Here is a 55,417-nt window from a genome sequence, read left to right as displayed (position 1 = left end):
GTCGCGGAAGAAGCGCCAGCCGTAGGCGATCAGGCGCAGGAGCAGCTCCAGCACGAAGAAGCCGAGCATGACGTGGTCGATGTTCCGCAGGACCTCGAGCGCCTCGCCGTGCACCATGGTCTCGGCGCCCAGGACCAGGGCGTTCGCCAGGATCACCCCGAGCACGAGGTTGGTGACCCACCTCTGGTCGAGAAAGGCACGCAGTCGCTCTCGTCCGGTCCGCGGTGCGGCCCGTGTGCCGATCTCCTGGTTCATCGAGTGTTCCTCCACTTTCGCGTGCCCGGAGCCCACGGCCCGGAATTGCCTCAGGGCCCCTTGCCCGGGCGAACCTTAGCGCGGCGGTGTGCCCCGACTTGTCCGGGCGCAATGTCCCGATATGGGACTGATCGGCGGGTCCGGTGGCAACTGAACCAAATCAGTGCTGGAGTAGAGCACAAGCAAGCCACACGACTGGAGGAAAATGCCATGGGCTTCTGGGCCTTTCTCATCCTCGGACTGATCGCCGGTGTCATCGCACGCATCGTCATCCCGGGCAAGCAGCCGGGCGGTTTCTGGGTCACCTTGCTTCTCGGCGTGCTCGGCGCCATGCTCGGCGGCTGGCTGGGCGGCCTCATCTTCAACGTCAGCTTCAGCGAGTTCTGGTCCTGGTCGACCTGGCTCTTCGCGGTGATCGGCGCGATCATCGTCATCCTGATCGCCCAGGCGATCTTCGGCCGGCGCAAGACCGCCTGACCGCTGTGGCCCGCGGCCGCACCGCCCTCGTCGTCCTCCTGACGTCGCTGGTCGGGGCGGCCGCTGTCGCATGTTCGGGCGCGCCCACGCCGTCGTCGACCCTGGGGCCCGTGCCCGACGACATCGCCGACCACCTCAGCGTCCAGGTGGACCAAGGGCGCTCGCAGTACGCCGCCCGCGAGATCGTCCTCGCGGTCACCAACGACTCGGACGAGACGATGACGTTGGTGTCGGGGGCCCTGGACGCGGACGGCTTCGGGCCCACCCACCCCACCAAGGAGAACCGCACCCCGGCGCTGCGGCCCGGCACCACGCGGGACGTCTACGTCGAGCTGGGCGAGGCGGAGTGCGCCGGCTTCCCGGCGGGGCCGGAGGAGCCGGTGCCGGACGCCGCGCCGTCGGCGACGATCACGCTGGCCCTGGGCGAGTTCGACGAGCTCGGGCCGGCCAGCGACGTCGTCGTCGAGGAGGTGGGCGATCCCGGCGGGCATCTCGCGCGGAACCACGCGGTGGACTGTGCCACGGCCGCGGTAGCCGCGGGCGCGAGCCTCGCCGTCGACGCGGACATCCCCGTCGAGACGCGCGACGGCGAGCTGACCGCCCTGGTCACGCTGCGGATCGATCCGGTGGACGGCGGGCCCGAGGTCACGATCGGCCGGATCGCCGGGACCACGATCACGAACAACCCTGACCCGGACGGCGAAGTGACCGGCTGGACCGGCTCCGCGCTCGACGGGCAGCGTTCCGGCAGCGTCACCCTGCCCGTGGTGCCCGCCCGCTGCGACGCCCACGCCGTGGGCGAGGACAAGCGCGGCACGTTCCTGCCCGTGTCGGCGAGCGTCGACGGGGTGGCGCAGCACGTGATCTACGTGCCCATGCCGGACTCGGCGCGCGCCGACCTGTTCGCCTTCATCGCGGACAGCTGCGACTGGCCGGAGTAGCCCCCCCCGGGGCCGGGTGCGCGAGAGGCGCCGCGTCCGCTGCCGGATACCCGGCGCGGAGGCGGCGCCTCGCGAGACTCTGGTGTTGCGGCTGTCCAGGCCAGCGGCTCAGGCTCTGCCTCTTTGTCGTCTGAGCCTGCGGCTCCGGCTCAGACGACCCGGATGAAGGTCGGGCTGTTCTGCCACATCTCGGTGTAGCGGACCGGCATGCCGGCGGCCCAGGCCTCGATGATCATGCCGTTGCCGGCGTAGAGGGCCACGTGGCCGGGCGTCCAGACGATGTCGCCCGGCTCGGGGTACGTGACCTGGTAACCGGAGCTGAGCATCGCGCTCGAGGAGTGCGGCAGGGAGACGCCGAGCTGCGCGTACACGTACTGGATCAGGCCCGAGCAGTCCATGCCCTCCGACGGCGAGTTACCGCCCAGCACGTAGGTGATGCCCAGGTAGTTGAAGGCGATGTTGACGGCCTGCTGGCCGACCGGCACGGGGTCCGGCGCGTCGACCGAGACGACGGCGGGGCCCTCGCCCTTCTCGCCGTCGGCGCCCGTGGAGGTGCCCAGGGCTTCCATCTCGATCGGCATCTTCGCGTCGGCCGGGACGGTCACGGTGGGGGCGGCGGCGACGGACTGCTTGGCCACCGCGGTGAGTGAGTTGAGGTCGACCGAGTTGAGCTTCGCGGTCTTGACGTCGGTCTTCAGGTCCATCGCCGGGGCCGCGTGGGCCGTCGTCGCGATGGTGGAGATCAGGACGCCACCGGCGGCTGCGGCGATCGCGCCGCGGCGGGCAACTGTGCCGGCGTTCTCGGTGGCGGTACGGGCGAGGATGGTCAGCGGTGTCTGGGCCGGGCGGCTGTCACGATGCCGTCCGCGGAGGGAGTTCGTCACCTAATGTCTCCTGTACCGCCTGCGAGGTCAGCTGTCGGGTTCGGGTAGGAGTACAACCCGGCCGCACGGCTACTGGGGGGTTTCCGTCCGGCTTCACCCCGAGGACGACGATCCTGCTGTCGCCCGGGAATGGGTCCCCCGCTCCTGTCTTGAACGTCTGGTCACGAACCGGTGACAGGACTCGGCGTCCGGCTCGCGACTCCACCGTGCGGTGGAGCAGAAGTCAAAGTACACACGTTCACGGAAAAAGTCACGATCGGGTTACGCATTACGGTCTGACCCAACGAAGGCGCAGATTTGCGCCGTTCCGGGCTTCAGGGGTTATGACCGACATCACACATCCGCTACCGTTCGGCGGCATGGGCGAATCGCACTCCCGTATCTCCGCCTGGTGGGTGTTTCCCATCAGTGCGATCGTCTGGTGGATCTGCGGATTCCTGCCCTGGCTCGCGCAGCTGTCGTACCAGGTCACCGGCATCGCGGACGCTTCTGACGCCGCCCAGGCGGGCATCCTGCCGCTGCCCTTCACGGCCGACGGTGCGGTGGTCGGCCTCGTCGTCATGGCGCTGCTCGGTGGCGTGCTCGCCGGGACCACCGCCCGCCTTGCCGCCTCGGCCGGGGCGGGCGCCGCCGCCGCGATCGGCGGCACCCTGCTCGCGATGGCCGGAGCAGGTGGCGCCTCCTGGTGGCTCGCGGCCCGCGAGACGGTCCCGGGTGACGCCATGCCGCTCGGCATGCTCGTGGTGACCTGCGCCGCCGGGATCGTCGGCCTCGCGGCCGGGCTCCTGGCGGGCCTCGGGCCGGCCGCTCTGCGCGGTGTCGCCCTCGCCCTGCCGGTGGTGCTCCTCGACGGCTGGTTCTGGGGCTTCGTGCCCGGCAACGCGGTGTCCCCGACGGGCACGTGGTGGGTGCTCGCCCTGGCGCTCGGTATCGCGTTCGGCCTCACCGTGGACAGCAAGCCGATGGAGCTGCTCGGCTGGCTGCCCGCCGCCGGCGCCGTGTGGGTGCTGCAGGCGGCCGGACCCGCCCTGCTGGCGGTGCAGGAGAACATCTGGCCGGGCTCGGCGCTCACCGAGGACCCGATGTCCGCCGTGGCCCTCGCCGCGGGCAAGATCGCCTCCGCCGCGATCGTTCCCGACGGGCACCAGCTCGGGGCCTGGGTGGTCGCCCTGCTGCTCGGTGCGGCCATCGCCGCGCTCCGGCTGTCCAGGGAAGCCGATGACGAGAGCGAGCTCTCCGAGGCCTGGGCCTGACATCCCGCGCCCTTACTGATTGCGATTGTGTAAATTTCACCCCCAACCGGGCGTGAGGCCTGTTCGGCGTCGACTCGGTCGTCCTAGGTTTGCCCCAGTTCAGGGGTAATCAGCCCCTGTGCGAATAATGGGGGCATATATGAACAGGAAGTCACTTGTCGGCGCCGCCACCTCCGCGGCGCTCGTCGTGGCGACGCTGGTCGCGGTCGCGCCGGGCGCGCAGGCCGCGACCAGCGATCCCCTCCGGGACAGGCAGTGGGGCCTGGACCAGATCAACGCCGAGGCGGCCTGGCCGGCCAGCACCGGCGAGGGCGTGGTGGTGGCCGTGGTCGACACAGGAGTCGACTTCGACCAGCCCGACCTGGCGGGGCAGCTCCTGCCGGGCGCCACCTTCACGGGCTGCGCGGACGTCCGTCCGTGCGGCGAAGGGGACTTCAGGGGGCCCGACGGCACCAACGACGGCGACGAGCACGGGACGCACGTGGCAGGCATCGTCGCTGCCGCGACGGACAACGGCATCGGCGTCGCGGGCGTGGCGCCGGACGCCAGGATCCTCCCGGTCAAGGTGCTCGAGGCCGGGTCGGGCTCGTCGCAGGACATCGCGGACGGCATCCGCTGGGCGGCCGACCACGGTGCCGACGTCATCAACCTCTCCCTGGGCTCCGGCCTGGGTGGGCAGCTGCTGACGATCATCGGCGTCGACACCCTGATGCGGGATGCCATCGCGTACGCGCGTGAGCGCGGTGTGCTCACGGTGGCGGCGGCCGGCAACTCGTCGACCCCGCTCTGCAGCGACCCGGCGTTCACCAGCGTCGCGATCTGCGTCGGGGCCACCGACTCGGCCGGGCTCCACTCCTACTACTCGGAGCTGCCGGTCAAGCTGGACCTGAAGAGCGTCTCGGCGCCCGGCGGGTCGGGCGGGCTGACCGGCTGCGACGGCGACGTCTGGTCGACGGTTCCCGTGGGCACGGGTTCCGACACCTGCTCGGGCGGCAGCTACGACTCCTACGCGGGCACGTCGATGGCGACGCCGCACGTGGCCGGGGTCGCGGCGCTCCTGTTCGCGCAGGGGCGCTCGGTCGACGACGTGGAGAGTGCCATCCTCCGCACGGCTCACGACCCGCTGCTGGGTCTCACGGGGCTGTGGACGCCGCTGTACGGGTACGGCGTCGTCGACGCGGCCGCGGCGGTCGCGTACTGACGCCGCTCGCGGAGTGGCGCCGCTCGCGTACCGACGTCGGTCGCGACCGCCGGGACGAGCGCGAAGGAGCACCGCGGCGCGCGCCGCGGTGCTCCTTCGCTCTGGTTGTTGACGGGTTGCCGGTGCGGATCAGTACGGGCGGATGTAGACCGCGTAGTCCTGCCACTGCTCGGTGTAGCGCACAGGACTTCCGTAGTTGGCGGCCTCGACCACCATGCCGCCGCCGGCGTAGAGGGACACGTGCCCCTGGGTCCACACGATGTCGCCCGGGATCGGCGACGACACCTGGTACCCGGTGGCCACCATCGACGACGACGAGTGGGGCAGCTCGACGCCGAGCTGCGCGTACACGTACTTGACCAGGCCCGAGCAGTCGAACCCGGTGGCGGGCGAGCTGCCGCCGTACGCGTAGGCGATGCCGATGTACTGCATCGCGATCGAGACGGCCTGGGCTCCGATGGAACCGTCGGACGCGTAGTCCGGGGTGGCCGGCTCGGCTTCGGCGGCCGCGGTTGTCGCGGTCACCTGCTCTGTGGTGGTCTCCACGACCGGCTCCGGCTCGGGCTCGGGAGCGGGGGTGACCTTGACGGCCTTGCTCTCGATGTTGAGCCTCGCGTCGTTCGCGACCTGCACCGCTGGTGCCGTCGCGACGTCCTTGGCCAGTCGGTTCGAACCGTCTCCCGCGATCGCGTGTGCGCTGGGTGCGAACGCCGTGGCGAGAAGTCCGGATGATGCCGCGATCACTGCGCCGGAACGTGCTGCGGTGCGTGTCACGGACATGAAGTGAGTGCTAGGAGCGTGATCGGCGCGGTGTCGACCGCGTCGGACGGTGGTACTCACCGAAGTTCTCCAGTCGCCGGTTGCGCGGGCCCGTACCGGTCTGGGGAATGGGGCCCGCGGCTGTGCCTCCGGTGGCGCAGCGAAACCGACGCTACATACGGGTATCGACCTTGTCTCGATCAGATAACAGTTGTCGTGAAGTATCGGACTGTCCGAAACGCGCGTAACTTTTCGACCAGATGCCTTTTCCCAGCGTAAGGGTTGTTTTTAACGCCGAAATGCGGTCCTGACGGGTATGAGGAAACAGCGGGGGAAATGTTGCGACACGCCGCTCTCCGGCGGCGTGTCAGCCCTTGTCCCGCACCCGGAGCTCCGCCTCGGCCTTGAGGTCGGCCAGCAGGGTGTCGGCCAGCTCGCGGGCTCTCGGACCCCCTGCCAGGTCGGTCAGCCCGGCCAGCATCCCGCTCCGGGCCACGGCCGTCGTGACCTCGCACGCGCCGCCACCGTGCGGCCCGCCACCGCCGTCCGGCCCGACGCCGCGCAGCGGCGTGATCCGGTGCGCGATCCCGGTCCGGACACCGGGGGTGGAGCTGCTCGACCAGGAGAAGCCCTGTCCCTCGGCGAGGCCGTCCACCTCCCAGGTCGCGGTCGGCAGACCCGGCTGGTCGATCTCGACCCGGGAGCCCACGACGAGCGCCGTCTCCGGGCCGAGCAGCGTCACGCGGCTCATGGCGGTGGTCCACGCGGGCATGCGCTCGACGTCGGACAGGATCTGCCAGACGACGTCGGCGGGCGCCTCGATCCTGGCGCCGGCGCGATAGGCGTGAGCCACGGGCCCCAGGCTACGCCGGGCTCGGGAGCATCCGGCGCAGCCCGGGGCCCGTGGCGGGACCTTCGGGTGAGGGGCGGGTCAGGGGCCGGTGGAGAGCTCGACCGTGACCGGGGCACCCCAGCTGACGAGCGCACTCCCCGCGGGGTCGGACGAGATGACTGTCCCCTCGGGGACAGTGTCGGACGCAGCTTCCTCGAAGGTGCATGCCAGGTGCTTCTGCAGGCAGGCCACCTCGGCGTCCTCACGGGTCATCGCGGTGAGGTCGGGAACCTCGATGACGCCGTCCGCGATCTCGTCGGGGAGGTCGGTGAACTCCGTCGTGAGGTAGATGTCCGTACCGTGCTTCGTGTCCTGCGTCTCGAGTGGTCGGTTCCGCAGCTCGTCGTAGATCACGGTCCGCATCCTGTCGTCGTCGGCGTACTGGTAGGTCGCCGCCGTGCCTCGGCGGCCCTCCGAGTCACGGGCGTCCTGCTCGACCTCGACGCCGGACAGGCTCGTGAGCAGCTCCCACGCCGCGGACCGCAGCTCCGGATCCGCCGGTGCCTGGGTGGCCAGGCGTGCCGCGGCGTCGCGCACCGCTTCCTCGGTCCAGCTGGCAGGCGCATCCGCGTCGTCGTAGTTGTCCACGAGGGCCTCGTGCAGGGGTTCCGGCTCGGTCGGCAACGCGGCCATGTCCGCCCACGTGTAGCTGAGGAGATGCCCCTCGAGGTTGATGTGGTCGCCGAGGGCCATCAGCGCGGGTCCGCCGGCGGTCAGCTCGAAGCTCACGCCCTCGCCGTACCAGCTCTCGCTGCCGAGGTCGCTGCCCAGCGGTGCCTCGGGCCCGGACTCGCCGCCCGTCTGGCTCGGTGTGCCCCGGGTCACGACGTGGAAATACGTCGCCTCCCGCCATCCGTCCGGCGGTATGACGGGCTCCATGGCCGGGTAGCTGGGTGTCTCGGGCAGGGGGTCCCCCTCGCTCGACGTCAGGGGTGGCCCGGTCGGGCTCGGCGACGGCTCGACCGGCATCGTCGTCGAACCTCCCGGCACGACCGTGGTGGGCTCCAGCGTGGTGGCCGCCCAGGCCCCGCCCCCGAGGGCCAGGCCGAGGGCCAGGGTGACGCCGCCCGCCCGGGCGGCCCGCCGCCGTCGTGCGGCGGGGACGACGCGCGTGACGTCGACGTCGATCCTCGGTGCGACCCGGGTGACCTGGGCGCGCAGGGACTCGGCGAACTGCTCGTCGGGGTTCATGACCCGCTCCTCTCGTTGTCGGTGGGCCGATCGGTCGCGTCGAAGCCCTGCAAGATCTCGCGCAGGCGCACGATGCCGCGGGACGCGGTGGACTTCACGGTCCCGACCGTGACGCCGAGCGCGTCGGCGACCTCACGCTCGGGGAGGCCCTCGAGGTGCCGGAGCACGACGATCCGGCGCTGCCTGGTGGGGAGCAGCCGGAGCGCACGGACCAGGCGGTCCCGCTCGGCGTGCAGGTCGGCGGTGTTCCCGGCGCCGTCCGGCCGGTCGGGCACGGCGTCGGAAGCCATGAGGACCTCCCGGCGCCGGCGCCGCCAGCCGTCGATCCGCAGGTTCGCCAGCACGCGCCGCGCATAGGCGAGCGGCTCGCCCTGACGGGCCTTCGGCCAGGCCAGGTACGTCTTCATCAGGGCCTGCTGCACCAGCTCCTCGGCCTGGTGCGTGTCCCCGCACAGCAACCAGGCGGTGCGGGCGAGGGCGGGGGCGGACCGCGCCATGAAGGAGGCGAACTCGGCCTCCTTGTCGCGCGCCACCGTGATGTCGACCGCGGCGCCGCCGTCTGCGGCGTCGGCGGCGTGGACCGGGTCGGGGCTCGAGCGCCCCGCGACCATTGGCATGCTCATGTCTCCTTCACGGTTCGGCACGGCGAAAGGTTGAGCGGGGCGCGCGGGTGGCTGTCGGTGTGCTTCCGTATCCTCGCGGCATGGCCACCCACCGGCTCACCGTGCAGCAGGCGCGCCGCATCGCGCTCCGCGCCCAGCTCCTCGACGCCCACCGGCCCGTCGACCTGGTGCACCTCGTGGAAGACCTCACGTTCCTCGCGGTGGACCCGACGTCGGCGGTCGCCCCGGCCGTGGACCTCGTCGCCTGGTCGCGGCTCGGGAACGAGTACTGGGTGGGCGCGGTCGACGACGCGATCACGGACCGCATGCTGTTCCAGCTCCGCGGCACCGTGCGGTCGATGGGCGACCTGCCGCTGTACCTGGAACAGATGGAGCAGTGGCCGCAGAACGAGACCATGCGGCAGTGGCTCGCCGACAACGCGGAGTTCGAGCGTGAGGTGCTGGCGCTGGTCGAGGCGGAGGGGCCGGTGCTGGCCAAGGACGTGCCCGACACGGCCCGGGTCCCGTTCACCTGGGGTGCCGAGGGGTGGAGCAGCCGGCGCAGCGTGGCCGAGATGCTCGAGGCGCTGAACATGCAGGGCAAGCTCGCGATGGTGGGGCGCAAGGGCCGCCAGCGGCTGTGGGATCTCGCCGGCCGGGTCTATCCGCAGGTCGAGGCGGTGCCGCTCGCGGACGCGCTGCGCGAGCGGGTGGACCGGAGGCTGGCCGCGGAGGGCATCGCGCGCAAGCGGGCGCAGGGCCGCTCGGGCGACGGCGCGTGGTGGGTCGACCTGCCGGGCGAGGTGGTCGAGGTCGACGGCGTCGACGGCGAGTGGCGGGTGGACCCGGAGCTGCTGGACCACGTGGACGACGAGTTCGAGCCGCGCACCGCCCTGCTGTCCCCGTTCGACGCGATCGCCGCCGACCGCGCCCGGCTGCTCGACCTGTTCGGCTACGAGTACACGCTGGAGATGTACAAGCCGAAGGGGAAGCGGCGCTGGGGGTACTTCGCGCTGCCGATCCTGCACGGCGAGCGGTTCGTGGGAAAGCTCGACGCGAAGGCCGACCGCAAGGAGGGCGTGCTGAACGTCTTCGCGGTGCACGAGGACCTGCCGTTCGACGGGGCCACGATGGACGCGGTGCACGCCGAGATCGAGCACCTCGCGACGTGGCTCGGGCTGGGTCGGGTCGACTACGCCAGATCCGCCTAGCGGCACGCGCGGACCGTCCGGGGCGGATTCGGCAGGAGGAAAAACCACCCGCGCGGGCACCCGGCTGGACCTTCCGGACGGCCGGTGCCTGTGGTCGGATGGCGGCCATGACACAGCGGACAATTCGGTACGAGACCGACTCGTTGACGAGTCTGACGGGGCTGGTGTCCCTGACGGCGTTGACCAGCAGCCCGGACCCGCAGGCGGCGTACGACGCGCTGCGGGCGCGCTGGGGTGCCGTCGCTCCGGTCGAGATCGAGGCCGGGGTGCCCGCGTGGCTGGTCATGGGCCACCAGGAGAGCTGCCACGTGATGCGCTCCGAGGCCGCCTTCGCCAAGGACCCGCGCACCTGGCGGTGGAACTACGAGGGCCTGCTGCCGCCCGGCACGGCGATCGCGACGTTCGCGCCGGCCGACCCTCGGCCGTCGTCCTTCCACCACGACGGCGAGGAGCGCCGCCGGCTGCGCAAGCCGCTGGACGACGCCCTGGAGGCGCTCGACGAGCGGACGGTCCGGGACAGCATCACCGACCTGTGCCGGCGGATCATCGACCGGATGGGCCCGAGCGGCACCACCGACCTGGTCCGGGCGTTCTGTCAGCCCATGGGCTTCCTCGCGATGACGACGCTGCTCGGGTTCGACCTCGAGACCGGCGCGCAGCTCATGGCCGACTCCGCCAAGGTGGTGGTGGCCGACGGCGACGAGGTGGCCGCCGCGCAGGCCCGGGTCGCGGGCACGATCCTGCAGCACATCCAGCAGCGCAGGCAGGACGGCGGGCAGGACCTGATCTCCTTCCTCGCGGTCCACCAGAACTTCGCGCACGACGGCGAGATCGCCTCGACGGCCGTGGTCCCGATGCACGCCGCCGCGATCTTCCTCACCGCGTGGATCACCCAGACGCTGCACCTGCGGCTGTCCGACCGGCAGCTCGCCTCCCGGGTGACCGGCGGCCGGGTCGGGCTGGACGACGCCCTCGACGAGGTGCTGTGGCGCCAGTCCCCGATCGCGCAGTCCCCGGCGCTGCGGTTCGCGCGCAACGACGTCGAGCTGGGCGGCCGGCTGATCAACAAGGGTGACGCCCTGGTCCTGTCGATCGCCGCCGCGAACGGCGACCCGGCCGTGCACACCAGCGACCCGTGGGACGAGGTGGGCAACCGCGCCCACCTGTCCTGGGGCACCGGACCGCACGCGTGCCCGGCGCCGCGTCAGGCCCGCCTGATCGCGCGCATCGCGGTGGACCAGCTCCTGCGGCACATGGACGTGCAGCTGCACGTGCCGGAGGAGGGCCTGCCCTGGGCGCACTCGCCCTGGGTGCGGCACCCCGAGCGGATGCCCGTGACCTACCGGCGGGCCCCGGCGTTCGGCGACATCAACGCGTGACGGCAGGCCAGGCGTCAGGTCCGACGCCCGGCCGCCCGTCAGGCCAGGCGTGCGTCAGGACAGGCGCGCCGGCAGCCGGGCCGGGCCGTTCGCCACGAAGCCGGGCACCTGCCCGTGGTCGCCGTCCGGCTCGACGAGCCGGAGGTCGGGGAAGCGCTCGAACAGCGCCGGGAGCGCGATCTCTGCCTCCAGCCGCGCCAGCGGCTCGCCGGGGCAGTGGTGGGCGCCGCCGCCGAACGCGAGGTGCGTCCGGTCCGCCCGCGCGGGGTCGAACACCGTGGGCTCCTGGTGCACGGCGGGGTCCCGGCCCGGGGCGCCGAACGCCGCGATGATCGGGTCGCCCTTGCGGATCTGCACGCCGCCGAGCTCCAGGTCCTCGACCGCGAAGCGCAGCGGGATGTAGACCACCGGCGGCGCGACCCGGAGGGTCTCGTCGACCACGGCCGACCAGGAGACCTCGCCCGCGCGGGCCGCGGCCAGCACACGGGGGTGGGTCAGCAGCAGGCGGGTGGCCGAGGCCAGCAGGTTCACGGTGGTCTCGTGGCCGGCGATCAGCATCAGCCGCACGGTCGAGACCGCCTCATCGTCCGTGAGCGCCTCGGCGACCGTGCTGGTCAGGTCCTCGCCGGGTGCCTCGCGCTTGGCCTGGACCAGCCCCGCGATGAGCTTGCCCAGCTCGATCTGGGTCGCCAGGGCCTCGGCCGCCGTCGTGCTCGTGTCCATCAGGGTGTCGGCGCACCGGCGCATGTCACCGCGCACCTCCGCGGGCACCCCGATCAGGTCGCAGATCACCTCGATCGGGATTGGGTAGGCGAACAGCTCGCGCAGGTCCACCACCCCGCCGTCGGCGCCCGCCACGGCGAGCCGGTCGAGCGTCGCGGCGGTCGCCGCCTCGACCTTCGGCCGCATCTCCCGGGTGCGCCGCGCGGTGAAGGCGCGTGCCACCGACTTGCGCAGCCGGCGGTGCTCGTCCCCGTAGGAGTTGAACATCGACTTGCTCGTGACCCACGTGTACAGCGGCCACTGCGGGGTGATCTCGCCGTCGGCGAGAGCGGTCCAGTGCTGATGGGAGTCCTTGGAGATCCGCGGGTCGACCAGCATGGGGCGGAGCAGCGCCACGTCGGTCACCGTCCACGCCTCCACACCGCCGGGCAGCACGACGCGTGCGACCGGGCCCGTCGCGCGCAGGCGAGCGGCCTCTTCGAGCACGGCGCCGCCGGCGGGGTCAAGTACCACGGTCTCCACGAGCACTCCTCAAGATCAGGTCCAGGAACGGTGGCCTCAGTCTTTTCCGAGATGCCCGCTTTGTCCATACCGGAAGTGGTTGAATATTTCAGTAGCATCGGTTGCTACGAAATCGGACTATCATCCGCGACGTGACATCACAGATGATGGTTGACCTCGTTCCGGTGGGCGAGGACGTGCTCGAAGACCTGCTCGCCCTGGCCGTGGCCGAGGCTCAGCCCGGCGAGGTGATGCCGCCCGCCTCCGGTGAGTCCGCCCACGAGGCGCGCACCACGTGGACCGAGCTGCGCAAGGGCGCGTTCCGCGACTACCACCGGCGGTGCCGGCTCAGCCGGACCGCTCCCGTCCCCGAGGTCACCTGGGCGGTCAAGGCCCGGGGCCGGATCGTCGGGGCGGCTCGTCTCGCCCTGGTCGACGGCGACCCGGGCGCGCGCGAGGTCGGACTCTGGCTCGGCGAGTCGTACCGCGGGCACGGCATCTCTGGTGAGGTGGCCTACTGGGCGCTCGCGGCGGCGCGGACCATGGACGCCCGGCGGCTGGTGGCGCGCACGGTGGCGAGCGCGCGGGCGCGGCGGTCGCTGGAGCGCATCGGCTTCGAGGTGGTCGAGCACGACGGCGGCCTGGTCGGCACCATCACGCTGCCCTGACCGTCACCCGGGGGAGGGTGGTCACGGCAGCGTGAGGTCTGCCAGCTCGTCGCGCGTGCCCGCGAAGACGTTGAGGTCGATGTACGGCTCCTCGCCGTCGTACCCGGGCAGCCGGTCGCGGTTCGAGTACTGCCAGACGGTCCAGTCGCGGCCGTCGGACAGCCGGGGCGTCCACGCGACCGACCGGATCCAGACCGGCAGGTCGGGGTAGCGGTCCGCGAGGTAGAGGTCGTACGCCTCCTCGGTCGCGTACACGATCGGCGGCACGCCGTAGTGCTCCTCGATGCCCGCGACCAGGGGATCGAGGATCGCGCGCACCCGCTCCGGCGCCGGCGGGTCGTCGAAGTAGGCGCCGTAGAACTCGAGGTCGACGACGGGTGGGAGCGTGCCCGGGGTCGCGGGTACCGCGCTCGCGAGGTGCGCGGCCTGCTCCGCCCCCGGGCTCTCGAAGCTCATGAAGTGGTAGGCGCCCACGAGCAGGTCCGTCCGGGTCGCGGCCGCCCAGTTCTCCGCGAACCGGGGGTCGGTGTGCGACGCGCCCTCGGTGGCCTTGATCCACGCGAAGTCGAGGTCCTGCGCGGCGAGCACGTCCCAGTCGATCTCGCCCTGGTAGTGCGAGACGTCCACGCCCCGCACCTCGTAGGCCGCGGCCGGGATCCGGTTGGGCCAGGCGGTCCCGGTCGCCACGAGCACGCCGAGGACGGCGACGACGGCCACCCCGGCCGCCGTCGTCCACAGGGCTGTGCGCAGTGCTGACCTGGACGGACGGCGTTCGGCGGGGATGCGCATGTCCGGAGGCTAGTCGCGGGATGCGTGCGCCACGGCGAACATCCGTGCAGGTCGTGTGCGGGCGGCTACTCGCCCGTCGCGCCACCCGCGATCTCGGCGGCGATGTCCAGGTGCCCCGCGTGGCGGGCGTACTCCTGCAGCACGTGGAAGCAGATCCAGGCGAGCGTGGGCGGGTCCTCGGTGAACCGGCCGCCGAGCGCCCCGTGCTCCGCGAGGTCGTGGGAGGCGAGCACCTCGCGCGTCGCCTCGCCCCCGGCGTGCAGCGCGGTGAGGAGCTCGTCCGGGCCCACGCCGTCGGGCACCGCCCACGGTCCGTGCGGGTCCTGGCCCGCGTGGTCGCCCCAGGGCCGGTCCACCTGCTCGCCCAGAAAACCCCACCGGAACCAGCGGCGCTCCATGTGCACCAGGTGGATCAGGAGCTCGAGCGGCGACCAGCCGGACGGCAGCCGGGAGGTGCGCAGGTCGGCGTCGGACAGGCCGCGCACCTTCCGGTCCACGGCCTGCCGGTAGTAGTCCAGGTAGGCGGTGAACAGGACCGGGGTGTCGGCGGAGTCGAGGCGGGGCTCGCGGTCGGAGAGGGGCACGTGGCGAGGTTACGTCGCCACGCCGGCAGACAGCTCCGAAGGAAGTTGCCGAAGTGCTGTGACATCGGCCGGGTTGCCGCGTCTGTAGGGCATGACCGCGACGAAGAGCAGGACCTACGGACTGGCCTCGAACCCCTCGGAGTGGGCCGCGCACCGCCGCGCCGTCGTCTTCTCCGTGCACCGGATGTTCCCCGGGGTGGACGCCGAGCGGGCGGCGACCGAGGGCCTGGGCGAGCTGTGCCGCCAGATCGTGATGCGCGGCGCCGTCGACCGGCCCGCCGTCGTGTGGTGCGAGGCCGCGATAGCGGCCGCCGCACGCCTCCGGGCCGAGGACGGCGTGGCGGCGTGAGCCGGCACAGGTGCGCCTGGGTCCGGGCGTCCCGGCAGCAGCACCCGCGGATGTCGGACGCACAGGCCCGCGGGACCTGTGCGCCCGACGCGAAGGTCAGCGCGTACTGCCGACCTCTGCCACGAACCGAGCGGCGCGTTCGCGCAGACCGGCGATGCGGCGGTCGGTGATCAGCTCACGCACGGCCGGGTCGTTGCCGGCCTCGGTGAACGTGGGCGTGCGCCGTACGTTGCGGGAGCAGGCGAACTCGGTGCAGATCAGCGTCCCGATCGTGTTGCCGTTGCGTCCGGACGCGCCGCCGCGGCGGGCGACGTACAGGGAGACGTCCTCGGTGACGACGACGTCCTCGCACCAGGCGCACACGCCCTTGGTGCGCTTGCCGCCCGCCTTGGCGTCGGCGGCGCGCAGCAGCACCCCGGTCGGTACGCCGTCGAGCTCGAGCACCACGTACGCGGACAGCGGCGCCTTGCGGTCGCGCCATCCGAGGTAGTCGAGGCGCTCCCAGTCGAGGGTGTCGAGGTCGGGGAGGGTCGCCTGCGCGGCCTCCCGCTTGCTCGCGTTCTGGAAGGACGCGCGGATCTGCTTCTCGGTCAGGGGGTTCATCAGGTTTCTCGGCTTCCGGTCGTGCGGAGGCCACCGGCCGGCGTTCACGGTCGCGCGAGTGCACGACGGCGCCACGGTCACCGAAGCGGATCGGTCACCGGGCCGGCTGGCGGCAGGGCAGGGGACGATGCCGCGCCCGCCCTCCGACGCCTGGCCGCAGCGCGCACTACCGCGCGAGCGGTCGGTGCGGTACGGCGTAGTGCCAGGTCAGCGAGCTTTAGCGCGGGTCAGGACGCCGCCCGAGCAGGCCGCGACGGCCGCCCCGCATCCCGCGGTGAATACCCGCATCTCTCGCTCCTCGTGGTGTCCGGTGCGCCGGCCGGGCGAGCTCGCCACACAGCCGACCGTTCGATGCTACGACAACGACCCGGTGTGCCACACGTGCTTTTCGACACAGGCCGAGCCGCCAGGGCCCGTGCGCGGGGTCAGGCCCAGGTAGCGGTCGCCGGGTCGACGCCGTGGGCCCGGGCGTTCGCGTCGACCACGTCGCGGAGCCACTCGGCGAGACCCTGCTCGATGCCGTCGTAGAAGGATCGGAATCCCGGGTCCTCGACGTACGAGCGGGCCAGGCAGACCTGCATCGGGTGCGTGCAGTCGAAGTAGGCCCCCATCGAGGCCCGGTGCCGCTCGGCCAGGACGTTCGCCTGTTCGCTCCCGGGCCGGACGCCGCTGCGCACGGCCGCGGCGAGGTCCGCGTGCAGCGCCCCGAGGGCCTCGACGATCAGCCGCCAGTCCTCGGGACCACGCTCGGCCGACCGTTCGGCGTACTGCGCCCACTGCTCGCTGTCGCCCCAGCGTTCCCGTGCCTGAACCGGCCAGGACGGCTGCCAGGCCGCGCCGAAGATCGCCACCTGCTCCTCGGCGGAGAGCAGCACGCCGGACCGGCGCGCCTCGATCATCCGGTCCAGCGCGTCCGCCGACCGCTGCAGGCGCGCGATGTGCTCGCGCACCTCGTCCCGTTGCCGACGCAGGGACTGCTCGGCGTCGTCGGTCGGCGCGTCCAGGAGCGCCGCGATGTCCGCCAGCGGCAGGCCCAGCTCACGGTAGAGGCGCACCCGGTGCAGCCGGGCGACGTCGGCGGCGTCGTAGAGCCGGTGCCCGCCGGTCGTGCGCTGCGACGGGCGGGCGAGTCCCGTCTCGTCCCAGTGGTGCAGCGTCCGCACCGTGACGCCCACGACGGACGCGGCGCCGCCGACGGTCAGCCCGTCCGGCGGCACCGCGTCGGTGGCGCTCGCGTACGTCATCCCGCCCAGTCTCGCAGGCGGATCACACCGCGGGTCCCTCGATCCCCATGTCCCGCAGGTTCTGGGCCACGGCGCTGTCCGGGTCGTACGGCCGGGCGGCCGTCATGACCACCCGCGCGTTCTCGGGCGTGACGACCTCCAGCTCGACCGAGCCCCAGGGCATCGTCCGCGGTCCGGTGGTGCTGCCGGGCAGCACCTCCTCGCAGGCCGCGGCGATCTCCTCGACCTGGTCGAGCACGCACGAGAAGCTCACGCCCAGCGCGGGCGCCTCGCCCGGCCGGCCCGTCGGGACCAGCAGGACGTCCTGGAACGTCCAGCGGCGCAGGTGGACCACCTGGCCGGGGACGGAGAAGAGCTCGAAGAAGCCGAGCCCGCGCACCCAGAAGTCCGTGGACGCGGCCAGGTCGGCGGTGGGCACCGAGACGAACATCGGCATGCCGTAGATGCCGTGGAACGGTTCGGGAGCCCGGGCGTCCGGGCCGGGAACGGGGACGGGGCTGACGTCGAACGCGGGGTAGGTGTTGATCATGACGCCAGGCTGGACCCTCACGCGACGTGAGGTTCAAGTGGCGTCACCGCGTGGGCTGCAGCTCCGCGTCCGGCGTCCGCGCGGCCTCCCGTTCGGCGGGGTCGGCGAGGTGGCCCGTCCGCTTGAGCCACCACTCGGCGAGCAGCGTGGTCAGCGGCGGGACCGCCGAGGCCAGCGCCACGAGCGTCCGGAACCAGCCCCACCGCAGCCGCACGGCCGCGATCAGCGTGACCACGACGAAGAGCACGAACGCCCCGCCGTGCAGGCGGCCGAACAGCCACACCCCGGCCTCGGTCGTCTCGGTGACGTACTTGAGGAACATCCCGACCAGCAGTCCGGCCCAGGTGAACGCCTCGATCCAGGCGACGACGGCGAACAGGCGGCCCAGACGGGACATCGGGGGCATGCGGGATCCTTCCGGAGGAGGGTCGGGGTGTGCGCCCAGTCTGCCCGACGCCGGACGGTGCCCCTCAGCCCGGCTGGCGCAGCCGGGACCGGACGGCCACACCCGCGCAGAGGATCACGGCCGCCCCGCCGAGCGCCGTGGGCCAGCCGATCTGCTCGTGCAGGAGCAGCGCCGCCCAGGCGATCCCCAGTACGGGCTGGACCAGCTGCACCTGGCTGACCTGCGCCATCGGGCCGATCGCGAGGCCGTGGTACCAGGCGACGAAGCCCAGGAACATGCTCACGGCCCCCAGGTAGCCGAACAGCGCCCAGTCGAGCGGCGACCCCGACGGCGGTTGCCGCACCACCGCGACCGTCGTGAGCAGCGCCATCGGCACCGCGGCGAGCACCAGGGCCCAGGAGATCGTCTGCCACGAGCCGAGCTCGCGCGAGAGTAGCCCGCCCTCCGCGTAGCCGAACCCGCACGCGACCACGGCGGCGAGCAGGAGCAGGTCCGACCCGTGCGGACCGCCGAACCCGTCGCCCTGGACCGAGGCGAACGTGATCGCCGCGACCGCGCCCAGGACGGCCATCACCCAGAACGACGCCCGGGGCCGCTCGTGCCCGCGCAGCACCACCAGCACCGCGGTGGCGGCGGGCAGCAGGGCGATCACGACGGCGGCGTGGCCGGCCGACGCGGTGGTCAGCGCGAACGAGGTCAGCACCGGGAAGCCGACGACCACACCGGCCGCGACGACGGCGAGCCGCGCCCACTGGCGCCCGCGGGGCCGGCGCTGTCGGGTGATCACCAGCGCGGCCGACGCCAGCACCGCGGCCACGACCGCGCGCCCGCACGACACGAACAGCGGCGACATGGCGCCGTCGCCGACGACCACGCGGGTGAACGGGAGGGTGAACGAGAAGGCCAGCACCCCGAGGAGCCCCCACCAGAGTCCGGCGCGGGAGGCCGATAGCGGGCGGTCCGTCGTGAGGGTAGCGCTACTGTTGGCTGTCATGTATGACGATAGCAGCGGACGGATCGTCGCCGGCCTGCACGACTGGATCGCGGCGGCGGCCCCCGGCGCGCGGCTGCCGTCCAGCAGGGAGCTCGTGGCCCGCTACGGGGCGAGCCCGGTCACGGTGCAGAAGGCGCTGCGCACCCTGGTGGCGCAGGGCGTGGTGGAGACCAGGCCGGGGATCGGCACGTTCGTCCGGGCCGTGCGCGTGGCCCGCCCCCACGACTTCGGCTGGCAGACGGCGGCGCTCGGCCCCCGCCAGCAGCCCGCCCAGCAGCTGTCCCGGGCCCAGCACACCGTCCCGAACGACGTCATCGCGCTGCACTCGGGATACCCGGACCGCGAGCTGCTGCCTGAGCGTCTGGTCCGCGCCGCCTTCACCCGGGCGGCGCGCAGCGAGGCCGCCGTGACGCGGTCGCCCGCCGCCGGGGTCCCGGAGCTGCAGGCCTGGTTCGCGGCCGAGGTGGGTGCCGCGGCGCCCGTCGGCGTCGCGCCGCCCGCGCCGAGCGACGTCGTCGTCTTCCCCGGCAGCCAGAGCAGCCTCAGCATCACCTTCCGTGCCCTGGTCGGTGAGGGCCGGCCCCTGCTGGTGGAGTCGCCCACCTACTGGGGCGCCCTGCTCGCGGCCGACCAGGTCGGGGTGCGGGTCGTCCCCGTGCCCAGCGGTCCCGAGGGCCCGGACCCGGAGGCGCTCGCGCGCGCGTTCGAGCAGACCGGGGCGCGCGCCCTGTACGCGCAGCCCCACTTCGCCAACCCGAGCGGGGCCCGCTGGACGGCCGCGCTCTCCGACGAGGTGCTCCGGCTCGCGCGGCAGCACGGCGCGTACGTGATCGAGGACGACTGGGCGCACGACTTCGGCATCGCCGAGGACGTGGTGCCGCTCGCGACCCGCGACGACAACGGCCACGTGGTCTACCTGCGTTCCCTGGCCAAGAGCGTCTCGCCGGCGGTGCGGGTCGCGGGGCTCGTCGCCCGGGGACCGGCCCGCGACCGTATCCTCGCCGGCGCCCAGGCCGAGTCCATGTACGTGAGCGGCGTACTGCAGGCCGTCGCGCTCGACGTCGTGACCCAGCCCGCCTGGCGCACCCACCTGCGCGGGCTGCGCCAGCAGCTCGCGGGCCGGCGTGACCTGCTGCTCGGTGCGCTGCGGGAGCACGTCCCGGAGGCGCGCGTCGAGTCGGTGCCCCGGGGCGGCCTGAACCTCTGGGTGCGGTTCCCCGACACGACGGACGTCGCCCGCCTGGTCCGGGACTGCGAGGCGGCGGGCGTGATCATCGCGGCGGGCGACGAGTGGTTCCCGGCCGAGCCGACCGGTGCCTACCTGCGGCTCAACTACTCGGGGCCGAACCCGGGCGCGTTCCCGGAGGGCGCGCGCGTGATCGGCGAGATGCTGGCGCGGCAGCAGGGCTGACGGAAGCGCTACTTGGCCGGCAGCGTCCGGGCCCAGCTCACCCCACGCCGCACCCATGTGCCGAGCTCGGCCTCGGTCGCGACGGCGTCCGCCGGGACGTCCAGCCAGCCCGCCATCACGCGGGCGCCCATCACCGCGCGCTGGGCCGCCGTGGTGCGCGCCAGCTTCTCGGCGTCGTCGGCCCCGACCCGGACCAGCAGCCCGTCGCCGCGTACCGCCACGGCGAGGTTGCCGCCCACCAGGAACGACAGCCCGCCGAACATACGCCGCTCGGACAGCCCGTCCTCGCCGGCCAGGGCGTGCCGGATCTCGTCGGCCAGCTCCAGGTCGTAAGCCATGCCGACGAGGCTACGCCCGGTCCGGCCGCTCCAGCCGGAAGAGGCGTACCACCCGGCCGGAGGCCCGCTCGTACTGGCGGTAGCCCGGCCACTGCCTCTCGATCTGCGCCCAGACCGCGTCGCGCTCGCCGTCCTCCACGAGCGTCGCGCGCACCGGGATGCGGCGGCCGTGCACGCTGATGCTCGCGTCCGGGTGGGCCAGCAGGTTGTACGTCCACGCGGGGTGCCGGCCCTGGGCGAACGCCGAGCCCGCGACGATTCCCCGGCCCCGCCCGTCGGGCGTGTACATGAGGTAGGTGTCGCGCCGCTTGCCCGACCGCGCCCCGGTCGAGTGCAGCACCAGGGACGGCACCAGCAACGCGCTGATCTGCAGCCGGCCGCCGGAGGCCCAGGCGAGCGCGCGCTCGGCGGGCGGCAGCACCACGGGGCCTGCGGCGCGGAAGAGCCGCGTGCGCGTCAGCGGTGCGACGAGGGAGCGGACGGCGTGCAGCAAGCTGGCCATCTGTCCATGATCTGACAACGGGAGGCGGCCGGCAGGACGAGGCGCGGTACCGTCGCGACCGGCGCTCGCTCGCGCTTCCCCACCCGACGCCGCTGGAGGAGTCATGACCATCACCCACGAGTCCGTCGCCACGCCGGACGGTGTCGTCGCACCGCGATTCCGCCCACCGGCCGGCGCCTCCAGCGCCGCCGCCGTCTCGCTCGACGGCGAGTGGCGGTTCCGGTTGTTCCCGCGCCCCGACACAGGCGTGGACCGTGCGGAACCCGGCGACGACTGGGACCGTGTGTCCGTACCCGGGCACTGGCAGCTCGCCGGGGCCCCGGACGCCTGGCCATACGGAACGCCCGCCTACACCAACGTCCTGTTCCCGTTCCCGGTCGAGCCGCCGCACGTGCCGGACGACAACCCGACGGGCGAGTACCGCACCACGCTGCGGCTGCCCGCCGACTGGCCGGACGGCGGCCGCACGCTGCTGCGGTTCGAGGGCGTGGATTCCTGGTTCCAGGTGGCGCTCGACGGCGAGCTGCTCGCCACGTCGCACGGCTCTCGCCTGCCCACGGAGATCGATCTCACGGGTCGGCTGCGGCAGGGCGGCGAGCACCTGCTGGCCGTCCGCGTCACCCAGTGGTCGGCCATGTCGTACATCGAGGACCAGGACCAGTGGTGGCTCTCGGGCATCTTCCGCGGCGTCACGCTGGAGCACCGCCCGGACGGTGCCCTCGACGACATCCGTGTGCACGCGGACTACGACCACGTGACCGGCGTCGGCACGCTGCGCGTGGACGCCGCGACGATCCTGCCCGGCGCGGACGCCGTCGCCGCGCGGGTCGTGGTGCCGGAGCTGGGCGTCGAGGGAGCGGCCGGCGAGGAGCTGCGCGCGGCCGTCGAGCCGTGGAGCGCCGAGCGGCCGCGGCTCTACGACGTCGTCGTCACCACGGACACCGAGACGGTGACGCTCGCCGTCGGCTTCCGCACCATCTCGATCGAGGACGGCGTGTTCCTCGTCAACGGGCGGCCCATCAAGCTCCGTGGCGTCAACCGGCACGAGTTCGACCCGCTGCGCGGGCGCTCGGTGACACCCGAGCGGATGCTCGAGGACGTGCTGCTCATGAAGCGGCACCACATCAACGCCGTCCGGACGAGCCACTACCCGCCGCACCCGCACTTCCTCGACCTGTGCGACCGCCACGGGCTCTACGTCATCGACGAGAACGACCTGGAGACGCACGGGTTCGAGGTCGACGGCTGGGTCGGCAACCCGGTCGACGACCCCGAGTGGACCGAGGTGCTCGTGGACCGGGTGACCCGGATGGTGCGCCGCGACGCCCATCACGCGAGCATCATCATGTGGTCGCTCGGCAACGAGGCCGGGGTCGGCCGCAACCTCGCCGCGATGGCCGGCGCCATCCGCACGCTCGACCCGGCACGTCCCGTCCACTACGAGGGCGACTGGTCGAGCGACCACGTGGACGTGTACTCCCGGATGTACGCCGAGAGCGAGGAGGTCGATCTCATCGGCCAGGGCATCGAGCCGCCGTTCGAGCGCGCCGACGCCGACGTCCGCCGCCGGGCCATGCCGTTCCTCCAGTGCGAGTACGCGCACGCGATGGGCAACGGTCCGGGCGGCCTCGCCGACTACGACGCCCTCTTCGACCGGTACCCGCGCCTGCTCGGCGGCTTCATCTGGGAGTGGATCGACCACGGCCTGACCCGCACCGACGACGACGGTGTCCTGTTCTCGGCGTACGGCGGCGACTTCGGTGAACGTCTCCACGACGGCACGTTCATCGCGGACGGCCTGCTCCTGCCGGACCGCACGCCCTCGCCGGGGCTGCTGGAGACGGCGGCGGTGTTCGCCCCGATCCGCATCGACGCCCGGGACGACGGCTCGCTGCTGGTCCGCAACCGTTATGTCTTCAGGGACACGAGCCACGCGGAGCTCCGTTGGACGCTGCACCGCGGCGACGAGGAGCTCGCGGCCGGGACCCTCGAGCTGGCACTCGACGCCGGTACCGAGGCCGTCGTCCGGCCGCCGGCGGACCTCGCCCTGCCCGAGCCCGGCGACGCGCCGGTCTGGTGGACGTTGCGCGCGGTCCAGGAGAAGCCGGACGCGTTCGAGGACGGGTGGCTGGAGCCTGGCTTCGTGCTCGGCGCGGGTCAGCTCCTCCTCGTGGAGCCTGCGCCGCTCGCGGCTCCGGCCGGCCGGGTCACGGTGGAGGCCGACGGCGGGTTCCGAGCCGGTCCGGCCCGGTTCGACAGCCGGGGTGGCCTCCAGGAGCTCGGCGGCCGTGCGGTGCACGTCTTCCGCGCCGACGCCTGGCGGGCCTCGACTGACAACGACCGCCGCCCCGGCCGAGGGGAGCGGTCCGACGCGCAGGTCTGGCACCGGGCAGGTCTGACCCTGCTCGGTGAGCGCATCGCCGGCGTCGGGGTCACGGACGACGGGACGCTGGAGATCGACGGGCGTGTTGCAGGACCGGCGATCCGTACGGGTCTTGCCACGCGCTACCGCTGGCAGCCGGTGGCCGACGCGCCGGACGCCGTGGATCTGATCCTCGACCTCCGGCCGGAGGGTCCGTCGCCGCAGAGCGTCGCGCGGCTCGGCCTGCTGCTGGCCCTCGACGAGCCGCGGGCAGCGGAGGCCGGCGTGCGCTGGACCGGCCTCGGCCCGGACGAGTCGTACGCGGACTCGAAGGTGGCGGCGCTCGGGGGCGCGTGGGAGCACACGGTCGCCGACTGGCAGACCCGGTACACCCACCCGCAGGAGAACGGCGCCCGGCGCGGCGTCACGAGCGCGGCCGTGTCGTTCGCGGACGGCTCCGGGCTGCGGATCGACTCGGGCGAGGTGACGGTCGGGGGCCGGCCGCAGGTCGGGTTCGAGCTGTCGCTGCGGCCGTGGTCCGACGAGGCGCTCGACCGCGCGGCGCACCCGCACGAGCTCGTGCCGGACGGCCGGCTGTGGCTGCACGTCGACGCCGCCCAGCACGGCGTGGGCAGCGCGGCCTGCGGGCCGGGGGTGCTGCCGAACGCCCAGCTGCACGCCGCACCGGTCCGGATGCGGCTGCGCCTCACGGCTCTCTGAGCCGTCCGGGGCGCCGTCCGGAGGCGCTCCGCGGACCACGCCGCCAACCACTCCGTGAGCATCGTGCCCGCCCCGCCCGCCGGGGCGGGCATGATGTATACAAGAGCGGCTGGACAACGACGACGAGGAGAACCGCTGTGAAGATGGGCTTCCGCTGGTACGGCGAGGGCAACGACACCGTGACCCTGGATCACGTGCGCCAGATCCCTGGCGTGGAGACCATCGTGTGGAGCCTGCACCACAAGCAGGCCGGTGAGGTGTGGGAGCAGGCGGAGATCGACGCCGAGATCGCGAAGATCACGGGCCTGTCCGACGCGGCGCGCGCCCAGGGCATCACGAAGACCTTCGACGCCGAGGTGGTCGAGTCCGTCAACGTGCACGAGTCGATCAAGCTCGGCCGCACCGTGCTCGGGCTGAGCCGCGACGAGGCGATCGAGAACTACATCACGACGATCCGCCGCCTGGGGCAGTCGGGCGTGAAGGTGGTCTGCTACAACTTCATGCCGGTCTTCGACTGGCTGCGCACCGACCTGTGGCACCCGCTGCCCGACGGCTCGACCGCGCTGTTCTACGAGAAGGCCGTGGTCGACAAGATGTCGCCCGAGAGCCTGATCGCCGACATGGAGGCCAACACCCACGGCCTGACCCTCCCGGGCTGGGAGCCCGAGCGGCTGGCGAGCTTCAGCGAGCTCAACGCCGCGTACGAGGGCGTGACGCACGACGACATGTACGCGAACTACAAGTACTTCCTCGACGCGGTGATCCCCACCTGCGAGGAGGTCGACGTGAAGCTCGGCGTGCACCCGGACGACCCGCCCTTCGACGTCTTCGGCTGGCCGCGCGTGGTCTCGACCAAGGAGGGCATCGCGCGCGTGCTCGACCTGAACCCGAGCCCGTACAACGGCCTGACGCTCTGCCTGGGCAGCTTCTCGGCCAACCCGGAGCAGGACCCCGTCGACGCGGTCAAGACGTTCATGGACCGCATCCACTTCTCGCACGTGCGCAACATCAAGCACTTCGACAACGGGGACTTCACCGAGGTGGCGCACCGCGCGTGCGAGGGCAGCGTCGACACCACCGGCATCATGAAGGCGTACGCCGAGGCGAACTACCAGGGCTACATCCGGCCCGACCACGGCCGCCACCTGTGGGACGAGAACACCACGAACAAGCCTCGCCCCGGGTACGGGCTGTACGACCGGGCGCTGGGCATCCAGTACCTCCTCGGCGCCTGGGACGCGTACCGCTACCAGGCGTGATTCCTGGCGGACGGGCACCCGCGCTGCCATGATCCAGGGATGGTGAGCAGCGCGGGGTCCAGGGCCGGCGACGGGTCCGCGTCCGGCGGCGGCGCGTCGCCGGACGCCGCCCCGTCGCGGGTGGCCGTCGCGCCCGACGTCGCGCCTGGGCCGCCGACCGCCGTCGACGGACCGGCGTACGCCTCGTGGGGACAGCGCGTGGTCGCGGCGATCCTCGACGACGCGATCCTGGCCGGTGTCACCTGGCTCGCGCTCGGCGTGGGGTTCGCTCCCGTCACGCTCACACCCGTGCTCGGCGCGGCCGGCACCGAGAGCTGGTCGAGCGGTCCCCTGGTCCTCGTTCCGGTCGCGGCCCTCGTGGCCCTGCTGGTGCTCCAGGCACTGACGGGCTGGACCCCGGGCAAGCTCGTGACCGGCATCAGGGTGGTCCGCGAGGACGACCACCGGCCGGCCGGGCTGTGGCGGACGTCGGCGCGCTGGGTGCTGCACGTGCTCGACGCGATCCTCCTGATCGGCTACCTGCGACCCCTCTGGCACGCGAGGCGGCAGACCTTCGCCGACTCGATCGTGCGGACCGTCGTGGTGCGCGCGGTGCCCGACCTCCCGCGGCGGCCGCGCGTCGCCGTGCACGTGGCGGCGGCAGTCACCTGCGTGCTCGGGATCGGCTACTGCGTGCCGATCAGCAGCGGGAGCGGTGAGAGCCTGGTCGGCGAGCCCCTGTGCGAGCTGGAGCACGCCGGACCAGCCCTGACCGGCGGAGAGATCACGCCGGCCGCGTCCGTGTCGATCAACCGGGACCGCCGGCTGTGGACCGTCCGGGAGACCCGCTCGGTGAGCCCGGGCGCGTCGATCGCGTGGGCCAGCGACCCGTCGGCGCGCGACACCGGGTACCGGGTCGAGCTCGACGTCCGGCCGGGAGCCGGCGAGGAACCGATGGTCTCCCGGTCCTGGGACATCGGCACGGGCAGCGTCGACGCCTGGGAGGACGACGCCGGGTTCACGCACACCCGGACCATCTCGGCGGACGAGGACCGGCACGACGCCGAGGTCAACCTCACCGCACCGGGCTCCGACCTCGACGTCGCCGCCGGCACGTGGTTCGACGTGCGCGTCCTCGCCGACGGCAAGGAGCTCGCGGCGTGCGGCGGCGCGGCGGCCTGGACCGCGCCCTAGCCGGGCGCCCTCTACCCTGGCCGCATGACCGCGACGCAACCGCGTGAGATCGTCGTCCACCCCGCCAACGAGGTGTCGTGGGACGACCTCCAGGCGGTGTTCGGGGAGCGCGGCACCCCGCAGTGGTGCCAGTGCCAGTGGTTCAAGTTCACCAACGCGGAGTTCGACGCCCTCGGCGGCCCGGAACGGCAGCGCGCGCTCGCGGAGCAGACCGGGTGCGGGGACGCGCAGGCGCCGTCGACCACCGGACTCGTCGCCTACCTGGACGGTGAGCCCGTGGGCTGGTGCGCCGTCGAACCGCGGACCGCGTACCCGCGGCTGCGTACGTCCCGCCTGGTCTGGGCCGGCCGGGACGAGGACCGCGACGACGCGACCGTGTGGTCCGTGACCTGCTTCGTCACCCGGAAAGGCCACCGTCGGCAAGGGATCGGGACCGCCCTGGCACGGGCCGCGCTAGGCTTCGCCCGGGACCGCGGCGCGACGGCGGTCGAGGGCTACCCGCTGCTGCCCCGTCCCGACGGGAAGGTGGGGAGCGGCGACCTCTACGTCGGCACCGTCGGCATGTTCGAGGCCGCCGGATTCGTCGAGGTCAGCCGGCCCACGGAGCGGCGGGCCGTGATGCGGGCATCGGCCGGGACCGCGCCCTAGCCGGGCGGCCCGGCGGAAATCCCGTGGCCCGAGGCGCCGGCACGGTCCACCCTGGATCGTATGGAACCCACGGAGCACGACGCCGAAGCGCCTCCAGCGACCCGGTGGACCGGGTCGACCGTCTTCCCCGACATGTGGGTGGACCCCGACGACGACCCCCGCGAGACCGACGTCCCGCCCGGCGACGAGCGCGCCATGCTGCTCGACTACCTCCGCTACTACCGGCTCACCCTGGAGCTCAAGTGCACGGGGCTCGACGCCGAGCAGCTCGCCCGCCGCTCCGCGCCGCCGTCCACCATGTCCCTGCTCGGGCTGGTGCGGCACCTCGCCGACGGGGAACGGCACCTGCGGCGGGTGATGGCCGGCGAGGACGCGCCGCCGCTCTACCGGACCGACGACGACCGCGACGCCGACTGGAACGGCGCCGTCGCGGACCCGGCCGTCGCCCAGGACGCCTGGCGACAGTGGCACACCGAGATGGCGGCCACCGACCGCTACCTCGACACCGTCACCGACCTCGAGAGCTGGAACGTCGGCGCCTCCGACCTCGGGCCCGACGGCGGGGACCTCCAGCTCCGGGACGGCATCGTGTCGCAGATCGTCGAGTACGCGCGGCACTGCGGGCACGCCGACATCCTGCGCGAACGCATCGACGGGCGCGTGGGCCAGTAGGCGCCGTCGGTCCCGACCCGGCGCCCGGTCCGGCTTCCCGCCGCGCCGGCCCGCGGGTGATGTCCGGGCCGACCCCTGTCGGCCGCTTGCGCCCGCGCACCACGGTGGCAGTGTGGAAAGGGTCCGGTGCTCCCGACGGGAACCCGCCGTGCGGTTGCCGGTGATCACGAAGGAGTGAGACAGCCATGGTCAACGTACGAAATGTGTTGCCGACGTTCGCGACGAACGACATCGACGCGGCGCGCGCGTTCTACGCCGACACGCTCGGGCTGAGCGTGTCGACCCTGGACGAGGGGGCCGGCATCGTGCTCGACCTCGGCGACGGCGCCGCCGTCTTCGTCTACCAGAAGGACGACCACGTCCCCGCGCCGTTCACCGTCATGCACCTGACGGTCGACGACGTCGACGAGGTGGTCGACGAGCTCGCCGCCCAGGGCGTGACCTTCCAGCACTACGAGGGTTTCGACCAGGACGAGAAGGGCATCGTGCGCGGGTTCATGGAGGGCGGCGACGGCGCCTGGTTCACCGACCCGGCGGGCAACATCATCGGGCTGGCGGACGGCGGAGGGATGGAGGCCTTCCTCGAAAATCCCGGCGGCTGACCGCCACCTGGGTAGCATCTGGCGCCATGTCACCCACGTTCGTGCTGGTCCACGGCGCCTTCGCCAACTCGTTCTCGTTCGCGCCGCTGCAGGCCGAGCTCGCCCTGCACGGGCACCGCTCCGCGGCGGTCGACCTGCCCGGCCACGGGTTCGAGGCCACCTACCCGGCCGCCTACCAGGCGCCGCAGGACCTGGCCGGCCTCGCCACCACGCCCGGCGCCATCAAGGGCGTGACCCTCGCCGACAACGCGGCACGCGTCATCGAGGTCCTCGAACGTGCCAGGAAGAACGGCCCGGTGATCCTGGTCGGCCACAGCCGGGGCGGCATCACCGTGACTGCCGTCGCCAACGCCCGCCCCGACCTGGTCGACCGCATCGTCTACGTCTCCGCCTGGGCACCCGTCGACCTGGACGTGGGCGACTACTACGCCCAGCCCGAGATGGCCGACGTCGACGCGGGGGCGCTCGCGGCCGTCGTCGCCGGCGACCCGGCCGCGCTGGGCCTGCTGCGTGCGAACTTCCGCACGGCCGACCCGGCGGTGCTGGCCGGCCTGAAGGAGGCGTTTCTCGCCGACGGCACCGACGACGAGCTCCGTACGTTCCTCACCACGTTCCAGCCGGACGAGAACCTCGACGTGGGTACGTCGGAGGACCGCGCCCAGGCGGAGACCTGGGGCACGATCCCCCGCTCGTACGTGCGGCTGGACGCGGACACGAGCATCCCGCCCGCTATGCAGGACCGGATGATCCGTGAGGGCGACGCGCTCACGCCCGGCAACCCGTACGACGTGCACACCCTCGCGTCCAGCCACCTCTCGTGGCTGGTCCGGCCGCGCGCGGCGGCCGAGGTGCTGGCAGGCCTGGCGGCCGGGCTCAGCGGGGTGCCCGCAGCAGGCTGAGCTGGAGCGCGACGGCCCCGGTGACCCGGGGCTCGTCGTCGGTGGCGAGCAGGTCGAGCAGGGCGCCCCGGAGCACGGCGAGGGCGAGCGTGCGGCGCGCCGCTCCGTCAGGGGCGTCCCGCTCGGGGGCGGGCTGGCGAGCGGCCAGGACCCCGAGCTCGTCCTCGCGCGTCCGGCGCAGGAGCGCCTTGATCAGGCCGTCCTTACTGCCCCACAGGAACATCAGCACGCGCGGGCTCGACCCGACGGCCGTACCTGGCGCGGGCGGGGTGAGGCGCCGGTCTCCGGCGGGGGTGTGGCCCGACCGGAGTCGTCACGCCGGAGAGATGCGCAGGGTCGCGGCGCGGGCTGTCCGGCCGACGGCGAAGGAGGCGGGCGCCCCGTACCTGCTCCGGTACGCCGCGTCCACCGCTGGCGCGGCCTCTGGCGCCGCGGGCTCGAAGCGGACCGCGACGGTCTCGCCGGCCACGCGCACGCGTCCCTCGCCGTGGCGGATCGCGGCGCGATACCACTGCGACGTCGTGCCCCGCTGCGACCGGACGTAGAGCTCGCCGTCGACGAGCACCATGCCGACCTCGACCTCGAGGGCGTCCGGGCCGGCGGGGCCGGCCGAGAGGTGCAGGGAGAACGCGTCGCGGAGCACCGCCTGCGTGGCTGCGGTCCAGGGCGCCGTCACGCCGACTCCGTCGCCGCGCTCGTTGCCTCCGCGGACGCTGTCCACGAGGCCAGGATGCGCAGCGCCTCGTCGGACGGCGACCCCGCCTCGGCGGTGAGCACCATCAGCCGCTGCCCGCTGCCGTCCGGGCTGGACCAGGTGTCGCAGTCGAGCGTCAGGTCGCCGACCACGCTGTGCCGGTACTGCTTGGTGCCGTACGTGGCACTGTTCACGCGGTGCTCGGCCCACCAGCGGCGGAAGTCGGGGTCGGCCACGGCGAGCTCGCCGACGAGCCGGGCGAGCTCGGGGTCGTCGGGGTCGGCGGCGGCTTCCATGCGCAGCGCGGCGACGGCGTCCCGCGCGTCGTGCTCCCACCGGACGTTGAGCGCGCGAACGGTCGGGTCGGTGAAGAGCAGGCGGACGTAGTTGCGCCGCGGCGCGGGGATCTCGCCGAAGTCGACGAAGAGGGCGACCGCCGCGGCGTTCCAGGCGAGGACGTCCATGCGCTTGCCGAGCACGATCGCCGGCGTGTCGGTGAGCTGGTCGAGCAGCCGCCGCATCGCCGGGCGCAGGGCCTGCCGGGCACGGCGGCGACGGGGCCGGGCATCGGCCTTGCCGGCGACCTCGTAGAGGTAGCGCTGCTGGTCCTCGTCGAGGCGGAGGGCCGACGAGAGCGTGGCGAGCACCGAGGCGGACGCGGCGACGCGACCCTGTTCGAGGCGGGTGTAGTAGTCCACGCTGATCGCCGCGAGCTGGGCCACCTCCTCACGGCGCAGCCCGGGCACCTTGCGCCGGGACAGGGTCTCGGGGAGGCCGGCGGCGTGGGGATCGAGCTCGGCCCGGCGTGCCTTGAGGAACGCACCGAGCTCTTCCGGATCGACGGGTGGGGTCATACGGACCATTCTGCGAGCGTGCGGGACGGCGTGGGAGGGCAGGATCCTTCCCCGGGAGGAACCCGACGCTGTTGCGGAGCGAGCGAGCGGCACAACCTGGTCGCATGAACCGAACAGACGTCATCTTCGACAGCGCCGGCATCTCCCTCGCCGGCCACCTCTACCTTCCGTCGTCCGACGCCGCCGCCCCGCTCCCCGCGGTTGTGGTCGGACACCCCGGGACCGGCGTCAAGGAGCAGACCGCCGGGACGTACGCGGCGCGTCTGGCCGAGCAGGGCTTCGTCACCCTCGCCTTCGATGCCGCCTACCAGGGCGAGAGCGGCGGGCTGCCGCGCGGGCTCGAGGATCCTGCCCACCGCATCGAGGACCTCAAGGCGGCGGTCTCGTACCTCGCCACCCGCCCCGAGGTGGACGCCGGGCGGATCGGGATGCTCGGCATCTGCGCCTCGGGCGGCTACGGCATCGCGGCGGCGGCGGGCGACCACCGGGTGCGAGCACTGGCCACCGTGAGCGGCGTCGACGTCGGGCGCCAGTTCCGCGAGGGCGCCGACGGGTCCCAGCCCTCGACCGTCGTCCAGGGGATGCTCGACGCCGCCGCGGTCGCCCGTACCGCCGAGGCGCGCGGCGAGGGCACGGGCATGTTCCCGGTCTTCCCGGGAACCGCGGAGGAGGCCCGGGCGCTCGGCGGTCGGCACGGCTTCGAGGGCTTCGAGTACTACCGCACGGAGCGAGGCGCGCACCCGCGTTCCGCCACGGAGTTCACCTGGTCGAGCGTCGACCGCATCGCGACCTCCGACCAGTTCCGGTTCGTCGGCCTGATCGCGCCGCGACCGCTGCTCGTCGTCCAGGGGACGGAGGCGGTGACCAAGCACATGGGCACCCTCGCCTTCGCCGAGGCGCACGAGCCCAAGGAGCTCCACTGGGTCGAGGGCGCCAGCCACGTCGACCTCTACGACAGGCCCGGGTTCGTCGGACCGGTCGTCGAGAAGCTGACCGGGTTCTTCACCCAGGGGCTCGCTGCGGTGTAGCCGCAGCGTCTCCCATGCCGTGGTCGGCGGCCCGCCAGGTCACGGGGAGCCGCTCGGCGTGCCGCACCCACGCCGAGGACGCCCAGGGCAGGTCACCGGGTGACCCGGTCAGCTGTACGTCCATGTGCCGCAGGAGCTGGTCGACGGCGGTGCGGGCGATCAGCCGGGCCAGCCGGGGTGCCGGGCAGGCGTGCGGCCCGGTGCCCCAGGACAGGTGGGAGCGGTTGTCGACCTCGTCCCACACGTCGCCGGTGTGCACGGCCGGATCCCGGTTCGCCGCGGCGATCGCCAGGACCAGGGCGTCGCCCTTGCGGATCCGGTGCCCGCCGAGCTCCATGTCCGTGAGGGCGAACCGCGGCGCGGGCGACTGGGCGATGGGGGACCTGCGCCACAGGACCTCGTCGAGCGTGCCGTCGAGCGTGAGGCGGCCGCCGGCGACCCGGGCGGCGAGGCTCCGGTCCGCCAGGATCTGGTGCAGCGTCTGCGTGATCCACGCGGTGAGGAAGATGGCAGCCGCGCTGACGGGCACGATCGCGCTGCTGGCGATCTCGCCGTCGTGCGCGAAGTTCTTGTGGACCGCGAGGTACGAGACCAGGTCCTGCCCGCCGTCCTCCCGCCGCTGGCGGATGTGCTCCAGGACGATCGCCGCGGTGTTCGCCTGGGCCCGGGCGACCTGGTCGCCGTCGCCGCTCACCAGGGCCGCGGCGTCGGCCATGAGCATGGCCCCGGTCTCCAGGTCGAACCCGAGCGTGGTGGTCATCGCGAGGAACCCGATGGGCCGGCAGTAGGCCTTGACCAGGTCACCGCTCCCGGACGGGCCCATCCGGTCGATGACGCGCTCGCACATGTCCGTGGTCCGCTCGCGGACCACCCGCTCGTCGAGGGCGGCCAGGGCGTCGTCCAGCGGCTCGCGCAGCCGCTTCCGCTCGTCGCCGTCGTGGTAGAAAGCCGTCGGGCGCGGCTCCGCCGGGGTGTAGGTGCCGATCGCCGTGCCGGCAGGTAGCAGGTTCTCGGCGTTCCACCGCCAGTTGGCCGCGTTCCTGCTGAAGTCGAACTCGGAGCGCATCACGTGACAGTTCTCGGAGTGCCCCAGGACCAGCCACGCCGGGATCACGACGTCGTCCTTGCGCTCGATCTCGATCGGCGCCACCGGGCCCCACTGCGCACGCAACCGGGCGTAGTGCTCCTGGGGGTCCGGGCTGCTGGTGATCTCGGTCAGGGAGGTGAGCCCGGTGTGGCTCTCCAGCGAGGCCGTGCTCCGGGTCGTCTGCGGGATCATGGGCGACATCTGACCACGATCGTCGGGCGCTCCGGAAGGCCTCAGGATTTCTCATCTCGAACACTGGTCACCGTCTCGGGCCGCTTCTGCCGGGCGAAGCGGGCCGGCAGGTCGGGCCCGTCCCACACCTGGATGGCACGCCAGATCGACGCTGCGACCGGCACGGCGAGGACGGCGCCGGTGATGCCGGCGAGCACCGTGCCCGCGGTCAGGGCGAACAGGATGACGAGCGGGTGCAGGCGCAGGGTCCGGCCCATCACGATCGGCTGGAGGAAGTCGCCCTCGAGCTGGTTCACGGCGATGACGATCGCGACCACGACGAGCGCCTCGACCGGCCCGACGGCGACGAGCGTGACCAGGGCCGCGAGGATGCCGGCCACCGTGGCGCCGACCAGGGGGATGAACGCGAGCAGGAAGACGAGCACGGACAGCGGGACGACGAGCGGCACCCCCACGATCGCGAGGCCGATCCCGATGCCGATCGCGTCGACCAGCGCCACGATCGCCGTGCCGCGCACGTAGCCGCCGAGCGTGCTGACGGTTGCGCTGCCCACGCGCTGCCCACGTTCGTAGCGATGGCCCTCGAAGGGTCGCAGCAGGAACTCCCACATCGCCGGCCCGTCCTTCAGGAAGAAGAACAGGACGACGATCATGATGAAGAAGCCCGCGATGAAGTCGGCGGTCTGGGAGACGCCCGCGATGGCGCCGGAACCCACGGCGTCGGACTGCAGCAGGTTCAACGCGGACTCCCGCACCGACGCGATCTGCTCGTCGGTGATGTCGAAGGGCAGGTCCTGGACGTAGGCCTCGAGGGAGTCGAAGCCGTCGAGCGCCTGCCGGACCAGCTCGTCCCACTGGTCCACGACGGCCCGCACCACGAGCCACACGATCGCGGACAGCAGCGCGACCAGGGCCAGGAGCGCGACCCACGTCGCCAGCAGCGAGGGCCACCCGCGGCGGCGCAGGAACGACACCAGCGGGGAGATGGCTGCCGCCAGCACGAGCGCGATGAGCACGGGGATGACGACGAGGGTCAGGCGGGTGCCCACGTACCCGAAGACGACGACGACCGCGACGACCGCGAGGATCTGCAGCGACCGGGTGCCGACGCGGCCGAACCCGTCGGACCACAGCCGGGACGCCGGGCTCCGGGCGGGCTCGGCAGACTGCTCCAGGGTGACTGGGCGGGCGGGGGGCGGTGTACGTCGGCCGAAGAGACCCATCGCCTGTCCTCCTTGTGCGGCTGGTACCGACCGTGCCGACGCTAGTGCGGTCGCGCCCAGGTCGCGAGACGTGACCGATGAATCTCCTGGTCGAACCAGGTCTACGGATGGTCTCGTTCTCGTCCGACCCTCGTCCACCCAGGAGCTGTCATGCGACTGCTGCTCACCTCGGCAGGCATCAGGAACTCGACCATCCGCGACGCGCTGCTCGGTCTTCTCGGCCGGCCGGTCGCCGAGTGCCGCGCCCTCTGCATCCCGACGGCGATGTACGGGCACCCCCAGGTGGGACCAGGAACCGGGGCGTGGAGGTTCATCGCCGGCCGGTCGGACGAGCCCATGACCGAGCTGGGCTGGAAGTCCGTGGGCGTCCTGGAGCTCACCGCGCTGCCCTCGATCGACGAGCAGCACTGGGTGCCGCTGGTCCGGGACGCCGACGTCCTGCTCGTGTCGGGCGGCGACGCCCTGTACCTGAGCCACTGGATGCGAGAGTCCGGCTTCGCCGGGCTCCTGCCGTCGTTGACCGAGACGGTGTACGTGGGGATGAGCGCGGGCAGCATGGTGCTGACACCGCGCATCGGTCAGGACTTCGTCGAGTGGACGCCCCCGTCGGGCGACGACACCACGCTCGGGGTCGTCGACTTCTCGATCTTCCCGCACGTCGACCACCCGATGCTGCCGGAGAACACGATGGCGGCCGCGGAGAAGTGGGCGGCCGGGCTCGGCGGTCCGGCTTACGCGATCGACGACGACACCGCCATCGCGGTGGTCGACGGCGCGGTCGAGGTCGCCTCCGAGGGGCAGTGGAGGTATCTCAACGGCTGAGCCGGCGGGGACGGCCCGGCTCGTGCCCGGTCCGTCCCCGCCTCGCCCAGCCCCTGACCTCGGCCTACTCGGCGAGCTGGGCCTGCAGCGCGACGCCGTCCATGAGGTACCACATGTGCTTGAACCGGCCGTCGACGACCTCGTAGAACGCGGTCTCGGCGAAGGTCACGGTCGCTCCGGTCGGTGCGAGACCGTTCCACTCCGCCACCGGGGTCCCGGTGTCGACGAGGCGGGCCGCCACGTGGGTGCCGTCGACCAGGAGCTCCTGGAGCTCCCAGGACAGGTCGGGGACGGCATCGGTGTGCCGGCGGAACTCGGCCACCATGTCGTCCCGGGAGACCGGTGTGCCGTTCATGATGACCTCGTCGTGCGCGAACTCGTCCATGCGGTCGAAGTCGCGGTTGTTCGCCAGCTCGATGTAGCGGCGGTAGAAGTCGCGCAGCTCGTCGGGGGTCATCCCTGCGGTCTGCGGCGCCGTTCCTGTCGTGTCAGTGCTCATGCCGACGAGTCTTGCTGCGCGTCCGCCGCGGCATAAGGGACCGGGCGAGGGGCGTACTGGCAGGGCCACCCTCCGCCTCGCGGGCCCGTGATACGACTGGGGCGTGGTCGTGAACTCCCGAGAGCTCGCCGGCAGCCTGCGCGTGTGGCGCGACAGGGTGTCGCCCGCCGACGCGGGACTGTCCGCGGGCCCGCGGCGGCGCGTTCCGGGCCTGCGCCGTCAGGAGGTCGCGGAGCTCGCGGGTCTCTCGGTCGAGTACCTCGCCCGCCTGGAGCAGGGTCGGGCCGGGCAGCCGTCGAGCTCGGTGCTGATGTCGCTGGCCCGGGTGCTCCGGCTGTCCGACCAGGAGCGGACGCACCTGTTCCGGCTGGCGGACCAGGCCGAGCCGCTGCCGGGCCAGATCAAGCGCCACATCACAGCCAGCGTCCAGCGCATCCTGGACCGTCTGACCGACACGCCCGTCACGGTCGTCGACGCGTCGTGGCAGTGTGTGCTCTCCAACGCCATGGGCTACGCGCTGACCGGTGACACGACGGCGCTGCCGCAGCGGGAGCAGAACCTCGCGTGGACCACGTTCATGAACACGCCGACCCGCTACGTGCGCACCGACGAGGAGGAACGGCTCCTGCGCCTGGAGGTTGTCGCCGACCTCCGCGAGGCGTGGGTGCGCTACCCGCAGGACACCCTGCTGCGTGGGCTCATCGCGGAGCTCCAGGACGTGAGTCCCGACTTCGCGGAGCTGTGGGCGAGGCGGGTGCCGCCGCAGCCCGCCCCGGTGAGCAGGACTTTCCTGCACCCCGACATCGGGCCGATCACCCTCGACTGCGACATCCTCACCGTCCGGGACAGCGACCTGCGCCTGCTCGTCTACACGGCCGGACCCGGCACCGAGGCCGCAGGGCAGATCGAGCTCCTCGCGACGATCGGCGTCCAGCGGTTCGGCTGACCGGTACGGGTCTCGTCGTGAGCGACGAGCAGTGGAACGACATCTTCCGCGCGGTGCGAGACGCGGGCCACGGTCCCTGGATCTGTCCGGTGTGACCTCCGGCGACCCAGGTCAGCCCAGCGCCTCGTCGACACCAGGGCTCACACCTGCATGTCCACGAAGCGCTGGTAGTGGCCCTGGAACGCGACCGTGATCACGTCGGTGGGGCCGTTACGGTGCTTGGCCACGATCAGGTCGGCCTCGCCGGCGCGCGGCGACTCCTTCTCGTAGGCGTCCTCGCGGTGCAGCAGGATCACGACGTCGGCGTCCTGCTCGATGGAGCCCGACTCACGGAGGTCAGACATCTGCGGCTTCTTGTCGCTGCGCTGCTCGGCGCCTCGGTTGAGCTGTGAGATGGCGATGACGGGCACCTCGAGCTCCTTCGCGAGCAGCTTGAGCGACCGCGAGAACTCGGAGACCTCCTGCTGACGCGACTCGACGCGCTTGCCGGACGACATGAGCTGGAGGTAGTCGATGACCACGAGCTTGAGGTCGTGCTTCTGCTTGAGGCGCCGGCACTTGGCCCGGATCTCCATCAGCGACATGTTGGGCGAGTCGTCGATGAACAGCGGCGCGTCGGAGACCTTGCCCATGGTGGCGGCGAGCTTCTGCCAGTCCCCGTCGTCCATGTTGCCGCTGCGCATCTTGGTCAGCGGCACGCGGGCCTCGGCGGCGAGCATTCGCATGACGATCTCGTTGCGGCTCATCTCCAGGGAGAAGATGACGGAGGCCATGTCGTGGTGGATGGCCGCATGAGAAGCGACGTTAATTCCTAAAACGGACTTTCCGACGGCCGGCCGGGCCGCGACGACGATCATCTGACCGCCGTGCAGGCCGTTGGTCAGCCGGTCGAAGTCGGAGTACCCCGTCGGCACACCGGTGAGCCCCTCGCCGCGGCCCTGCGCGGCGTCGATCTCGTCGAAGGTCGGCCCGATGATCTCGGCGAGCGGCAGGTAGTCCTCGGACGCGCGCCGCTCGGTCACGGCGTAGACCTCGGCCTGCGCGTTGTTGACGACGTCGTCCACCTCGCCGCCGTCGGTGGCGTAGCCCATCTGCACGATGCGGGTGCCGGCCTCCACCAGGCGGCGCATGATGGCGCGCTCGCGCACGATCTTGGCGTAGTACCCGGCGTTGGCGGCCGTGGGCACGCCCGCCATGAGGTCGTGGATGTACGGGGCGCCGCCCACGCGGGCGTGCTCACCCCGGCGCTGCAGCTCGGCGACCACGGTGATGGCGTCGGCGGGCTCGCCGCGACCGTAGAGGTCGATGATCGCGTCGTAGATCGCCTCGTGCGCGGGGCGGTAGAAGTCGTTGCCGCGGATCTGCTCGATCACGTCGGCGATCGCGTCCTTGGACAGCAGCATGCCGCCCAGCACGCTCATCTCGGCGGGGACGTCCTGCGGCGGCGTCCGGTCGAGGCCGGGGCTCCCGCCGGAGTAGCTCGACTCGAGCTCCTCGATCGACATCCGCGCCTCCAGCCTTCCTGATCTCGTGACATCCCGTGACGCCCGGGCACACGCTACGCGTGCGTCCGGTCGATGTCCTACACCTGTTCTACTCCTCGCCACCGACACTCTCGGGACATCGGCACCGACACGCCTTTGTGTCGTGCACGACAGTCCCCGGACATCAGACCAGCAAGCTAGCTCCGCTGACGCTAGGCCCCTGCGCACCCGAGCGCAACGAGACCTGTGGACAAGCCTGTGCACATCCATGTGGAAAGGTGGCCCAGGGCTGTGCACAGCGGGTGGACAACCCTGTCCCCAGTTGTGGATAACCCCTGTGTAAAACATCGACATGCCCTCTGACCTGCGTTGACGCAACCCCCAGCCTGTGGAGGAAAGAAAGTTGGGCGAGCCTCGCCACACCCCCGGTTCATCGCGGTCCATCGACCGGGAGATCCTCGCCCTCGCGGTACCCGCCCTCGGGGCCCTGATCGCCGAACCCGTCTTCGTGCTCGTGGACAGCGCGGTCGTGGGCCACCTCGGCACGGCCCAGCTCGCGGGCCTCTCGCTCGCGAGCAACGTGCTGCTCACGCTCGTCGGGCTGTGCGTCTTCCTTGCGTACACCACCACCGCCTCGGTGGCCCGGCTGACCGGTGCGGGCCGGGAACGCCAGGCCCTGCAGTCCGGCATCGACGGGATGTGGCTGGCGCTCGGGATCGGCGCGGTCCTCGTCGTCGTCCTGCTGCTCGCCGCCCCGCTGACGGTGGCCGCGCTGGGTGCTCACGGCGACGTCGCGCACCATGCCGTGACGTACCTGCGGTGGTCCGCGCCGGGGCTCGCCGGGATGCTCGTGGTCCAGGCCGCGACCGGTGTGCTGCGCGGCCTGCGTGACACGCGCACGCCCCTGGTCGTCGCCGCCGCGGGGGCCGTGCTCAACACGGTGCTCAACATCGCGCTCGTGTACGGCGTGGGCATGGGGATCGCCGGGTCGGGGCTCGGGACCGCGATCACCCAGCTGCTCATGGCCGTCGTGCTGGGCGTGATCGTGGTGCGCGGCGCCCGGCGGCGCGGTGCCAGCCTGCGTCCGCACCGCGCGGGCATCCTGTCCGGCGCGCGGGCCGGCGCGCCCCTGGTGGTCCGCACCCTCAGCCTGCGCGCCGCCATCCTGCTCACCGTGGTCGTCGCGACGGGCCTCGGCGACGTCGCGCTCGCCGGGCACCAGGTGGTCAGCTCGCTGTGGGGCCTCGCGGCGTTCGCGCTCGACGCGCTCGCCATCGCGGCACAGGCCCTGGTGGGGCACGGGCTCGGGGCCGGCGACGTCGCCCACGTCCGGGGCGTGCTGCGCCGGTGCCTGCAGTGGGGCGTCGGCGCGGGGGCCGTGATCGGCCTGCTCCTCGCGGCGGCCGGCTGGTGGATCGCGCCCCTCTTCTCGCCCGACCCCGACGTGCGCGTCGCCATCGCGCTCGGCATCGCCGTCTGCGGTGTGCTCATGCCGATGGCGGGCTGGGTCTTCGTGCTGGACGGCGTCCTCATCGGCGCCGGCGACGGCCGCTACCTCGCCTGGGCGGGCATGGCGACGCTCGTGGCCTACCTCCCGTTCGCGCTCGCGGTCGCCGCCTGGGCGCCCGAGGGCGCACGCGGGCTCGCCTGGCTCTGGCTCGCGTTCGCCGGTGTGTTCATGGCCGCGCGCGCCGTGACCACCGGCTGGCGCGCCCGCGGCGACCGCTGGCTGGTGACGGGGGCGTGAGGCAGGTCAGGCCCACACCTTGAGCCGGTAGCCCACGCCCCGCACCGACGCGACCTCCACGTCGCGCACGGGCGCGAGCCGCTTGCGCAGCCGCTTCACCGCGGACGTCACCGGGTCGGAGTCGCCGAGGTAGGGCAGCTGCCACACCCGCGCCGTGAGCTCGGCGAACGACCACACCCGCCCGGCCTCCAGGGCGAGCGTCGCGAGCAGGTCGAACTCCCGCGCCGACAGGTACACGCGCCGGCCCAGCGCCGTGACCTCCCGGGCGGCCAGGTCCACGAGCAGCGGCCCGGCCACGAGCGGTTCGAGCACGGGCGGCGCGACCATCGGGACGGCGCCCGTGACGGCAGGAACCGGACCCGTGACCGGGCGCATCGCCTCGGTGACGACCGGCAGCGCGCCCGTCGCCGACCGGGCCGGCGCGGGGATCGTCGCCACGGGCAGCACGGGGGACGCCGTCCACTGCGCGGGCAGGAACTCCGGGGCGGGGTGTACCGCCGGGTCGGTGAGGTTGTCCGGGAGCCGGTCGGTCGGGTGCCCGGAGAGGTGCCGGCCGTAGGCCCGCTCGTCCGCCGGGCCGGGGTTGTCGAAGCGTTCGGGCTGCGTGCCGAGGCCACGCCAGGGCGCGTCGCCGGCGCGCCGCGGCGCGGTCTGGGGGGTGAGCACGGCGCGGGCCCCGTCGGCGTCGGGCGTGGCGAGCACCGTGGCCTGGCCGCGCAGGAGCCGGGCGATCTCGATGATCTGGTCGGAGGGGAGGCCCACGCAGACGACGAGGCCGGGAGTGGTTCCTGGTGCGGGGTCGTGCGTCATTGACTCGCCCTCCATGGTCGACCGTTCAGGCGCGGACCGGGTTAAACCTGGCCGGCGCGCGCCAGTTTGCCCCCGAGTCGTACCGCTTGGGTCAATTTTTCGTTACCTACCCGTTGCGTGCGGGATATGGCGCATTCCCGCCCGAATGACGGTATTGCGTCACTTGACACCGTATAGGGTGAACTTTGCGGCTCTTGGGGTGAAATTGATTCTGGACTCTTGACAAGGGCAACCGCTGGGCTCGGTCCGTGTCTTGACCGGAAACTGACCTTCGCTCGACCGTGAACCGACCTTGTTCGCAGGAGGCGTCCAGCCGACGGTAGGACGCGGTCCACAGCAAGTGGATCGCCGTCGCGCGCTCCCGCGGAACTGCAGCGGGTGCGCCCGAGCATGGAGGCCCCATGTACCGTCGCAGGAAAATTGCAGGGAGGGCGACGACCGCCGTCACAACGGCGCTCGCGCTCCTGGCAACCTCAGCGGTGACCGTTGCTCCGGCAGCGCTCGCCCAGACCGTCCCGACGACCACCCTTGCCGCCGCCGACGAGCCCGAGGAGAAGCTCAGCGCCAAGGTCCTTGCCCAGCTGGAGGACAAGAAGACCGCGGACTTCTGGATCCAGTTCACGGACAAGGCGGACCTGGCACCGGCCGAGGACATCGCCGACTGGGACGAGCGCGGCCAGTTCGTCTACGACGCGCTGCATGCCACGGCCAAGAAGTCCCAGGCCTCGGTGGCCAAGGAGCTGACGGCGGCCGGCGCGAACTTCCAGAGCTACTGGATCAACAACGCGATCTTCGTCGACGACGGCTCGCTCGCGCTCGCCGAGAGCCTCGCGACCAGCAGCACGGTCGCCGGGATCCACGAGCAGATCACCATGCAGAACGAGCAGCCGGTCGAGAAGAAGGCGTCCGGCGAGAAGTCTGCGGCCGCCGTCGAGTGGGGCCTCGACGCGATCAACGCACCCGAGGTGTGGGAGCAGGGCTACACCGGCGCGGGCATCGTGGTGGCGAACTTCGACACCGGTGTGGACGCCACGCACCCGGCGCTGCAGAGCAAGTACCGCGGGTACAACGCCGACGGCACGTACGACAACGACTACAACTACTTCGACATCCCCGACACCTGTGGTGGCGGCGCACCCTGCGACTCCGGCGAGCACGGTACCCACACCATGGGCACCATCGTCGGCGGCACGGGTGCCAACCAGATCGGCGTCGCGCCCGACGCCACCTGGATCGCGTCGAACTGCATCGACAACGCCGGCTGCGAGTGGGACGACTACCTCGCGAACGCGCAGTGGTTCCTCGCTCCGACCCGTGCGGACGGCAGCGACGCGGACCCGTCGAAGCGGCCGCACGTGGTCAGCAACTCGTGGGGCATCCCGCCGGGCGTCAACCTGCCCGAGGACTGGATGAGCGCCGAGACGCAGGCCTGGAACGCCGCGGGCATCTTCGGTGCCTGGGCCGGCGGCAACGAGGGTCCGGCGTGTGAGTCGGGCCGCTTCCCCGGTGAGTTCACGCACACCTACTCGGTCGGCGCGTTCGACGTGAACGGCGCCATCGCGTCGTTCTCGGCGCGTGGTCCGGGGCGTGAGGGCACCCTGCTGCCGAACATCGCCGCCCCTGGCGTGAACGTGCGCTCCTCCATCCCTGGTGGTGGCTACGCGAGCTTCAGCGGCACCTCCATGGCCACCCCGCACCTCGCGGGCGCCATCGCGCTGCTGTGGAGCGCCGCTCCGTCGCTGGTCGGCGACATCGAGGGCACCATCGCGCTCCTCGACGAGACCGCCATCGACACCGAGGACCTCTCGTGCGGCGGTACCCCGGAGCGCAACAACGTCTGGGGCGAGGGCAAGCTCGACGTCGCCGCGCTCGTGGACGCCGCTCCGACGGCCGGCACCGGCACCCTCTCGGGCACCGTCGCGGACGCCTCCGGCACGCCGATCGCCAACGCGTCGGTCGTCGTCGACGGCGAGCGGGACCGGACCGTCTCGACGGACGAGACCGGCGCCTGGTCGGCAGCGGTCCTCGCCGGCGACTACAGCGTGTCTGCCTCGGCCTTCGGCTACCTCACCTCGGCGCCCGCCGCCGTGACGGTGGACGTGGACGAGACCGAGACGGTCGCCATCACCCTGGAGTCGGCCCCGCGGCACACCGTCACGGGTACGGTCCAGCTCGAGGGGTCCGGTGAGCCGGTCGCCGGCACGCCGGTCACTCTCCGCGGATCACCGTTCGAGCCGGCCACGACCGGTGCGGACGGCACGTTCGAGTTCGCCGACGTGCCCGAGGGCACCTACTCGCTGGCCGTCCAGCTGGGCGGTTGCGCCGCTCCGTACGACGGCGAGCTCGTGGTCGACGGCGCGGAGGACGTGGACATCGACCTCGTCCCGAACGTCGACGCCGGCGGCTACTCGTGCTCGGTCACGACCGCCGACTACCGCCAGGGCGACACCCGCGTGACCCTGTCGGGCGACGACGCGTCGACGTCCGTGAACCTGCCGTTCTCCTTCCCGTTCTACGGCGAGGAGTACTCGCGGGCGTTCGTGACGACCAACGGCCACATCAACTTCCTGGCCGCCAACAACGCGTACGCCAACACGACGATCCCGTCGACGGGCGTGCCCAACGCGGCGCTCTACCCGTTCTGGGACGACCTCAACCTCGACTCGGCCGCCGGCCTGTACTCGGGGACGACCACCGTCGACGGCGTGGACGCCTACGTGCTGGAGTGGCGCAACATCCGGAAGTACGACGCCGAGTCCGACCGGCTGAACTTCTCGGTGACGATGCTGGCCAACGGTGACGTGACCTTCGGGTACGGCGCCGTGACCGACTCCGCCGGCGCGAAGGGCAGCTCGGCCACCATCGGTGTGGAGAACGCGAGCGGTACCGTCGCCACGCAGTTCTCGTACAACTCCCCGGTGCTGTCCGAGGGTCTGTCGATCGCGTTCGACGCCCCGCCGGTCGCCACGGTGGCGGGCGTGGTCGAGGACTACAACACGCAGGAGCCGATCGAGGGCGCCGACGTCACCCTGACCTCGGCGGACGGCACGGAGGTCACCGCGACCACCGCGGCGGACGGCACCTACTCCACCCTGGTGAGCCTGGGCGACTACTCGGTCGAGATCGCGGCGGACGACTACCAGTCGGCCACCAAGAGCGCGTCCGTGGTCGGCGAGGGTTCCGACGTCACCGTGAGCGCGCAGCTCAAGGCCGGCAAGCTGACGGTCTCGAAGACCGCCATCGACGCCAGCCTGGCGATCGGCGGCTCCGCGTCGCGCAACATCAAGATCACCAACACCGGCTCCGCGCCGGCCGAGGTGGACCTGGCTGCGCGCGGCGGCGAGTACGTCGTGCTCGGCGGCGACACCGCGTCCACGAGCGGCGTCGTGAAGGGTGTCCAGGGCAAGGCGACGGCGGCCAAGCTGCCGTTCTCGTCCGGCGGCAGCAAGCTCACCGGTCTGCGCAGCAGCGGCTCCGCAGGCGCCGCCACGGGCCAGGTCGCCGCGGCGGCCTACCCGGACGTGGCCGCCGACGAGGTGGTCCTGTCGCACTCCACCTCGCACGAGATCGTCGCGGCGAGCTCGGTGGCCTGCCCGTCGGGCATCACCAAGCTGCTGCGCACCTACACCCCGGGTGACTTCGGCATCACGGCCGGCTTCCAGCCGACCAGTGTCACGTTCGGGATCCAGGAGGTGGCCACGCCGTCGACCACGGCCACGGTCACCCTCTACACGCTGTCGGGTGCGTTCACGTACGCCAACCTGACCCCGATCGGGTCGGGCCAGGTCACCGTGACCGACGACTTCGGCTCCTGGTACACGGTGCCGATCGACGCCGAGGCGACCATCGCCCCGGACGACATCCTGGTGGTCGAGGTCGCGGGCGCGGCCATCTACGTGGGCGGCAACCCCGCCGCGGAGACCAGCCCGACCTACCTCGCCTCGGACGGCTGCGGTACCCCGGAGCCGACGACCGCCGACAGCCTGGGCTTCCCGGACTCCAACCTGGTCATCGACGTGACCGGTGAGGTGGCCGGCAGCGGTGGTGGCGTCGAGTGGCTGGACGTCCAGCCGCCGTCGTTCACCCTGGCGCCGGGCAAGAGCGTGACCGCGGTGGCGACCATCACGGCCGCCGTCGACCAGCCGGGCACCTACACGGCGTCGATCAATATCGGCAACGACACGCCGTACGACGTCACCCCGGTGACGGCGACCATGTCGGTGAAGGCGCCCGCGGGCTGGGGCAAGATCACGGGCACGGTGAGCGGCGGCGGTGCGCCGATCGAGGACGCGGTCGTGGCCCTCGACGGCGTCTCGTACGACGTCGTGCTGCGGACGGATGCCGAAGGTACGTACTCGTACTGGATGCAGAAGTCGAACGCCCCGCTGCAGGTGACCGTCTCCGCCGACGGGTTCGTCCCGGCGACCAAGAAGGCCCAGATCATCGCGGGCCAGACGACGGTCTACAACTTCGGGCTGACCGCACTGTAACAGGCGGTCCCACGAAGTAGGTCGCCTGTCCGGCGGCCGCTCTGTCGAGGTCTGGGTCTCGACAGGGCGGCCGGCCGGGCGGGCGTCCGGCGCGTCAGCTGCTCCGCGTCAGCGCTCGATTTCCGCTGAGCGCTTCCGCTGCGCTCCGCTTCGGCCGGATGCCTCGTACCTCGGCCTCCAACCTCCGCTGCGCTCCGCGTCAGCGCTCGATGTCACCGCTCGATGTCACCGCGGATGAAGGCCTCCAGCTGCGCCCGCCCCGCGGTGTCCTCCATCTGCACGGGCGGGGACTTCATGAAGTAGGTCGCCGCCGACAGGATCGGGCCGCCCACGCCGCGGTCCTTCGCGATCTTGGCCGCCCGCACCGCGTCGATGATGATGCCCGCGGAGTTGGGGGAGTCCCACACCTCGAGCTTGTACTCCAGGCTGAGCGGCACCTCGCCGAACGCGCGGCCCTCGAGTCGCACGTACGCCCACTTGCGGTCGTCGAGCCAGGCGACGTAGTCCGACGGGCCGATGTGGACGTTGCGGTCCTCCTTCTTGCCGGCCAGGGGGCCGGTGAGGTTGGACGTCACGGCCTGCGTCTTGGACAGCTTCTTCGACTCCAGCCGGTCACGCTGCAGCATGTTCTTGAAGTCCATGTTGCCGCCCACGTTGAGCTGGTAGGTGCGGTCGAGGACGACGCCACGTTCCTCGAACAGCTTGGCCAGCACGCGGTGCGTGATGGTCGCGCCGACCTGCGACTTGATGTCGTCGCCGACGATCGGCACGCCGGCCTCCTCGAACTTGGCGGCCCACTCCGGGTCGGAGGCGATGAACACCGGCAGGGCGTTCACGAACGCGACGCCGGCCTCGATCGCGCACTGCGCGTAGAACTTGGCGGCCTCCTCGGAGCCCACCGGCAGGTAGCAGACGAGCACGTCGACCTCGGCGGCGCGCAGCGCGGCGACGACGTCGACGGCCTCCTTCGTGGACTCGTCGATCGTGGCGCGGTAGTAGTCGCCGAGACCGTCGAGGGTCGGGCCCCGCTGGACCGTCACGCCGGTCGGCGGGACGTCGGCGATCTTGATCGTGTTGTTCTCGGACGCGTTGATGGCCTCGGCCAGGTCGAACCCGACCTTCTTCGCGTCGACGTCGAACGCCGCGACGAACTCGAGGTCCGACACGTGGTAGTCGCCGAACTGCACGTGCATGAGGCCCGGGACGGTGCTCGCCGGGTCGGCGTCACGGTAGTAGTGCACGCCCTGGACCAGGGACGAGGCGCAGTTGCCTACGCCGACGATGCCCACGCGGATGGAGGTCATCCTCGCTCCTTCTTCGTTTGTTCCTGCTGCGGTGCGGGGCCCTGCGCCGCGGCGCGTCCCCGCTCGGTGGAGATGAGGCTGTCGAGCCAGTGCACTTCGCGCTCGACCTTCTCGAGCCCGAAGCGCCGGAGCTCGAGCGCATATTCGTCGAGCCTCGAACGCGGGTGCGTCGTGGACTCGCGGAAGGCCTCCAGGCGCTCGGTCAGCCGGGTGCGCCGGCCCTCGAGCACGCGGAGGCGGGTCTCGGCGTCGGTCTGCCCGAAGAGCGCGAACCGCACGTCGAAGTTGTCGTCCTCCCAGGCCGCGGGCCCGGCGGTGGCCAGGACGGACTGGAGGTGCTCCTTGCCCTCGGCGGTCAGCTCGTAGACCACACGACGTCGTCCGAGGGGCATGGGCTTGGTGGTCCGGCCGGGGATCCCGGCCTTCCCCTTGCGGGGTGACGACGGCGTGGGTTCGCTCTCGGTGGTCTCGATCAGACCCCGCGTGACCAGGCCCTTCAGGGCCGGGTAGAGCGTGCCGTAAGAGAAGGCACGGAACGAGCCCAGCACCAGGTTGAGGCGCTTGCGGAGCTCGTAGCCGTGCAACGGGGACTCGTTGAGCAGGCCGAGGACGGCGGTCTCCAGCACGTCGGACCGACTACGCACGGCGACCTCCTTCCCGGAAGAACCCGGCGGGCCGGGTCAACTTCTTCGACACGATGTATCGAGTCGATACATCGAGAGAATAAGCACGGCGCCGTCGGCGCGCAATCCGCCGCGGCCGGCCGGGGTTCCATCGCGGAGGTGAGGGAACTGTGAAATGAGGGCAGACGGACTGGGTTGACCATGCGGTGAAATGTCCCGCGTGGGGGGATGTGGACGGATCCGGCTACTGCGCTAGAGGGTGAATCCCCTATGGTTTCGGATGGTCCGCCGTGGCGGGTGCGTCAAAGCACATCGGTGGGCCCCGAGTCCGAACGAGGAAGAGGCTGTTGTGTCGAACTGGAGTCCCCCTCCGATCTGGCCGCAGACACCCCGGCGCCGGGAGGGGATCTGGAACTATCCCCGGCCGTACCGCACCGGGATCCGCGCGTGGATCCCGTCGTGGCGGTTCGTCGTGGGAACGCTGCTGACCGGTACGTCGCTCGTCGCCGGCGTCCTGCTGGCCGCCTGGGTCAGCGTGCCCGTCCCCGGCGAGCTGGACACGGTGCGCTCCGAGACCACGACGGTGTACTACTCCGACGGCAAGCCGCTCGGGAAATTCGCCGCGCAGGACCGCACGATCGTGGCGCTGGCCGACCTCCCGCCCCAGGTGACGCAGGCGATCATCTCGTCGGAGGACCAGAGCTTCCGCACCCACATCGGCATCAACCCCCTGGGCATCGTCCGTGCGGCGCTCAACAACGTGACCGGCGGCGACCGGCAGGGCGCGTCGACGCTGACGCAGCAGTACGTCGAGAACTACTACGTGGGCGTGGAGTACGCGACCTACTCGACCAAGCTCAAGGAAGCGATCATCGCCCTCAAGGTGACGCAGCAGCAGTCCAAGGACCAGGTGCTGGAGGGATACGTCAACACCATCTACCTGGGGCGTGGTGCGTACGGCGTCGAGGCCGCGTCCCAGGCGTACTTCGGGCACTCGGCCAAGGAGATGACCATCTCCGAGTCCGCGTTCCTCGCGGGCATCATCCCGAACCCGACCTACTGGGACCCGCGGCAGGGCGAGGGCGCCGAGGCGCAGGCGAGGGCGCGCTGGGAGCGCACGCTGAACCTGATGGTGGAGCAGGGCTACATCACCCAGGACGACCGGAACGCCGCCGAGTACCCCAAGCTCGTCAAGTACACGCAGGGTTCCGGCGACAACCGCACCGCCTACCTGCTGGAGCAGGTGGCCAACGAGCTCGACCGGAAGGGCATCGCGGCCGATCAGCTCACCAAGATGGGCTACGAGATCCACACGTCCATCGACCGCAAGATGCAGGCCGCCGCGGCCGAGACCATGAAGCTGCCCGAGGACGCGAGCAAGTTCGCTCGCGCGTCGCTGACGTCGATCGACCCGGCGACGGGCGAGATCAAGGCGATGTACGGCGGCCCGGACTACTCGATCTACCCGACCAACGCCGCGACGTTCGAGGCGCAGGGCGCGTCGACCTTCAAGCCGTTCACGCTCATCGGCGCGCTGAAGGAGGGCTTCCAGCTCAACAAGAGGTACAGCGCGGTGGACGGGACGGTGATCGAGGGCTGGAAGCAGACGCCGGACGGCCCCGACGTGCCGCTGTACAACTTCAACAACGACTCGTGGAACAGCCTCGACCTGGTCGACGCCACCGCGAACTCGGTGAACGTGGTCTACGGCCAGCTCAACAAGGACATCGGCCCGGAGACGACGGCGCAGGTCGGCTACGACCTCGGCATCCCGCAGGCCGACGACGACCCGGACACCCGCGACTGCTGCGCCATCGGCGGCAACCTGGCCAACGTGCTCGGCACCGCCTACGTGACCAACGTGGACCTGGCGCACGCCTACTCCACGATCGCCGCCCAGGGTTACCGCACCACGCCGCACATGGTGGTCGAGGTGAAGAACGGCGACGAGCTCGTCTACGAGGGGAAGAGCACCAGCGAGCAGATGTTCGACCCCGAGGTCATGGCCGCGGCGACGTACGCGATGAGCAAGGTCGTCGAGGAAGGGTCCGGCATGCCGGCGCTGGAGCTCGAGCGGCCGGCCGCCGGAAAGACCGGCTCCTCGAACGACAACATGTCGGCGTGGTTCGCCGGCTTCGTGCCGCAGCTCACCACCGTCGTCGGCCTCTACGAGTACAACACCGACGCGAACAGGTACGAGCAGATCAAGCCGTTCGGCGGCTACGAGCAGATCACCGGTGGTACCTGGCCGGTCACGGCGTGGACCGCCTACATGCTGAAGGCCACCGAGGGCATGGACGTCGAGCCTCTCCCGGACTACGTCCCGCCGGCCCCCGAACCGTCGGAGTCGCCGTCGCCGTCCACGAGCCCCTCCGAGGAGCCCGAGGAGATGGTCATGGTGCCCGACAACCTGGTCGGCCAGCAGTTCGTGGCCGCGGCCGCGGTGCTCGGCGGTCTCCAGCTCGTGCCCGCGCAGGTGGACGTGGACAGCGCGGAACCCGTGGGCACCGTGCTCGACGTCGAGCACGCGGGTGAGGAGATCGAGCGGAACTCGGAGATCGAGGTCCAGGTCTCCAACGGGTCCCAGGCCGAGGTGGAGACCACTACGGTGCCGTGGGGCCTGACCAACCGGGAGCAGGGCGACGCCGAGCAGCAGCTCCAGGACGCGGAGCTCACGCCGGTGATCCAGGAGGCGCCGTCGGACACCGTGCCCGAGGGCTCGGTGATCTCGGTGGACCCGGGTGAGGGCTCGGAGGTGCCGAAGGGCAGCGAGGTGACCCTCGTGATCTCCACCGGATCGGGCGACGACCCGACCGACGACCCGTCCGGGGACGGCGGAGGCATCTTCGGGTAGGCGGTCGGGCGGGCTCTGTCGGCGTCGGGTGAAGTACCGGGTGAAAAAGCCCGAAAGGCGCTGGCAGAGCCCGTTGAGACCTGTGTCTCGGACACGGGGCGTACACAGAGAAACCGCGTTTGTGCTACTTGCTGCCAACATCGATCCTCTATCGTTTCGACGGTTCAGTGCGCCCACTGGACTGAATCGAGGAACGAGGAAGACGTGGCGAACTGGAGTCCTTCTCCGATCTGGCCGCAGACGCCCCGACGCCGGCGTGGCATCTGGAACTACCCCCGGCCGCACCGCACGGGTCTGCGCGCATGGATCCCGTCGTGGCGCGTCGTCGTCGGAACGGCGCTGACCCTGGTCTCACTCGGTGTCGGTGTCTTCACCGCCGGGTGGATCGGCTGGGCCGTACCGGACGAGAACAAGCAGATCGGCTCGGAGACCACCACCGTGTACTACGAGGACGGCAAGGTCCTCGGTAGGTTCGCGGCGGTCGACCGGACGATCCGCTCGCTGGACGAGCTGCCCCCGTACATCGGGCAGGCCGTGCTGGCGTCCGAGGACCAGAACTTCGAGAACCACATGGGCGTCGACCCGCTGGGCATCGTCCGTGCGTTCATCAGCAACGTGACCGGTGGCGGCCGGCAGGGTGCGTCCACTCTGACGCAGCAGTACGTCGAGAACACGTACTTCCAGCCGGGCCAGTCGTCCTACGCGGACAAGTTCCGCGAGATCATCCTGGCCCTCAAGGTGGACCAGGAGAAGTCGAAGGACGAGATCCTCGAGGGTTACGTCAACAGCATCTACCTCGGCCGGGGTGCCTACGGGTTCGAGGCCGCGGCGAAGGCCTACTTCAACAAGCCCGCGGCCGAGCTCACCGTCTCGGAGACCGCGATGCTGGTGGGCATCATCCCGTCGCCGTCGTACTGGGACCCCCGGTTCGGCGAGGAGTCGCGCGCCGTGGCGGAGGAGAAGTGGGCCCGCGTGCTGCGCAACATGGCAGAGATGGGCGTCATCACCCAGGAGGAGCGCAACTCCGCGACCTTCCCCGAGCCCATCGAGTACAAGCCGGCCTCGCGCGCCGGCCAGGTGGGCTACCTGCTCGAGGAGGTGCGCAAGGAGCTCGCCGACGAGGGCATCGGTGAGGAGGACCTCATGAACAACGGTTATGAGATCCGCACCACCATCAACTCGAAGTTCCAGAAGGCGGCGGTCGACGCGGCGAAGACCATCCCGTACGAGGGAGAGGGAGCCGCGTCCGACAAGCTGGGCGTGTCCATCGTGTCCATCGACCCCAAGGACGGCGCCATCCGTGCGCTGTACGGCGGCAAGGACTACGAGAAGGTCCAGTACAACGCTGCGACCGACGGCTCGGCGCAGGGCGGCTCCACGTTCAAGCCGTTCACCCTCATCGGCGCGCTCGAGAAGGGCCACGAGCTCAACGAGTACTACACCGGCAACAGCCCGATGCAGATCCCGGGCTGGTCCGTGCGAAACGACGCAGGTGTCGAGGAAGAGGTGGAGCTCACCAACTTCGGCCCCGAGGGGTCGGGCGGTGAGTCGTACGGCGACATCGACCTGGTCGACGCCACGGCGGACTCCGTGAACACGGTGTACGCGCAGCTGAACGTCGAGATCGGGGCGAAGACGTCGCAGGACGTCGCCATCCGGGCCGGCATCCCCGAGAAGTCCACGAACGCTGAGCTCTCCAACGTGCTGGGCACGTCCACCGTGCACGCCGTCGACCTGGCGGGCGCGTACGCGACGTTCGCCGCGCAGGGCACGCGGCACGAGACGCACATGGTGACGTCGGTGAAGAACGGCGAGCAGCTCATCTACGAGTTCAGCGGCGAGACGACGGAGGCCATCGACCCCGAGGTGATGACCAAGGCCACCTACGCGATGGAACAGGTGGTCGAGCGCGGCTCCGGTACGCCCGCCAAGGAGCTCGGGCGCCCCGTCGCCGGCAAGACGGGATCCACCAACGGCAACAAGTCGGCGTGGTTCGCCGGCTACATCCCGCAGCTCGCCACGGTGGTCGGTCTCTACCAGACGGCGGAGGACGGCGTCGGCCAGGCAGAGATCACGCCCTTCGGCCAGTGGGCCGGCGGCAGCATGACCGGTGGTACGTGGCCGGTGACCGCCTGGACCCAGTACATGAAGGTCGTGACCGAGGGGATGGAGGTCGAGCAGTTCCCGGAGTACACGCCGCCGGCCCCGCCGCCCTCGCCCACCCCGACGCCGTCCCCGACGCCGACGGTGTCCGACGACCCGAACGAGAAGGTGATGGTCCCGACAGGGCTCGTCGGCCAGCAGTTCCCGGCGGCCGCCGCGGTGCTCTCCGGGGCCGGCGTCCGGCCCCAGCTCGTCGAGGTCCCGAGCGACCAGCCCCCGGGCACCGTGCTCTCCGTGGAGAAGGAGGGCCAGGAGGTCAAGCGGGACAGCACCATCCGGGTCGAGGTCTCGACCGGGCCGGACGAGGACACCGTCACCGTGCCGGGCGGCCTGGTCGGCGGTGACGAGAACAACGCTCGCGGGCAGCTCCGGGCCGCGGGGCTCGATCCACAGGTCGAGTACCAGCCGTCCGAGGACGTGGCCCAGGGCACCGTCATCTCCGTGAACCCGAACGAGGGCACCCAGGTGCCGGTGGGGACGCGGGTGCAGGTGATCGTCTCGTCGGGTCCGGGCGACATCGGGCTCCCGACCGACGAGCCGACCGGCGGGGGCGGAGGCGGAGGGGGCGGTAACGGCAACGGGAACGGCAGCCCGTAACCGTCGTTCTGACACGCACGGCCGAGGGGCCGCCTCCTGCGGGAGGCGGCCCCTCGGCCGTTCTGCTGCCCGGGCCTGCCTGGCCCGGCTCTGCTGCCATGGGTGCCGTGGACGGTGTGAGAGGGGTCTCGCGTGCTCGATTCCGCGGTTGTCCACAGGGCGGGTAGGCTTGGCCCTTGCTGTGAACCCTCCTGTCACGGAACGACCGTGACCGCTGAGACCAGAGGAGGTGGGTATACACATGCGTCAGTACGAACTGATGGTGATCCTGGACCCGGAGGTCGAGGAGCGCACCGTTGCCCCGTCGCTCGACAAGTACCTGTCGGTCATCACGACCGAGGGTGGATCCGTCGACAAGGTGGACATCTGGGGTCGCCGCCGCCTGGCGTTCGACATCTCGAAGAAGTCCGAGGGCATCTACGCCGTTGTCGACTTCACCGCGACGTCGGACACCGCCAAGGAGCTGGACCGCCAGCTCGGCCTCAACGAGGTCGTGCTCCGGACCAAGATCCTGCGCACCGGCGACAAGTAAGTCGTCGGACCTGAACCTCCTACGCCCGCGCGAGTGTCAGTGGTTCGTGGTTGCATTCACCGCGAGCACGGACAACGCGTACGGAACGTCGACTGAATCGAGGAATTGGCATGGCTGGTGAAACTGTCATCACAGTGATCGGGAACCTGACCGGGGACCCTGAGCTGCGCTTCACCCCTTCCGGTGCGGCGGTCGCCAACTTCACGGTGGCGTCGACCCCGCGGACCTTCGACCGCCAGAGCAACGAGTGGAAGGACGGGGAGACCCTGTTCATGCGCTGCTCGATCTGGCGCGAGGCCGCGGAGAGCGTCGCGGAGTCGCTGACCAAGGGCACGCGCGTCATCGCGCAGGGTCGCCTGGTCCAGCGCTCCTACGAGACCCGTGAGGGCGAGAAGCGCACCGTCGTGGAGCTGCAGGTGGACGAGATCGGTCCGTCCCTGCGCTACGCCACGGCCAAGGTCACCCGGGCCCAGCGGTCCGGTGGCGGCGGCTTCGGTGGCGGCGGCGGTGGCTACAACGGAGGCGGCGGCCAGCAGGGCGGCGGCTCCGGTGGAGGATTCAGCTCTTCCGGTGGCGGTCAGAGCAATGACGACCCGTGGGCCACGGCAGGCCCGGCGTCGTCGGGCGGCTCGTTCTCGGACGACCCGCCGTTCTAACCGCTACCCCCAGTTCACCTTTTTTGCTCGCGCGGCCTGCCAGGCCTCGCGAGCAGCACCTGACGAAGGAGCAACACCATGGCGAAGCCTGTGGTGCGCAAGCCCAAGAAGAAGATCAACCCGCTGAAGTCCGCGAAGATCGCCAACATCGACTACAAGGACACGGCGCTGCTGCGCAAGTTCATCTCCGACCGCGGAAAGATCCGCGCCCGTCGCGTCACCGGCGTCTCCGTCCAGGAGCAGCGTCAGATCGCGAAGGCCGTGAAGAACGCCCGCGAGATGGCCCTGCTGCCGTACACGTCGACGGCTCGCTGAGGAAGGGATCGAGAACAATGGCAAAGCTGATCCTGACTCACGAGGTGACCGGCCTGGGCGAGCCCGGCGACGTGGTCGAGGTGAAGGACGGGTACGCCCGTAACTTCCTCATCCCGCGTTCGCTGGCGACCCCGTGGACCAAGGGCGCCGAGTCCGACATCAACGCGATCCGCAAGGCTCGCAAGACCCGCGAGATCGCCTCGCTGGACGACGCGAAGGCCCTGGCCTCCTCACTGTCCGCGAAGCCGGTCGTCGTCGCGGCGAACGCCGGCCCCGGTGGCCGTCTGTTCGGCGCGGTGACCACGGCGGACATCGCCGGGGCGGTCGCCGCTGCCGGTGGCCCGTCGGTCGACAAGCGCAAGATCGAGATCGGTCAGTCCATCAAGACGACCGGTGACTACACCGTGTCGATCCGCCTGCACCCCGAGGTGTCGGCCAAGATCGGCGTCCAGGTCGTCGCCGGCTGAGCTCCGCTCAGCTGATCGCCTGATCGTCAGCAGGCCCCGGTTCCCTTGTGGGAGCCGGGGCCTTCTGCTGTGTCGGGGGGACCGGCGCTGCATAGGTGCCGAATCTGAACGGGGCGTTCTGGCCTGCGGAGAGGGTGGCCGGATGGCGTGAGAAGGTGATGCCGTGGTGCGCAACCGCAGAACACGACTCGGCTGGCCTGCATCGGCCATCGTGGTGCTCCTTTCGCTCGCCCTGCTGAGCGCTCTGGGGGTGGTTCTCTTCCTACGCCTCATGCCCGGTTCGGGGCTCATGGACCCCAGCGGTGGCGTCAACGTGCAGTACTACGAGCACCAGGTCGACACGTTCGAGTACGAGCTGGAGGAACGTGCGGGACAAGGCCGTCTGGACCGATCGGAGATAGACGCGATATTCGGCGATACGTTGTCGGTCGAGTGGGGAGGGGAGTTCGGCGAGGGGTACCGGATCGTCGCCCATGTCGAGGCGCCCGGCGGGTACGAGCCGTGCCACACCTACGAGCTGTCTCCGTTCGGAGGTGCCTCGCCCGACTCGCTGGAGATTCCCGAGGCGTGCCGCGACCAGTGAGGTAGCGGTCCGGCGACGTCGTGCCCCCTGCGACGAATCAGCATCCCGGCCCCGGGAGCACAGCCGACTCGTCCGAGAGCAGCACGTCCAGGGCCAATGCCGCGGTCCAGGAGAACTGGCGGGTCCCACGGCCGACGCCGGTGTCGGGGTCCGTGTACTCGGGGAACTCCTGCGGCGCGGCGACGTCGAAGTGCTCCCGCAGGCGGGCGGCCAGGTCGTCCCGCCCCACCGCCCGGACGGCGCGCAGCAGCAGCCACGACATGTTGAACCACGCGGGCCCCCGCCAGTACAGGGCGGGGTCGAACGCGGGGTCCTCGCGCGAGGTGCTCGGGAGGTATGGCCCGCCTCCGAGGAACCCCGGACCGGCGAGCGTCGCGAGCAGCCGCTCGGTGCGGCCCGGCGCCAGGCCCGCCCGTCCGCCCGCGG

The 55,417-nt window shown here is 71.6% G+C and carries 55 protein-coding genes and 1 riboswitch (2 of these 56 running past the window's edge); of the genes, 28 read left to right on the top strand and 27 right to left on the bottom strand.

Annotation, left to right across the window (positions count from 1 at the left end):
• A protein-coding gene (locus tag AB0I29_RS18055) for an ion transporter (RefSeq protein WP_357483904.1) crosses the window boundary here: on the bottom strand, window positions 1-255 show its 5' portion. 582 nt of this gene lie to the left of the window's left edge; only the first 255 of its 837 coding nucleotides appear in the window; the start codon lies at window positions 253-255; its stop codon lies off the left edge, out of view.
• Between the two features lie 210 nt (window positions 256-465).
• Here AB0I29_RS18055 and AB0I29_RS18050 point away from each other — a divergent pair, with 210 nt between their 5' ends.
• Window positions 466-732, top strand: a complete 267-nt coding sequence (locus AB0I29_RS18050; RefSeq protein ID WP_357483901.1) for a GlsB/YeaQ/YmgE family stress response membrane protein — start codon at window positions 466-468, stop codon at window positions 730-732.
• 5 nt (window positions 733-737) lie between these two features.
• Complete coding sequence (locus AB0I29_RS18045) at window positions 738-1,673, top strand: hypothetical protein (protein ID WP_357483898.1); 936 nt, start codon at window positions 738-740, stop codon at window positions 1,671-1,673.
• A 149-nt stretch (window positions 1,674-1,822) separates the two neighbouring features.
• Here the strand turns inward: AB0I29_RS18045 and AB0I29_RS18040 are convergent, their stop codons facing one another.
• Window positions 1,823-2,557 (bottom strand): C40 family peptidase, encoded by a 735-nt coding sequence (locus AB0I29_RS18040; RefSeq protein ID WP_285101674.1) that lies wholly within the window; start codon window positions 2,555-2,557, stop codon window positions 1,823-1,825.
• A gap of 1 nt (window position 2,558) precedes the next feature.
• Window positions 2,559-2,754, bottom strand: a riboswitch (cyclic di-AMP (ydaO/yuaA leader).
• A gap of 162 nt (window positions 2,755-2,916) precedes the next feature.
• Between AB0I29_RS18040 and AB0I29_RS18035 the strand changes: the two genes are divergently transcribed.
• Both AB0I29_RS18035 and AB0I29_RS18030 read left to right on the top strand, forming a co-directional pair.
• Window positions 2,917-3,810, top strand: coding sequence for a hypothetical protein (locus tag AB0I29_RS18035; protein ID WP_285101675.1), 894 nt, complete (start codon window positions 2,917-2,919; stop codon window positions 3,808-3,810).
• Window positions 3,811-3,949: 139 nt separating this feature from the next.
• Window positions 3,950-5,011: a S8 family serine peptidase gene (locus AB0I29_RS18030; protein ID WP_357483893.1), complete on the top strand. Its 1,062-nt coding sequence runs from the start codon at window positions 3,950-3,952 to the stop codon at window positions 5,009-5,011.
• A gap of 129 nt (window positions 5,012-5,140) precedes the next feature.
• Here the strand turns inward: AB0I29_RS18030 and AB0I29_RS18025 are convergent, their stop codons facing one another.
• From AB0I29_RS18025 to AB0I29_RS18010, 4 genes are all read right to left on the bottom strand, one after another.
• Complete coding sequence (locus tag AB0I29_RS18025; protein ID WP_285101677.1) at window positions 5,141-5,791, bottom strand: NlpC/P60 family protein; 651 nt, start codon at window positions 5,789-5,791, stop codon at window positions 5,141-5,143.
• 346 nt (window positions 5,792-6,137) lie between these two features.
• Window positions 6,138-6,623: an SRPBCC family protein gene (locus tag AB0I29_RS18020; RefSeq protein WP_357483890.1), complete on the bottom strand. Its 486-nt coding sequence runs from the start codon at window positions 6,621-6,623 to the stop codon at window positions 6,138-6,140.
• A gap of 78 nt (window positions 6,624-6,701) precedes the next feature.
• On the bottom strand, window positions 6,702-7,853 hold the full coding sequence (locus AB0I29_RS18015; RefSeq protein ID WP_357483887.1) for a PASTA domain-containing protein: 1,152 nt from the start codon (window positions 7,851-7,853) through the stop codon (window positions 6,702-6,704).
• On the bottom strand, window positions 7,850-8,476 hold the full coding sequence (locus AB0I29_RS18010; RefSeq protein WP_357483884.1) for a SigE family RNA polymerase sigma factor: 627 nt from the start codon (window positions 8,474-8,476) through the stop codon (window positions 7,850-7,852). Before AB0I29_RS18010 ends, AB0I29_RS18015 begins: the two co-directional genes overlap by 4 nt.
• A gap of 80 nt (window positions 8,477-8,556) precedes the next feature.
• Between AB0I29_RS18010 and AB0I29_RS18005 the strand changes: the two genes are divergently transcribed.
• Window positions 8,557-9,666: a crosslink repair DNA glycosylase YcaQ family protein gene (locus AB0I29_RS18005; protein ID WP_357483881.1), complete on the top strand. Its 1,110-nt coding sequence runs from the start codon at window positions 8,557-8,559 to the stop codon at window positions 9,664-9,666.
• Window positions 9,667-9,773: 107 nt separating this feature from the next.
• Window positions 9,774-11,045, top strand: coding sequence for a cytochrome P450 (locus tag AB0I29_RS18000; protein WP_285101682.1), 1,272 nt, complete (start codon window positions 9,774-9,776; stop codon window positions 11,043-11,045).
• 54 nt (window positions 11,046-11,099) lie between these two features.
• Here AB0I29_RS18000 and AB0I29_RS17995 read toward each other — a convergent pair whose 3' ends face one another.
• Window positions 11,100-12,290, bottom strand: coding sequence for a cytochrome P450 (locus AB0I29_RS17995; protein WP_357483878.1), 1,191 nt, complete (start codon window positions 12,288-12,290; stop codon window positions 11,100-11,102).
• A 131-nt stretch (window positions 12,291-12,421) separates the two neighbouring features.
• On the opposite strand from AB0I29_RS17995, the gene AB0I29_RS17990 reads away from it, so the two are divergent.
• Window positions 12,422-12,937 (top strand): GNAT family N-acetyltransferase, encoded by a 516-nt coding sequence (locus tag AB0I29_RS17990; RefSeq protein ID WP_285101684.1) that lies wholly within the window; start codon window positions 12,422-12,424, stop codon window positions 12,935-12,937.
• Between the two features lie 21 nt (window positions 12,938-12,958).
• Here the strand turns inward: AB0I29_RS17990 and AB0I29_RS17985 are convergent, their stop codons facing one another.
• Complete coding sequence (locus AB0I29_RS17985) at window positions 12,959-13,726, bottom strand: GH25 family lysozyme (protein WP_357483874.1); 768 nt, start codon at window positions 13,724-13,726, stop codon at window positions 12,959-12,961.
• 65 nt (window positions 13,727-13,791) lie between these two features.
• The gene (locus tag AB0I29_RS17980) at window positions 13,792-14,310 is read right to left on the bottom strand and encodes a DinB family protein (protein WP_357483871.1); all 519 of its coding nucleotides are present in this window, start codon (window positions 14,308-14,310) and stop codon (window positions 13,792-13,794) included.
• A 91-nt stretch (window positions 14,311-14,401) separates the two neighbouring features.
• Here AB0I29_RS17980 and AB0I29_RS17975 point away from each other — a divergent pair, with 91 nt between their 5' ends.
• Complete coding sequence (locus tag AB0I29_RS17975; protein ID WP_285101687.1) at window positions 14,402-14,659, top strand: hypothetical protein; 258 nt, start codon at window positions 14,402-14,404, stop codon at window positions 14,657-14,659.
• A 96-nt stretch (window positions 14,660-14,755) separates the two neighbouring features.
• On the opposite strand, the gene AB0I29_RS17970 is transcribed toward AB0I29_RS17975, so the two are convergent.
• The 5 genes from AB0I29_RS17970 to AB0I29_RS17950 all read right to left on the bottom strand — a co-directional run bounded on the left by AB0I29_RS17970 (window position 14,756) and on the right by AB0I29_RS17950 (window position 18,435).
• Window positions 14,756-15,262, bottom strand: coding sequence for an FBP domain-containing protein (locus tag AB0I29_RS17970; protein ID WP_285101688.1), 507 nt, complete (start codon window positions 15,260-15,262; stop codon window positions 14,756-14,758).
• A gap of 425 nt (window positions 15,263-15,687) precedes the next feature.
• Window positions 15,688-16,506 (bottom strand): MerR family transcriptional regulator, encoded by an 819-nt coding sequence (locus tag AB0I29_RS17965; RefSeq protein ID WP_357483867.1) that lies wholly within the window; start codon window positions 16,504-16,506, stop codon window positions 15,688-15,690.
• Window positions 16,507-16,528: 22 nt separating this feature from the next.
• Window positions 16,529-17,035, bottom strand: a complete 507-nt coding sequence (locus AB0I29_RS17960) for a VOC family protein (protein WP_357483864.1) — start codon at window positions 17,033-17,035, stop codon at window positions 16,529-16,531.
• Window positions 17,036-17,078: 43 nt separating this feature from the next.
• Window positions 17,079-17,441, bottom strand: a complete 363-nt coding sequence (locus AB0I29_RS17955; RefSeq protein ID WP_357483861.1) for a DUF3817 domain-containing protein — start codon at window positions 17,439-17,441, stop codon at window positions 17,079-17,081.
• 64 nt (window positions 17,442-17,505) lie between these two features.
• Window positions 17,506-18,435 (bottom strand): DMT family transporter, encoded by a 930-nt coding sequence (locus AB0I29_RS17950; protein WP_357483858.1) that lies wholly within the window; start codon window positions 18,433-18,435, stop codon window positions 17,506-17,508.
• On the opposite strand from AB0I29_RS17950, the gene AB0I29_RS17945 reads away from it, so the two are divergent.
• A complete protein-coding gene (locus AB0I29_RS17945; RefSeq protein ID WP_357483855.1) occupies window positions 18,434-19,846 on the top strand; it encodes a PLP-dependent aminotransferase family protein in 1,413 nt (470 codons plus the stop codon). The genes AB0I29_RS17950 and AB0I29_RS17945 overlap by 2 nt on opposite strands.
• A gap of 8 nt (window positions 19,847-19,854) precedes the next feature.
• On the opposite strand, the gene AB0I29_RS17940 is transcribed toward AB0I29_RS17945, so the two are convergent.
• Both AB0I29_RS17940 and AB0I29_RS17935 read right to left on the bottom strand, forming a co-directional pair.
• The gene (locus AB0I29_RS17940; protein WP_357483852.1) at window positions 19,855-20,184 is read right to left on the bottom strand and encodes a TfoX/Sxy family protein; all 330 of its coding nucleotides are present in this window, start codon (window positions 20,182-20,184) and stop codon (window positions 19,855-19,857) included.
• 10 nt (window positions 20,185-20,194) lie between these two features.
• Window positions 20,195-20,686, bottom strand: coding sequence for a nitroreductase family deazaflavin-dependent oxidoreductase (locus AB0I29_RS17935; RefSeq protein ID WP_285101695.1), 492 nt, complete (start codon window positions 20,684-20,686; stop codon window positions 20,195-20,197).
• Window positions 20,687-20,789: 103 nt separating this feature from the next.
• Here AB0I29_RS17935 and AB0I29_RS17930 point away from each other — a divergent pair, with 103 nt between their 5' ends.
• The 7 genes from AB0I29_RS17930 to AB0I29_RS17900 all read left to right on the top strand — a co-directional run bounded on the left by AB0I29_RS17930 (window position 20,790) and on the right by AB0I29_RS17900 (window position 29,021).
• Window positions 20,790-23,768 (top strand): glycoside hydrolase family 2 TIM barrel-domain containing protein, encoded by a 2,979-nt coding sequence (locus AB0I29_RS17930; protein ID WP_357483847.1) that lies wholly within the window; start codon window positions 20,790-20,792, stop codon window positions 23,766-23,768.
• A gap of 143 nt (window positions 23,769-23,911) precedes the next feature.
• On the top strand, window positions 23,912-25,027 hold the full coding sequence (locus AB0I29_RS17925; protein WP_285101923.1) for a mannonate dehydratase: 1,116 nt from the start codon (window positions 23,912-23,914) through the stop codon (window positions 25,025-25,027).
• 39 nt (window positions 25,028-25,066) lie between these two features.
• Complete coding sequence (locus AB0I29_RS17920) at window positions 25,067-26,200, top strand: RDD family protein (protein WP_357483844.1); 1,134 nt, start codon at window positions 25,067-25,069, stop codon at window positions 26,198-26,200.
• A gap of 24 nt (window positions 26,201-26,224) precedes the next feature.
• Window positions 26,225-26,848: a GNAT family N-acetyltransferase gene (locus AB0I29_RS17915; RefSeq protein WP_357483840.1), complete on the top strand. Its 624-nt coding sequence runs from the start codon at window positions 26,225-26,227 to the stop codon at window positions 26,846-26,848.
• Window positions 26,849-26,908: 60 nt separating this feature from the next.
• Complete coding sequence (locus AB0I29_RS17910) at window positions 26,909-27,520, top strand: DinB family protein (RefSeq protein ID WP_285101699.1); 612 nt, start codon at window positions 26,909-26,911, stop codon at window positions 27,518-27,520.
• A 185-nt stretch (window positions 27,521-27,705) separates the two neighbouring features.
• Complete coding sequence (locus AB0I29_RS17905) at window positions 27,706-28,122, top strand: VOC family protein (RefSeq protein ID WP_357483836.1); 417 nt, start codon at window positions 27,706-27,708, stop codon at window positions 28,120-28,122.
• 26 nt (window positions 28,123-28,148) lie between these two features.
• Window positions 28,149-29,021 (top strand): alpha/beta fold hydrolase, encoded by an 873-nt coding sequence (locus AB0I29_RS17900; protein WP_357483833.1) that lies wholly within the window; start codon window positions 28,149-28,151, stop codon window positions 29,019-29,021.
• Here AB0I29_RS17900 and AB0I29_RS17895 read toward each other — a convergent pair.
• From AB0I29_RS17895 to AB0I29_RS17885, 3 genes are all read right to left on the bottom strand, one after another.
• Window positions 28,996-29,250: a hypothetical protein gene (locus tag AB0I29_RS17895; protein ID WP_357483830.1), complete on the bottom strand. Its 255-nt coding sequence runs from the start codon at window positions 29,248-29,250 to the stop codon at window positions 28,996-28,998. The two genes, AB0I29_RS17900 and AB0I29_RS17895, sit on opposite strands and share 26 nt — an antisense overlap.
• Window positions 29,251-29,334: 84 nt before the next feature.
• Window positions 29,335-29,697: a DUF2255 family protein gene (locus tag AB0I29_RS17890; protein WP_285101705.1), complete on the bottom strand. Its 363-nt coding sequence runs from the start codon at window positions 29,695-29,697 to the stop codon at window positions 29,335-29,337.
• The gene (locus AB0I29_RS17885; RefSeq protein WP_357483827.1) at window positions 29,694-30,569 is read right to left on the bottom strand and encodes a helix-turn-helix domain-containing protein; all 876 of its coding nucleotides are present in this window, start codon (window positions 30,567-30,569) and stop codon (window positions 29,694-29,696) included. Before AB0I29_RS17885 ends, AB0I29_RS17890 begins: the two co-directional genes overlap by 4 nt.
• A gap of 104 nt (window positions 30,570-30,673) precedes the next feature.
• Between AB0I29_RS17885 and AB0I29_RS17880 the strand changes: the two genes are divergently transcribed.
• Entirely contained in the window at window positions 30,674-31,597 is a 924-nt protein-coding gene (locus AB0I29_RS17880; protein WP_357483824.1) for an alpha/beta hydrolase, read from the top strand.
• Here AB0I29_RS17880 and AB0I29_RS17875 read toward each other — a convergent pair.
• Window positions 31,572-32,876 (bottom strand): cytochrome P450, encoded by a 1,305-nt coding sequence (locus AB0I29_RS17875; protein WP_357483821.1) that lies wholly within the window; start codon window positions 32,874-32,876, stop codon window positions 31,572-31,574. The two genes, AB0I29_RS17880 and AB0I29_RS17875, sit on opposite strands and share 26 nt — an antisense overlap.
• Before the next feature lie 41 nt (window positions 32,877-32,917).
• The gene (locus AB0I29_RS17870; RefSeq protein ID WP_285101709.1) at window positions 32,918-34,099 is read right to left on the bottom strand and encodes an AI-2E family transporter; all 1,182 of its coding nucleotides are present in this window, start codon (window positions 34,097-34,099) and stop codon (window positions 32,918-32,920) included.
• A gap of 150 nt (window positions 34,100-34,249) precedes the next feature.
• On the opposite strand from AB0I29_RS17870, the gene AB0I29_RS17865 reads away from it, so the two are divergent.
• Window positions 34,250-34,921, top strand: a complete 672-nt coding sequence (locus tag AB0I29_RS17865) for a Type 1 glutamine amidotransferase-like domain-containing protein (RefSeq protein ID WP_285101710.1) — start codon at window positions 34,250-34,252, stop codon at window positions 34,919-34,921.
• A gap of 64 nt (window positions 34,922-34,985) precedes the next feature.
• Here the strand turns inward: AB0I29_RS17865 and AB0I29_RS17860 are convergent, their stop codons facing one another.
• Window positions 34,986-35,420, bottom strand: coding sequence for an ester cyclase (locus AB0I29_RS17860; protein ID WP_285101711.1), 435 nt, complete (start codon window positions 35,418-35,420; stop codon window positions 34,986-34,988).
• A 103-nt stretch (window positions 35,421-35,523) separates the two neighbouring features.
• On the opposite strand from AB0I29_RS17860, the gene AB0I29_RS17855 reads away from it, so the two are divergent.
• Window positions 35,524-36,366 (top strand): helix-turn-helix transcriptional regulator, encoded by an 843-nt coding sequence (locus tag AB0I29_RS17855; protein WP_357483815.1) that lies wholly within the window; start codon window positions 35,524-35,526, stop codon window positions 36,364-36,366.
• 140 nt (window positions 36,367-36,506) lie between these two features.
• Here the strand turns inward: AB0I29_RS17855 and dnaB are convergent, their stop codons facing one another.
• The gene (gene dnaB, locus AB0I29_RS17850) at window positions 36,507-37,871 is read right to left on the bottom strand and encodes a replicative DNA helicase (protein ID WP_285101714.1); all 1,365 of its coding nucleotides are present in this window, start codon (window positions 37,869-37,871) and stop codon (window positions 36,507-36,509) included.
• A gap of 382 nt (window positions 37,872-38,253) precedes the next feature.
• On the opposite strand from dnaB, the gene AB0I29_RS17845 reads away from it, so the two are divergent.
• Window positions 38,254-39,597 (top strand): MATE family efflux transporter, encoded by a 1,344-nt coding sequence (locus tag AB0I29_RS17845; RefSeq protein ID WP_357483811.1) that lies wholly within the window; start codon window positions 38,254-38,256, stop codon window positions 39,595-39,597.
• Between the two features lie 6 nt (window positions 39,598-39,603).
• Here AB0I29_RS17845 and AB0I29_RS17840 read toward each other — a convergent pair whose 3' ends face one another.
• The gene (locus AB0I29_RS17840; RefSeq protein WP_357483808.1) at window positions 39,604-40,407 is read right to left on the bottom strand and encodes a winged helix-turn-helix domain-containing protein; all 804 of its coding nucleotides are present in this window, start codon (window positions 40,405-40,407) and stop codon (window positions 39,604-39,606) included.
• 479 nt (window positions 40,408-40,886) lie between these two features.
• Between AB0I29_RS17840 and AB0I29_RS17835 the strand changes: the two genes are divergently transcribed.
• Window positions 40,887-44,897 (top strand): carboxypeptidase regulatory-like domain-containing protein, encoded by a 4,011-nt coding sequence (locus AB0I29_RS17835; protein ID WP_357483805.1) that lies wholly within the window; start codon window positions 40,887-40,889, stop codon window positions 44,895-44,897.
• A 212-nt stretch (window positions 44,898-45,109) separates the two neighbouring features.
• Here AB0I29_RS17835 and AB0I29_RS17830 read toward each other — a convergent pair whose 3' ends face one another.
• Window positions 45,110-46,201, bottom strand: coding sequence for an inositol-3-phosphate synthase (locus AB0I29_RS17830; protein WP_285101719.1), 1,092 nt, complete (start codon window positions 46,199-46,201; stop codon window positions 45,110-45,112).
• Window positions 46,198-46,845, bottom strand: coding sequence for a PadR family transcriptional regulator (locus AB0I29_RS17825; protein ID WP_285101721.1), 648 nt, complete (start codon window positions 46,843-46,845; stop codon window positions 46,198-46,200). The genes AB0I29_RS17830 and AB0I29_RS17825 overlap by 4 nt, the downstream gene beginning before the upstream one ends.
• 451 nt (window positions 46,846-47,296) lie before the next feature.
• Here AB0I29_RS17825 and AB0I29_RS17820 point away from each other — a divergent pair, with 451 nt between their 5' ends.
• The 7 genes from AB0I29_RS17820 to AB0I29_RS17790 all read left to right on the top strand — a co-directional run bounded on the left by AB0I29_RS17820 (window position 47,297) and on the right by AB0I29_RS17790 (window position 54,991).
• Window positions 47,297-49,678, top strand: coding sequence for a transglycosylase domain-containing protein (locus AB0I29_RS17820; RefSeq protein WP_357483801.1), 2,382 nt, complete (start codon window positions 47,297-47,299; stop codon window positions 49,676-49,678).
• 204 nt (window positions 49,679-49,882) lie between these two features.
• A complete protein-coding gene (locus AB0I29_RS17815; RefSeq protein WP_357483798.1) occupies window positions 49,883-52,438 on the top strand; it encodes a transglycosylase domain-containing protein in 2,556 nt (851 codons plus the stop codon).
• A gap of 241 nt (window positions 52,439-52,679) precedes the next feature.
• Window positions 52,680-52,970: a 30S ribosomal protein S6 gene (gene rpsF, locus AB0I29_RS17810; RefSeq protein ID WP_285101724.1), complete on the top strand. Its 291-nt coding sequence runs from the start codon at window positions 52,680-52,682 to the stop codon at window positions 52,968-52,970.
• A 110-nt stretch (window positions 52,971-53,080) separates the two neighbouring features.
• Window positions 53,081-53,626 carry a single-stranded DNA-binding protein gene (locus tag AB0I29_RS17805; protein WP_036964287.1) on the top strand — a complete coding sequence of 182 codons (546 nt, stop codon included), beginning with the start codon at window positions 53,081-53,083 and terminating at the stop codon, window positions 53,624-53,626.
• A gap of 78 nt (window positions 53,627-53,704) precedes the next feature.
• On the top strand, window positions 53,705-53,941 hold the full coding sequence (rpsR, locus tag AB0I29_RS17800) for a 30S ribosomal protein S18 (RefSeq protein WP_020013532.1): 237 nt from the start codon (window positions 53,705-53,707) through the stop codon (window positions 53,939-53,941).
• Window positions 53,942-53,958: 17 nt separating this feature from the next.
• Complete coding sequence (rplI, locus tag AB0I29_RS17795) at window positions 53,959-54,408, top strand: 50S ribosomal protein L9 (RefSeq protein ID WP_182620110.1); 450 nt, start codon at window positions 53,959-53,961, stop codon at window positions 54,406-54,408.
• A 163-nt stretch (window positions 54,409-54,571) separates the two neighbouring features.
• A complete protein-coding gene (locus AB0I29_RS17790; protein ID WP_357483791.1) occupies window positions 54,572-54,991 on the top strand; it encodes a hypothetical protein in 420 nt (139 codons plus the stop codon).
• Window positions 54,992-55,028: 37 nt separating this feature from the next.
• On the opposite strand, the gene AB0I29_RS17785 is transcribed toward AB0I29_RS17790, so the two are convergent.
• Window positions 55,029-55,417 carry the end of a hypothetical protein gene (locus AB0I29_RS17785; RefSeq protein ID WP_357483788.1) on the bottom strand. 1,027 nt of this gene lie beyond the right edge of the window, so the window shows 389 of its 1,416 coding nt (coding positions 1,028-1,416); the start codon falls outside the window, past its right edge; the stop codon is at window positions 55,029-55,031.

Origin of the sequence: Promicromonospora sp. NPDC050262 (assembly GCF_040655935.1) — a bacterium.
In the GTDB taxonomy this organism is placed as follows: domain Bacteria; phylum Actinomycetota; class Actinomycetes; order Actinomycetales; family Cellulomonadaceae; genus Promicromonospora.
The sequence above is the reverse complement of the archived record's forward strand: the minus strand, read 5'-3'. Positions and strand labels throughout refer to the sequence as shown.

Coding starts and splice junctions, on each gene's coding strand:
- AB0I29_RS18050 (WP_357483901.1), top strand. CDS start 466: ATGGGCTTCTGGGCCTTTCTCATCCTCGGACTGATCGCCGGTGTCATC.
- AB0I29_RS18035 (WP_285101675.1), top strand. CDS start 2,917: ATGGGCGAATCGCACTCCCGTATCTCCGCCTGGTGGGTGTTTCCCATC.
- AB0I29_RS18030 (WP_357483893.1), top strand. CDS start 3,950: ATGAACAGGAAGTCACTTGTCGGCGCCGCCACCTCCGCGGCGCTCGTC.
- AB0I29_RS18025 (WP_285101677.1), bottom strand. CDS start 5,791: ATGTCCGTGACACGCACCGCAGCACGTTCCGGCGCAGTGATCGCGGCA.
- AB0I29_RS18015 (WP_357483887.1), bottom strand. CDS start 7,853: ATGAACCCCGACGAGCAGTTCGCCGAGTCCCTGCGCGCCCAGGTCACC.
- AB0I29_RS18010 (WP_357483884.1), bottom strand. CDS start 8,476: ATGAGCATGCCAATGGTCGCGGGGCGCTCGAGCCCCGACCCGGTCCAC.
- AB0I29_RS18005 (WP_357483881.1), top strand. CDS start 8,557: ATGGCCACCCACCGGCTCACCGTGCAGCAGGCGCGCCGCATCGCGCTC.
- AB0I29_RS18000 (WP_285101682.1), top strand. CDS start 9,774: ATGACACAGCGGACAATTCGGTACGAGACCGACTCGTTGACGAGTCTG.
- AB0I29_RS17985 (WP_357483874.1), bottom strand. CDS start 13,726: ATGCGCATCCCCGCCGAACGCCGTCCGTCCAGGTCAGCACTGCGCACA.
- AB0I29_RS17975 (WP_285101687.1), top strand. CDS start 14,402: ATGACCGCGACGAAGAGCAGGACCTACGGACTGGCCTCGAACCCCTCG.
- AB0I29_RS17970 (WP_285101688.1), bottom strand. CDS start 15,262: ATGAACCCCCTGACCGAGAAGCAGATCCGCGCGTCCTTCCAGAACGCG.
- AB0I29_RS17965 (WP_357483867.1), bottom strand. CDS start 16,506: ATGACGTACGCGAGCGCCACCGACGCGGTGCCGCCGGACGGGCTGACC.
- AB0I29_RS17960 (WP_357483864.1), bottom strand. CDS start 17,035: ATGATCAACACCTACCCCGCGTTCGACGTCAGCCCCGTCCCCGTTCCC.
- AB0I29_RS17955 (WP_357483861.1), bottom strand. CDS start 17,441: ATGCCCCCGATGTCCCGTCTGGGCCGCCTGTTCGCCGTCGTCGCCTGG.
- AB0I29_RS17945 (WP_357483855.1), top strand. CDS start 18,434: ATGTATGACGATAGCAGCGGACGGATCGTCGCCGGCCTGCACGACTGG.
- AB0I29_RS17950 (WP_357483858.1), bottom strand. CDS start 18,435: ATGACAGCCAACAGTAGCGCTACCCTCACGACGGACCGCCCGCTATCG.
- AB0I29_RS17940 (WP_357483852.1), bottom strand. CDS start 20,184: ATGGCTTACGACCTGGAGCTGGCCGACGAGATCCGGCACGCCCTGGCC.
- AB0I29_RS17935 (WP_285101695.1), bottom strand. CDS start 20,686: ATGGCCAGCTTGCTGCACGCCGTCCGCTCCCTCGTCGCACCGCTGACG.
- AB0I29_RS17930 (WP_357483847.1), top strand. CDS start 20,790: ATGACCATCACCCACGAGTCCGTCGCCACGCCGGACGGTGTCGTCGCA.
- AB0I29_RS17925 (WP_285101923.1), top strand. CDS start 23,912: ATGGGCTTCCGCTGGTACGGCGAGGGCAACGACACCGTGACCCTGGAT.
- AB0I29_RS17920 (WP_357483844.1), top strand. CDS start 25,067: ATGGTGAGCAGCGCGGGGTCCAGGGCCGGCGACGGGTCCGCGTCCGGC.
- AB0I29_RS17915 (WP_357483840.1), top strand. CDS start 26,225: ATGACCGCGACGCAACCGCGTGAGATCGTCGTCCACCCCGCCAACGAG.
- AB0I29_RS17910 (WP_285101699.1), top strand. CDS start 26,909: ATGGAACCCACGGAGCACGACGCCGAAGCGCCTCCAGCGACCCGGTGG.
- AB0I29_RS17905 (WP_357483836.1), top strand. CDS start 27,706: ATGGTCAACGTACGAAATGTGTTGCCGACGTTCGCGACGAACGACATC.
- AB0I29_RS17900 (WP_357483833.1), top strand. CDS start 28,149: ATGTCACCCACGTTCGTGCTGGTCCACGGCGCCTTCGCCAACTCGTTC.
- AB0I29_RS17885 (WP_357483827.1), bottom strand. CDS start 30,569: ATGACCCCACCCGTCGATCCGGAAGAGCTCGGTGCGTTCCTCAAGGCA.
- AB0I29_RS17880 (WP_357483824.1), top strand. CDS start 30,674: ATGAACCGAACAGACGTCATCTTCGACAGCGCCGGCATCTCCCTCGCC.
- AB0I29_RS17875 (WP_357483821.1), bottom strand. CDS start 32,876: ATGATCCCGCAGACGACCCGGAGCACGGCCTCGCTGGAGAGCCACACC.
- AB0I29_RS17870 (WP_285101709.1), bottom strand. CDS start 34,099: ATGGGTCTCTTCGGCCGACGTACACCGCCCCCCGCCCGCCCAGTCACC.
- AB0I29_RS17865 (WP_285101710.1), top strand. CDS start 34,250: ATGCGACTGCTGCTCACCTCGGCAGGCATCAGGAACTCGACCATCCGC.
- AB0I29_RS17860 (WP_285101711.1), bottom strand. CDS start 35,420: ATGAGCACTGACACGACAGGAACGGCGCCGCAGACCGCAGGGATGACC.
- dnaB (WP_285101714.1), bottom strand. CDS start 37,871: ATGTCGATCGAGGAGCTCGAGTCGAGCTACTCCGGCGGGAGCCCCGGC.
- AB0I29_RS17840 (WP_357483808.1), bottom strand. CDS start 40,407: ATGACGCACGACCCCGCACCAGGAACCACTCCCGGCCTCGTCGTCTGC.
- AB0I29_RS17830 (WP_285101719.1), bottom strand. CDS start 46,201: ATGACCTCCATCCGCGTGGGCATCGTCGGCGTAGGCAACTGCGCCTCG.
- rpsF (WP_285101724.1), top strand. CDS start 52,680: ATGCGTCAGTACGAACTGATGGTGATCCTGGACCCGGAGGTCGAGGAG.
- AB0I29_RS17805 (WP_036964287.1), top strand. CDS start 53,081: ATGGCTGGTGAAACTGTCATCACAGTGATCGGGAACCTGACCGGGGAC.
- rpsR (WP_020013532.1), top strand. CDS start 53,705: ATGGCGAAGCCTGTGGTGCGCAAGCCCAAGAAGAAGATCAACCCGCTG.
- rplI (WP_182620110.1), top strand. CDS start 53,959: ATGGCAAAGCTGATCCTGACTCACGAGGTGACCGGCCTGGGCGAGCCC.